Here is a 57,671-nt window from a genome sequence, read left to right as displayed (position 1 = left end):
ACAATACTTTGATAGAACATAGGTTATATTCTGTTATTGAGCAATTTTTCTTATTCGATCAGCCGGTGGGTAGTCACAAACCGACGGTTCTGAAAGCGATTTCTTTAGTGGGTTCAGCAATAGACTAATTAGAGGAAAATCCTTGGCATTGGGGTTCAATTTGTAGTAAATCAACTTACCCACCCTTTTTTCTTTTAATAGGAATGCTTTCTTTAACTTTTTTAAATGCTGGCTTGCGAGGGGTTGGCTAATTCCGAACAGCTTAACAAAATCAGATATTGTATAATAATCCTTCGAAAGCTTTTCTGCCATCTTCAAGCGTGTTTTGTCCCCCATCAAACGGTAAACCTCAGCTAGCTCCTCTGCACCGTAGTTTCGTTGACCCATTTTTATTCCCTCTCTCATGGTGATTTAAATAAGCTCTACCATAATGTTTACCTCATTATTCAAAGGATTAAACTCTATTCATGATAAAATTCACAATAAGAGAGGAATAAAAACGATTTATTTAACAGAAGGAAAGAGCTTTCTTGTCAACCGAGGAACAAACATAACTAAAAATATGGAGCGTCCAGCACTAAACAGGATAAATGCGAGCCACAAACCATGATTCCCAGCAAATGGGACAATGATGAATAAAGAAACAACAAACACTAATAAGGCAAGAATCATAGAATTTCTTACAGGTTCTGCTTCCGTTGCACCTGTAAAAACGCCGTAAAAGACAATGCCGAAGCTAGCTGCAAGCGGGAATAGCAGGATCCACCCCTCATAAACACCCACTGTTTCAATGACGCCGGGTATTTTTGTAAATAAGCCAATAATTTGCTCACTAAGGATGTAATACGTTCCTGCTATTATGATCGATGAAAGAGCTGCCCACTGAAAGGATAGTTTAAGAGTCTTTCTATATAAAACAAAATCCTTTGAACCTATTGCCCTCCCGGTTAATATACTTGAGGTATTAGCAAAGCCGTCAAAAAAGTAAGCCATTATGTAATGAATTTGTATTAGGATCGCATTGGCAGCAAGAGTCTCTGTTCCAAAAGACGCTCCTTTTGCAGTAAATAAATTAAATACCGTTAACAAGCAAAGTGTCCGAATGAATAGATCACGATTTACCTTCATCATTTTCTTAAAGGATGAGGGATCAATGATTTTTTTCAAAGCGGGCAGTCTTAGCTTAAACGGAGAAGCCCTCCATACAACAATTATACCAATTATAACAGCCGTTCCTTCAGCGATTAATGTGGCTGCTGCTACACCAGACACACCCCAAGAAAGCCCTTTTACAAACAAAATATCAAGTGCAATATTTATACAGTTCATTAATACTTGCAAAAAAAGAGAGAACTTGATCATCGACATCCCGATCAGCCAGCCAACGATGACATAATTCAATAAAGAAAAAGGAGCCCCCCAAACCCGGATACTGAAATAATCCGCGGCCAACGCTTGAACCTGAGGATCCGAGCTTAAAAGCGGCAAAGACCATTTTGCAATTGGCCATTGAAGGGCGACTAAACTTACCCCAATAAAAGCAGCAAGGAGGAATGGACGTGTGATCGCCAGCATTCCTCCTGTCTCATCCTTCGCTCCGTTCGCTTGTGCAGCAAATCCTGACGTACTGACGCGAAGAAATCCGAACATCCAATACATCGTGTTAAAAATCATGCTTCCTATCGCCACTGCCGCTATATTGGCGGGATCAGGGAGCTGACCGACGACTGCTGTATCAACTGCGCCTAATAACGGCGTTGTAATCGTTGAAAAGATGAGAGGTATTGCCAAAGCAAGGTACGCTTTATGATTCATTGATGTCACTCCTATGCTTCAAAAACATGCAGCAAATCCTTCGTATAAGGATGTCTTCTGTCTGAAAAGAGATCGTGTTTACTGCATTGATCTACAATTTGTCCTTGTTTCATCACAATAATTCTTTGACTCATAAAGTTCACGGCGGCTAAATCATGCGAAATAAATAAGTAAGAGATTCCTAAGTCTTCCTGCAAGTCCTTTAATAGATTTAAGATTTTTGCTTGGATCGATACATCCAGACTGGCTGTTGGTTCATCTAGTATGATAAGAGCCGGCTCAATGCTAATTGCTCTTGCTATTATGACTCTCTGCTTTTGACCTCCGCTCAGCTCATGAGGATAGTACGAAAGATATTTGGATGGAAGCCCCACCATTTCAAACAGACGTTCCGCCATTTTGGTTCGCTGATTCCGGATATCCATTAAGAAAGAAGGCTGGATTTTCCTTTGAAAATCCAACGGCTCCATCAAAGAATCGATAATTTTCAGCTTTGGATTTAAAGAGGCAGAAGGGTTTTGAAAAACCGCCTGGATTTCGCTTCTAACTGGATGCAGACTCTTTTTATTAGCATTATACAGCGACTTTTCCTTTAACAGGATTTCCCCCTCATCTATTTTTTCTAATGCTAGCAGGCATCTGGCTAATGTGCTTTTTCCGCTCCCGCTTTCTCCTACTATGCCTAAGCACTCACCTTTGTTAACGGTTAAAGACACCTGGTCCACTGCTTTATGTCCGCATACATATTCCTTTGAAAGATTTTTCACTGTCAGGATTTCCTGTCCAACGACTCTCAAAAAACTCTCTCCAATCTCAAGCTTATTTTCTGCTATAAATGGCTGGATAATCTTGCAGACGTCTTGCGCAGCGAAGGAATGGCTTCAAATAACGCTTTTGTATATTCATGCTTCGGTTGATGAAATACATTCGACTTCATGCCCGATTCAACAATCACTCCATTTCTCATAATCGCGACTTTATTCGCATATTTCCGCACATGCCGAAGATCATGCGTAATAAAAAATACTGCGCAGCCCGCCTTCTCCTTTAAATCGGCCATCAGCTGAAGAATATTGGCTGCTGTCATACTGTCTAAAGCAGTGGTTGGTTCATCGGCGATTAACAATTTTGGTTCTAGGATCATCGCCATTGCAATCGCCGCTCGCTGTAGCTGCCCGCCGCTCAATTGAAAGGAATAGCTGTTATATACTCTTTCTTCAGGCAGTTCCACCAACTTTAAAGAATGTAAAGCTCTTTCTTTTCTTTCTTTTTTTGAATGATTGGTATGCGTCCTAAGCATTTCATCCAGCTGCGCCCCAATCTTCATAAAAGGAGTAAATGCTCCTTGATAATCTTGGAATATATACGAAATAACAGTCCCACGATACTTTCGCAATTCTCTTTCCTTTAAATTCACAAGGTTTTTCCCATCCAAAAGAATGCTTCCAGACGCTGCCTTTAGCTCACGAGGTAAAAGTCCACCAATTGCTGCAGCTGTCACACTTTTTCCGCTTCCGCTTTCTCCAACAAGCGCAAACCAGTCACCTTCATCAACGGACATCTCAATATTTTGGACAATCATTGTTTTCCTGTGTTGAATAGTAAGATCCGAAATGGCTAATACGGTCACTTGGATCATCCTTTCTGATTTTTTACATCAAAATGATCTCTTAAATAATCTCCCAGCAAATTAAAAATGAGCACAACCATCATTATAGAAAGGCCGGGTATAAGCATTAATTGCGGGGCATTATAAAAGAACCCTTTCGCTTCGTTCAGCATCGCTCCCCATTCTGGAGCAGGAGGCTGTGCTCCCAGCCCAATATAGGATAAAGAAGCGATCATTAAAATTATTTTTCCTATGTCCAATGTAGCTAGAACCATCACATTTCCGGTAACATGCGGAATCATATGCCTTCTTAAAATATTGAGAGAGCTCATTCCATTGATTTTCGCCATGGAAATATAATCTTTTTGCTTTTCTGTCAGCACAACACTTCTAGCGAGCCTCGCATATCCAACCCACTTGACCATGACAATAGCAAGGACAAGATTAAACATCCCCGGACCTAAAAAACCGCTCAAAATAATGGCAACGATGTAATCTGGAAACGTCATAAACGCATCAACAATTCTCATAAAAATCCGATCTATTTTCCCTCCAAGATAACCTGATAAAAGACCGAATGGAACCCCAACCAGCAAGGAAATGAATAAAATAAGAAAACTCGCCCCAACCGTTGTTTGCGCTCCAGTTAAAATCCTGGAAAATACGTCTCTGCCAAGATGGTCTGTTCCTAATAAATGCTCCATGCTAATGGGCTTGAGGCGTTCTTCCATCTTCACCTGCGTTGGATCAAATGGAGCGATATAAGGGGCTAAGATTAATATAAAAGCTAAGATTGCAAGCGTAACAATTACGGCAATTCTTGCACGGGATCGATGAATCATTGCCGATCTGCCCCCTTTAACCGTATTTCAGGGTTTAAGTAGCGATAGGAAAGATCGACCAATAAGTTGATAATTACGACAAAAAGCCCCATAAAAAGAACGTATCCTTGGATAATAGGATAATCTCTTCTAATGATTGCCTCTACGACCAGTTTACCGACACCAGGATATGAAAATAGGACCTCAATGATGACCGTCCCCCCCAGCAAACTGCCAAGACTGACCCCAAAAATAGTAATGACCGGGGTCAGACAGTGACGAAATGTGTGATAAATAAAAATTCTTTTTGGACTAAGGCCCCTTGCTCTGGCGGAGCGGATAAAATCCTGTCCCAGGCTTTCTAGCAGGCTTGATCGAAGCAACCTTACATACACCGCTGCCATCGCAATTCCTAATGTCAGCGATGGCATAATCAAATGAAAAAAACCATCGCTGCCCATCGACGGAAGAACCCCCAGTTCGACAGAAAAAAACTGAATAAAAAGCAGCCCAAGCCAAAAGCTAGGAACTGATGCACCAATTAAAGCAAAGATCCGGCTCGCATGATCAATCCATTGATTTTTATACAAAGCAGCAAGCGTCCCAAGCGGAACTGCAATCAACATCATCACCACCATTGAGGAGAAGGTTAAGGTGAGCGTCGCCGGAATTTTGCTTGCAAGCTCCTCTATTACCGGCTGCTTTGTCATAAATGAATCTCCTAGATCGAATTGAAAGAAGCGAATAAGCCAGTTCCAATATTGAATATATACCGGGTCATTAAAGCCTAATTCTTCTCGCAAGCTCTCAATCTGTTCATTTGAAATCGCGACATCATCAATATTCAGCATATACCTTACCGGGTCACCAGGGGCTGCCTTCATAAAGACAAAACTGATGATAGACAATAAAAACAGGAACAAACAAAGCTCCAGCAGTCGTTTCCCTATCTGTTTCACTTTTTCTCCACATCTAGATCTTTCGTTAATGTGTAGTATTCACTTTTACTTGTTTTCCAGTTTAAGACATAATCCTTATAGGCTACAAAATTGTTAGGGTGAACAATAAACGAGTGAAGGGTCTCCCGATCAATAATGGTGATCGCTTCTTTTGACAATTCATTCCTTTTTTCTTCTTCTGATGTTTGGTTTAATTCTTTAATTATATTGATCACTTCTTCATTTTGAATCTGGCCTGGATTAATCGCTCCTCCCGGCATATACGCTGAGTTGAGGAAATAGCTTGCATCGCCTCGTGGAGAGGTAATTAAGCTATATGTAGCCAAATCCCAATCTTTCTTTTCTGCCAAATACTCGTCAATATTTTCTACCTGTTGAATTTCCATTGTAATCCCCAGCTCTTTCGCATTTGATTGCAGCAACTGCGCCATTAACGGCAATTCTGGACGGTAGGAATACGTAGTCAGTTTAAGAGAGAGAGGCTCACCGTCTTTTACTGCTTTGCCATTTTCCATCTCATAGCCAGCCTCTTCTAAATGCTTTCTTGCTTTTTCTAGATTAAATTCCTTTTCTTCATATTCCGGTGCAAAAGGGGAATCTACTAAGAAAGGACCTTCCGCTGCAGTCGCCTGCCCTGCCATAATACTGTCAACCACTACTTGACGATCTATAAGCATATCGAATGCTTTTCTTACATTCGCATCATCAAAAGGTTCTTTTCCAGAGTTGTACATAATTAAATGCGATCGTAAACTCGGGACAACATCTGTCTCAATCGAAGCATCCTCTTTTAAACTTTCCAGACTTTCAATTGCAGGACGATATACAATATCTGCATCTCCTGATTGAAGCGCCTGTGTGCGTGCATTTGCATCTTCATTAAAGGTTAAGGTTGCCCGGTCAAGCTTAACCTCCCCGTCCCAGTAACCGCTATACTTTTCGAGCTCCAGCTTACTATTTGCTTCAAAGGATACGACTTTAAATGGTCCTGTCCCAATCGGCTGTTTTTCAACATCTGTTTCACTGGAATCGATAATAGCAGTATTCGGGTGAACGAGCTCAGAAGGAAAATGAGGCAAAGTATCTTCTGTATAAATCGTCAGTGTTTGTCCCTCTGAATTCATGGATTCGATTTTCAAAGCTGCTTTCATTGCTTCGCTTACTTCGATATTTCTCTCCAAAGAAGCCTTTACCGCGTCAGCATCCACTTTATTGCCGTTTTGGAAGGTAACCCCCTCTTTTATTTCAAAAACCCAGGTCTTACCTTCATCACTTGTTTCCCAGCTTTCAGCAAGCCATGGCACAAGCTGTTGATCTTCACTGATTTTCACTAATGTCTCCGTTATCCCTGCTCTTACAGGTGTGTAATTTAAATGAGGATCCAGCGTTTCACTTGGAAAATTGGAAAGAAACGTAAGCTCTTTCGTTTCACTACCTTCTTCCGAAGATCCTGAATTCTCTGCTGAACAAGCTGCCAGGAAAATAACTAATAAACTAAATAATAAGACGATCTTGCTCTTCTTTAGAAACATATTGCTCCTCCTTAAATTGAAATCATTACGATTTAAATGATAAAAAAATAGATATACTTATTTTCTAGCTGTCACTTTTCTTTAAACAGAGTTATGTATCTACGTAATTCCTCCTCTTAAATAATCGTAACCATTACGATTTGTAAAATGAAGTTTAGCACTTTGTGGAAAAGTAGTCAATAAGAAAAATAGTAAGTCTATAAATTGAAGGTTGTAAAATGTCTAAATTAGTCGAGAATCACCGTTTCTTTAACTAGATCGTGGTTCCTCGACTGACTTGCTTGTGGAGGATATTGATATTCAAGGTGATGCCTCCTAACAAAATTGCTGAGGTGAATCCCAACGGAATAATTATTTTTTATTCATATAAACCGACTCCTTCAATTGGAAGCTCGCGAGCTATTAGGTACTAAATCTTTTATATCCATTTTAGCAGAAGCTTTTCTAAGAATTATAATTGGAAGATCGTTATTAAGATTAATTTAAAGCAACGATTATTTTACCCATTTTTATTTTGTATAACGATACTTATGTTCTATAAAATTCTCGTATTATCAATTGGAATATGTACTAGCCGCTATCGTTTTATACTATGATTATGCTTTCTTTTGCTCCAATACCACTCCTTTTATCAGCAACAAAACACTAGATAATCCATGCGGCAGATTCCACGTCCCCTCTAAATCAGATACGATCTGATCCACAATCTCTTGATCTGGTTTGCTTCCTGATCTTTCATAAATAAATCCATTTTTATAAGGACCATTTCTGAGTAAACATCCTTCCATTCAATTTAAATTTCTAATTCTTTTTTACTGATATTTGAATTAATTAAATACTCTTCATATAATTCATCAAAATTGCTATCAATCACTGATAAATAAAAGCAGGCGGTCGGTATAACCCTGTAGCACCAAAATAGTTTTAGCACGAATCGCTGCAGACGCTGTGAGTTAGGTTGGCTTGCTTTGGCTTTGCTGTCCTCCTAAGAAAGAAGTGTTCGAAAACCTATAAAGTCTCGGATTGCAACCGTGAGACTGTGGCACGCTTGCTTGCTGATGAAGGGTTCGAACCAGTCAGACAAATTGCTATTGATGAGAACTGGTCTGCCTTACGTTTCAGAAAAGTAGAGAAGATTAAAACCTTACTAAGAGGTTTTGCTGTAACAGAGGAAGGGATGAAGCGAATTAAAGAGAAATAAATTGTTTCATGTGGAACATTGTCGGTAAATAAGCTTTAAACAAACCAAAATGATGTTTGAGCTTTTTTTGGCTTGAGATCGGGTTTGTTTTTATGCGAGGGTTCGTTTGTAAACATACATTTAGAATTTGCGGGCCTTTGTGAATAGTTTATGGGCGTAAACTCCATCCAGCCTACAAAACAATGCTGTCCACCAAATTGATGGACAGCATTCTTAAAGAATTTTATACTACCTTACGATCCCAATAGCGATGCTCAGCAATAGCAGCAATAAAACTTTCCGCAAACTCGTTCATATCATCTCCGTGCACAACACCCGGGCTGTCTTTAATTTCGTTTGCTTCCAGCCATTTCTTCCCTTCGTGGGTTGCACCAATCGGCTTATAATGAGAGAAGGCTTCGTTAATAAAATAAGCTGTGTCCTTGATGAATTTTTTATTTCCGTCGCTTCCTCCCACTACATAGATCGCATCGAATAAAACAGAATCAGCCGTTAGGAATGTATGATCAATTTCTAGCTCTGTTCCGTCAGAGCCTTTTTTCTTCCCAAGCTTATCACTGATCATCTCTGCCTGGACACCTTCCTCTTTCAATGCATTTAATACGCTCGTTACTTCAGGAGCATTAAAATTGCTGCCAATAATAACTCCCACTTTTCTTGTCGAAGGCTTTTTCTTCGTGTTTTCCTGACTTAACGCTGGAGAAGATTTCGACACATCTGATTCCCCGTTCTCAGGAGGATTGGCTCCAATTGCTTCCGCAAAACCTTTAGCAAGATCAAGGTTTACGTTGGCAAACATATTAACGACCTGCTGCTGAACGGATTTGCTCTTTACTTTTCCAAGTTCAAAGCTGAATGCTTGAATGATATGCTCTTTTTCAGGTTCGCTCATACTGTTCCAAAACATGGTTGCCTGAGAAAAATGATCTTTAAAGCTTTCACTTCGCGTACGCACCTTACGCCCTTCCACCTTTTCCTGATAGTGTACATAGCCGCCTTCTTCTTCGCTTGCAGGAGCCGGCGTGTTGGCAGCAAGCGAATTTTTGTGATAGCTTACTTGACCTTTGTTAATCGTATGGCGTCCATAACCATCACGCTGATTATTATGAAACGGGCAAACAGGGCGGTTAATTGGCAGCTCATGGAAATTCGGGCCCCCAAGACGAATTAGCTGCGTATCTGTATAAGAGAATAGGCGGCCCTGGAGCAGCGGATCATTGGTAAAATCAATTCCCGGTACAACATGACCAGGATGAAATGCAACCTGCTCTGTTTCAGCAAATACATTATCAACATTGCGGTTCAATGTCATTTTTCCAATAATTTTTACTGGCACATCCTCTTCCGGCCAAAGCTTCGTTGGATCAAGGACATCAAAATCAAAGCTGAATTCATCCTCCTCTTTTATTAGCTGCACGCCAAGTTCATATTCTGGGAAGTCACCATTATCTATCGCTTCTGACAAATCCCTTCGGTGGAAGTCCGGGTCTTTACCGGAAATCTTTTGAGCCTCATCCCATACAAGTGAATGTGTGCCAAGCACCGGCTTCCAGTGGAATTTTACAAAATGAGCTTTTCCTTCCCCATTCACAAAGCGGAATGTGTGAACGCCAAAGCCCTCCATCATGCGGAAACTTCTCGGAATCGCGCGGTCTGACATGGCCCACATTACCATGTGAGCCGATTCCTGATTATTTGCTATGAAATCCCAAAACGTATCGTGAGCAGTCGCGGCCTGCGGAATTTCATTATGAGGCTCCGGTTTTATTGCATGTACTAAATCGGGAAACTTTATGGCATCCTGTATAAAAAAGACTGGGATATTGTTTCCGACTAAATCATAATTGCCTTCCTCAGTATAAAATTTCGTCGCAAACCCGCGTGCATCCCTTACTGTCTCAGCTGACCCTCTTGAGCCTGCAACAGTAGAAAAACGGACAAAGACAGGTGTTTTCTTTGAAGGGTCCTGAAGAAATCCGGCTTTCGTGTATTCTTTCATCGGCTCATATAGCTCAAAGACACCATGAGCAGCAAATCCGCGTGCATGAACGATTCTTTCAGGGATTCGTTCGTGATCAAAGTGAGTCATTTTTTCGCGGAAATGAAAATCCTCCATTAAGGTTGGTCCTCGTTCTCCCGCTTTCAGGGAAAATTCATCCTCCGACACCTTTAACCCCTGATTGGTCGTCATCTTTTTACCAGAATCGTCCACTCTATACTGTTCCAGCTGTTCATTTTTGCTGTTTTCATTCATTTCGGCTTTCCTCCCTTTCCTTAAAAAAATATGTACAACGATCACTATCTTCGTACCCCATCTTTTAAATTACAAACTGAATTTACCGAATTTTTATATATTTTTAATAGATTTGGCAATGTTTTATTTGGTTTGAAAGTGGAAAGCAAAGAAAAAAGAGTGGAAAGGATGGTTACAATGGAGGTTTATAAAAAGTATTTTGCAACCAACTATGAAGAATCGCGTGCAGCATTCCGCAGTCATCTAGAAAAAATAAAAGAATTGTGGCCGGATGCACAGTTAACCACAGAAAAAATCGGACAAGAAAAAGACAATACAATTGATATGATTTACTCTGAAGCAAGGACAACTAATGATCAGGTGCTCTTTTTTACATCCGGTGAGCATGGTATTGAGGGCTATACAGGGGCTGCAGTCATTCATTTGTTTACCGATGAATATTTATCAAAATTAAACCCTGAGACGACAGGTATTTGCTTGATTCATGCACTTAATCCGTGGGGGATGCGCCATTTCCGGCGTGTTACTGAGAATAATGTTGATCTAAACCGGAACTATTTTTTAGACCGCTCTTCTGTACCTGTGGACGTAAATAAGCATTATGAAAATGAAGCAGCATTATTTTTGCCGGCAGGAAAAATTACCAGCTTAAAAGCAGAAAAGAAGAAGCTTCATGCACAGCTCGTCAAGGCGCTTGCTGCAGAGGGCTACAGCGGGATCACCGAAGCAAAAGGAATGGGACAATTTCAATTTGAAAAGGGCGTTTACTATGGAGGCGCCTTTGAAGAAGATTCTGCAATATTTTTAAAAAAGGTTCAGAAAAAGCTTCTTCAAACATTCCAGCGAATTATTCATATGGACTGGCATACAGCGCTTGGCCCAAGTAACGAAATCACGATGGTAATGTCAGAAATCGACTCGCGTGAAGCTGAAGAAATGAAAGATAAATATGGGCTGAAAAATATACAGAAATTCAGCCCGCATGATGTAAAGGGAGATTCGACCAACTATTTTCACGAAATAAAAAACCAAGACTTTCCTGAAAGGTATTTGTTTTCTGCCTTATTTGAATTTGGCACATTCGGAACAGATAAAAAAGCAGAGCTTAGAGAGTTTATGACTATTATTTTGGAAAACCATCTCTATTGGGATGGAGCTGAAAATGAAGATGATATCGAAAACATTTTAAATGAATTTCGAGCTATGTTTTATCCTGTTGATAAAAAGTGGCTCCAGGATGTGGTAAAGCAAGCTCGGCTCGGTATTGAAGGCGTACTTCGGGGAGAAGAATTACTTTAAACAGAGGCCTGTTTCGGCTTCTGTTTTATGGAGTTGAGAGAGATTAGAAGATTTTATCAGCTCAGAATCGCTTATTTATCCAATGCAGGCGCGATGGACAAGCTTTATTACTAATAGCTCCCGATGTTTGTTTAGACAGCTATTCCTTATGGCAAGTCGTACCATCGGCATAAATCTAGGAAAAAATACGTATTTTCCAAGCTTACATGTTTAAAAACCTCCTAATCTGGTCATTATAAGTACAAAGAGAATGAACGAAGGAGGCATTATAATATGTCAAAGGAAAATAAAATGATGCTGAATGATTTTGTTAACGAGGATCAGTTTGAATTGAATACATACCTTACTTATTTACTCAAACAAACTGACTACATTCCAAATCATGCCGATGAAAAAAACAGTAAAGTAACCATTCCACTATAAAAACAAAACGCCATTCGATTTTTTCGAATGGCGTTTTGTTTTGGGTAAAATCGTCATTACTAGGATCATATTCATTCTTAACCTACGGCAGCACAGTAGCTCCCATCAAATATCGATCACACTCTCTTGCGACTTCTCTTCCTTCGTTAATCGCCCATACGATGAGGCTTTGCCCACGGCGCATATCGCCTGCTGAGAAGATCCCGTCTACGTTTGTAGCATATTTTCCGTACTCCGCTTTTACGGTCGAGTTCGTATTTGTTTCGATAGCAAGCTGCTGAAGAAGCCCTTGCTCAGGTCCGCTGAATCCAATAGCCAGCAGCACAAGGTTTGCATGCCAGACTTTCTCGGTACCCGGGATTTCCTCGCGAATGCGGTTCCCTTCTTCATCAATACGCAGCTTTACATTGATGGTATGCACTTCTTTTACGTGGCCATTTTCGTCTCCAACAAATTTCTTTGTCATAACAGCAAAGGCGCGAGGATCATCGCCAAATTTGCTTGCGGCTTCCTTCTGACCGTATTCAATACGGTGAATGATTGGATATTGCGGCCATGGGTTGCCTAGAGCATCGCGAATGGATCCTTTTTTATCATAAATATCGAATTGCGTTAAGCTCTTGCAATTATGTCTGATTGATGTTGCGAGACAGTCAGTGCCTGTGTCTCCGCCGCCAATGACAATAACATCTTTTCCTTCAGCTGATAAATAGTTGCCATCTTCCAAATTGGAATCCAGCAGGCTTTTCGTATTCGCGTGCAGGAAGTCCATTGCATAGTGGATTCCCTTCAGCTCTCTTCCTTCTACAGCAACATCCCGGTGAACGGTTGCGCCGCCGCAAAGAATGACCGCATCAAATTCCTCTTTCAGCTTATCAACAGGATAATTCTTTCCAACCTCTGTATTCGTTACAAATGTTATCCCTTCTTGTTCAAGCAGATTCACACGTCGTTTTACAACAGAATAAGGCAGCTTCATTTCAGGAATACCATACGTTAGAAGGCCTCCTATACGGTCATGGCGTTCAAAAACAGTGACCCAATGGCCCGCCTTGTTAAGCTGGGCAGCCGCAGCTAGCCCTGCTGGTCCAGAGCCGATGACAGCAACTTTTTTGCCTGTGCGCTTTTCAGGCGGTTCAGGCACGACCCAGCCTTCTGCAAAGCCCTTTTCTATAATGGAGCGTTCCACCGTACGGATCGCAACAGGAGGCTCATTTATTCCAAGAACACATGCACCTTCACATGGAGCAGGGCAGGCAAAGCCCGTAAACTCAGGAAAGTTATTCATTTGGTGCTCACGTTTTAATGCTTCCTTCCACTGTCCCTGGTAGACAAGATCATTCCACTCCGGAATTAGATGATAGACAGGACACCCAGTAGTCACACCGTTGATTTCTGTGCCGGTGTGACATGTTGGAACGCCGCAATCCATACATCGTGCACCCTGTTGTTTAATTTCTTCCGCAGACATTGGGAGTGTATAATCTGCCCAGTCATTCGTTCTCTCGTCAGGATTGCGCTCATGCTGCGATTGGCGCTCGTATTCCATAAATCCAGTCGGTTTCCCCATGGTATCCCCTCCCTTATCCCTTTACAATTTTTGAAGTTCTTTTTCTTTCTTGCTTTCTTCAAATGCCATCATCTCAGCATCAAATTTATCTAACCCGCTGTCCTTTAACGCCTTAATTCTGTCTTGAATTTTCAAATACGATTTCGGAATAACACGTACAAATTGGGTCACATATGTGTCCCAATACGCTAATATTCTCTTTCCATTTGAGCTATTTGTATATTCAACATGTTTTTCGATCATTTTGTAGAGGTCATCGATTTCTGTTTGATCTGCTAAAGGCTGAACATGAACAAGCTCTTGATTGCATTTCACTTTAAACGTATCATCCTCATCGAACACATACGCGATGCCGCCTGACATTCCTGCCGCAAAATTACGGCCTGTTGAGCCTAAAATAACTACTTTACCGCCAGTCATATACTCACAGCCATGATCGCCTACACCTTCAACCACAACGCTCGCGCCACTGTTTCGAACACAGAAACGCTCTCCCGCAATACCATAGATATACGCTTCTCCGGCAGATGCTCCATAAAAGGCTACGTTTCCAATAATAATGTTCTTTTCCGGCGGGAAGGTGACAACTGGGTCAGGATGGACGATTATTTTCCCTCCTGATAGCCCTTTTCCGACAAAATCATTGGAATCGCCGACAAGCCTTAGTGTTATACCTGGTGGAATAAAGGCGCCAAAGCTTTGACCTGCAGAGCCTTTTAACGTTAAACGGATGGTGTCTTCCGGCAACCCTTTTTCACCATAGCGTCTTGTAATTTCACTCCCAAGCATCGTACCAGTCACGCGGTTGATATTACGAATCGCTGTCGTAAATTCAACAGGCTCCTGATGCTCGATGGCTCTTCTTAAGTTCGGAATTAGCTCTTGGTAATCCAGTGTTTTCTCTAAGCCGTGATCTTGTTCAACCATTGCATAGCGGCCTACCTTAGGCGGTAAATCCGGCTGATAAAGGAGTGCAGATAGATCAATTCCATTTACTTTCCAATGATCAATTGTTTTATTTACTTCTAATACGTCTGTTCTTCCGATCATTTCAGTGATGGTTCTAAAGCCCAATTCTGCCATTAGCTCTCTCGTTTCTGTTGCAATAAAGCGCATAAAGTTCGCCACATGCTCCGCATCTCCCGTGAATTTCTTTCTTAATTCAGGGTTTTGTGTTGCAACGCCAACCGGACATGTATCCAAATGACAGACGCGCATCATGACGCAGCCCAACACGACAAGAGGGGCAGTAGAGAAGCCATATTCCTCAGCACCAAGCAGTGTAGCCATAATAACGTCTCTTCCCGTCATCATTTTCCCGTCCGTCTCAACAACGATACGATCACGCAGACCGTTCAATAAAAGGGTTTGATGCGTTTCTGCCAAGCCGATTTCCCATGGCAGTCCAGTATGCTTAAGGCTCGTTCTAGGGGCGGCTCCGGTTCCGCCATCATATCCACTTATCAAAACGAGATCCGCACGTCCTTTTGCCACACCTGCTGCAATTGTTCCAACACCCACCGCAGAAACAAGTTTCACGCTGATGCGCGCACTTGGGTTAGCATTCTTTAAGTTATGAATAAGCTCCGCAAGATCTTCAATGGAGTAAATATCATGATGAGGCGGCGGAGATATTAATTCCACACCCGGTGTGGATCCTCGTACCTCTGCAATCCATGGATAAACTTTTTTTCCAGGAAGATGTCCGCCTTCTCCAGGCTTCGCTCCTTGTGCAATTTTTATCTGAATTTCATCTGCATTGACTAGGTAATGACTGGTCACGCCAAAACGGCCTGACGCCACCTGTTTAATGGCGCTTCTTCTCGAATCTCCATTTGCATCAGGTGTAAATCGATTAGGATCTTCCCCGCCTTCACCCGTATTGCTTCTCCCACCTATACGGTTCATCGCAATCGCAAGTGCTTCATGGGCTTCCTGACTAATGGAGCCGTAAGACATTGCGCCTGTTTTAAATCGTCTGCAAATGGATTCGATGGATTCTACCTCTTCAATCGGAACAGAAGATCTTTTCTTAAAGCTAAGAAGACCGCGCAGGGACTGCAGATTATTCGTTTCATCCGTTAATAGCCTTGAATATTTTTTGAAGACATCATAATTATTTGTACGGCACGCATGCTGGAGCGTATGGATCGTGCTTGGATTGTATTGATGGTCTTCACCGTTTTGACGATATTGGAATTCATCTCCTGAATCCAGCACAGGTGCTCCTCCTCTGTCATGCTGGTAAGCAGCGCTATGTCTCATTAAAACTTCTTTTTCAATGATATCGATGCCAATGCCGCCTAATTTTGAAGATGTGCGGGTGAAGTACTTGTCAATCACATCCATATGGATACCGACCGCTTCAAAAATCTGTGCTCCTCGGTAGCTTTGAATAGTTGAAATCCCCATTTTCGACAATACTTTTATAACACCATCTGTTACAGCATGAATATATTGATCCACGGCTTCCTCAAATGAGACAATACTGATTTCTCCATTATTCATAAGCCCGCGAATCGAATCATATGCAAGGTATGGGTTAATTCCTTCGGCACCATAACCAAGAAGCGCTGCAAAATGATGAACCTCTCTTGGTTCGCCTGTTTCAATCAAAATACTGACCGTCGTACGGGTTCCTTGGCGGATTAAATGATGATGCAAGCCTGAGACCGCCAATAGGGCCGGGATTGCCGCATGATCTTCATTAACACCTCGATCTGACAAGATCAGCAGTGTCTTCCCTTCGTTTACTTCTCGGTCTGCTTTTTCAAATAAAACTTCAAGTGCCTGCTCCATCTTCCCTTCTTCAGCATCAAACAAGGTTGATAGTCTAGCCGCACTAAATCCCTCGAGATTTTGCTGGCGAAGTTTTTCCAGCTGACCATTTGTTAAAATCGGGGTTTTCAATCGAATATGCTTGGAGCTTTCCGGTCCAGGATTTACAAGATTGCCCTCTGAGCCAATTGTTGTTTCTACCATCGTAATAATTTGCTCACGAATGGCATCAATTGGCGGATTCGTCACTTGAGCGAACAGCTGCTTGAAGTAGTTATAAAGAAGCTGCGGCTTTTTCGATAAAACAGCAAGCGGAGAATCATAGCCCATTGAACCGACTGGATCTTTTCCATCCGTTACCAAAGGCTTAAGAATTTTGTTCAGCTCTTCTCTTGTATAGCCAAACGCCAGCTGCTGCTCAATAAGCTGTTCTCCATCAAGTGCCGGAGAGCCTTCCTCTGCCTCCGGTACATCCTCCAAGTCCACCATGTTCGTAAGCCATTCTTTGTATGGCTGCTCGGCTGCAATTTGCAGTTTGATTTCCTCATCCGGAATGATTGTACCTTTCTCTAAATCTACGAGAAGCATTTTTCCAGGATTTAAGCGCTCTTTATATTCAATATCATCTGCAAAAATATCTAATGCACCCACTTCAGATCCAAGCACAATCATCCCGCTTTTAGTCACGTAGTAGCGTGCTGGGCGCAGACCATTTCGGTCTAAACATGCTGCGATTTGCTTTCCATCTGTGAATACAAGTGCTGCCGGACCATCCCACGGTTCCATTAACGTACTATGAAACTCATAAAAATCTCTTTTTTCTGCTTTAATCGTGTCATCGTTCGCCCATGGCTCTGGCACCATCATCATCGCGGAGTGAGCAAGCGAACGACCGGAAAGATGCAGGAATTCAAAACAGTTATCGAACATTGAGGAGTCACTGCCGTCATCGTCGATTACTGGCAGGATCTTCTGGAAGTCTTCATCCGTAAAAAGCTCAGACTTTGCAAGCTGCTCACGAGCCCGCATCCAGTTCACATTACCGCGAATTGTATTAAACTCACCGTTATGAATGGAATAGCGGTTTGGATGCGATCGTTTCCAGCTCGGGAAAGTGTTTGTACTGAAACGTGAATGAACAAGTGCTAATGCGCTTTTAAACTCAGGGTGATTCAAATCGATATAAAAGGAGTCGAGCTGTTCGGGGATAAGCATGCCTTTGTACACAATTGTGTTTGTTGACAAACTGCTGATGTATACATCCTCATATCCAGGCATACTCGCCATTTCTTTCTCGACACGTTTGCGGATTACATACAATTTCCGTTCAAAAGCTAATTGATCTGTAATCTCTTCGCCTGCAGCAATGAATACTTGACGAATAAACGGTTTTGTTTTGGTCGCCACTTTTCCAACGAAGGAATCATTTACCGGGACGGGTCTCCAACCCAAAAATTGTTGACCTTCTTCTTTAATAATTGCTTCGAAAATCTCTTTACTCTTCATGCGTGTATCGTGATCCTTTGGGAGAAACACCATTCCGATCCCATATTCTCCTTCTCTAGGCAGTGTAATGTTTTCTTTCTCACACTGCTTCTGAAAAAAGCGATGAGGAATCTGCGTCAGAATACCGGCACCATCACCCGTACTCGTATCGGCAGACTGCCCTCCACGATGCTCTAAATTACAAAGGATATTAATCGCATTTTGAACTATGCTGTGCGTTTTTTCACCGTTAATGTTTGCAATCATCCCAATTCCGCATGCCTCATGCTCTTGTGATGGATCATATAAACCTTGCGGAACAGGATATCCGTTTTTTTTCATGACAACGTCCCCTTTCTCTTCATCTTGAAAGATCACCAATTGTACGCATGAAGGGGGTAAACGCCTTCTCAATGAATAGGTTCTTTCAATGTCGAATTAGTATATCACGAAATCAGTATTTACATAAGATTCTGATAACTGATTTAATGTAAAATCTTTCAGAGACTTGATATGAAAGCATTATTAATTAAGTAAACTGGCAATTATATCACCTAGTAATGTTAGTTATAGCAATGATTATATGAATAATCATTTTTATGTGAAAATTATTTGACAAATCACTCTCTTTCTATCTACATGGTCCTTCTCTATCGGAAAAGGTATTTCCAAATAACGGAGTCAACCCGAAACCTACTTGAAAATAGCTGACGAAAATCTCCTTACTATAGGTGCTCAATGGCATATAAACTTCCTTCAGTATTTATGGGCCCTTCCTCAAATACAAATACTGCTTTATCCCACCAAAAAAGACTGCCCATCGATTTATAGGACAGCCTCAAGCTTGCTTTATTCACCAATATGCTTCATCTTTTCTTCAATGGATACGCCCTCTGGTTTGTAATGAATCTTGATCGTCGTAATGACCTCATTTGCCCCTGCATCAATTCCCACCTGCTGCGCCAGCTTAATTAATGCAAATACTTCATGCAGCTGTCCTTCAATTACCGTTTCCATGGGACCAACGTGATACTTGAGCCCTGACTCCTTCACAACCTCAATAACCTGTGGAATTACACCATGTGTATTTACATCCTTACCATTTGGAAGCACTTGAAAGCCTGCTGTTACTGTAGCCATTAGAACTCATCCTTTCCTGGGCGTTTATATACCATTTCCAGAATAAGCCTGCAGTAAACACACAAAAGTCTATAATTTTAATTTCAACGACGATCTCTACTGCTTTAGTCAGCCGTCTGCATATAAGAAAGTGAAACCTTTAAATTAGCATTTCTTTCTCGAATTACATTTAATAAGTCCTGATCAATAGTGTCATTATTACTTCTTATTGCAAATGTGTAAAGGATCATCGTACCAAGATTCGTCGTTTCGACCTGACGAAGAACATGATGATCAGTGTGATGTTTAAGTATATCGTCAAAAAGATTTTCGTGATTTAAGTTTTCCGGGACCGTGATTTTTAAAATTTGGGTATCCTTCCCTTTGCCATAATCAAATTTATATAACAAATAAAAAACAACGCTGGCGAAACAGGTTAACATAACCGCAAGCCCTATCTCGTATAAGCCGCACGTCATTCCAACGCATAGCCCAAAGAATATATATGCAATGTCCTTTGCATCTGTCACAGCACTTCGGAAGCGAATCAGTGAAAAGACGGCAAAAAGACCAAATGCCACACCTGCGTTTCCACTGACCACATTCATCACAACTGATACGACAACACTCATCATAACGATGGTATGAACGAAGGCCTGAGAATAACGCTCTCCCGTAAATGTAATCTGGTAAAGCTGTGTAATAATTAAGCTAAGACCTGCCGCTGAGACCATCGCAAAAATCGTCATCCATAGCGACGATTCTGCTGCTCCCCCAAATGTAAATAAATTGTTTAACGGTTCCAATTTATACTCCTCCAATCGTTACGGTTTCTTTCGTCACATTAACTGGCAGCACTTCCTCTTTTAACAGCTCCAGGCTGGTACAAAACTTTGATGCGCTCCTTTGCTCACACTCAAGATCCTGCAGGATCCGTGTCAGCCATAAGGGAACGCTGTGCTTCACCTTTACTTCTAGTACAGCCAAATCTTGATCGATAAAATTTTCTCCATATGGACCATTCTCGATCCTTAAATCTTCGTTGCGGCAGCGCAGGTTTAAGTCGAACGTTACGCGTAGATCAGGATCGGTAATCGAATGGAAGACATGACGGTCATAGCTGACCACCATTTCAGGATACAATTCATAAAGTCTGCGAAAATGATGAATCTCCTTCATCACCTGCTCATTCCATGTTTCATAGCTGCATGCCAAGTTTTCTGAAGAGTTATTTAAATAACGATAGGCTTCAGCCAAAGGAATCACCATTCTTCTTTTATTGACGACATTATTGTGCTTTTGCTTCACCTCAAAAAAAGCGACCCCATCAATATCTGTATCATCATAGATTCTGAGCCTTAGCTTTTGCCGAAACCTCAGCTTATTTTTCGTTTCAAAATAAATTCTGTGCTCAGGATTTTCAAAATACAGACTCGTCACCGTATACCTGCCCTCTACTCCAAATTTGTCCGGCCGCATATACGGACCCATTTGCTCAACCAGAAGCTCATACTGATTTCGGGAAATTAAATACTTTTGCTCTCTTCTGTTAAAAATCTCTAAAACCATCTCCATCATTCCTCTCCTCGAAATGGACCCCACATTCCCATGAGTGAATTGTCTCTGTCCCCCTTTTCGTTATTAGATTGCAAGTTTTTCTCCTCATGTGAGTGATACTTTATATATTATTTTTCTATTATGAAGAAGCGCTGTGAAAAAAATGAGAATTTTATGAAAAAATAGCTATATTTTACAAATGTAAATCGTGATAAAAATACTGAAGATTTCTAGGAAACAACGAATATCGGTCATTTAGTCTTTTGCCATTATCATTCCTATGGTAAGGTCGAATGAAGAAGGCGGTGGGAGAATGTACGAGGGGATTTATGAGGAAATCATCAATAAAAAGGTAAGACGTCAACTCACACAATTGTCACCTGATGAATTTGATATCGAGACAGAACGATTAGATGTCGAAGAGGCACGTAAGTTATTAGCCTCCTACATCTCAACAGTTACACGCAAAGCATTATCGTTCATTCGTGATCATAACAAAAAAGGTGGAGACGCTCTGCTCGATCAAATTCAAGTGTGTAATGAAGTCATAGATTTACTTAGCCGGTCTCTTGGCAACGATGAGTTCCGATCGCTGCAGATAGAAGAAAAAGGCGACATCCTAACATCTATTTATCATAAATTAAATACAGCAAGGATTTTGCGTAAGGACAAGCCGCTTCGGCCTATCACACCTTTGAGTCAGACCTCTTTGTTTACGGGATCCCAATACGAACCAAATATGCTTGAGGAATTGCGAAAAGAGATCATGACATCAGACTCGATCGACTGGCTGATCTCCTTCATTAAGTGGTCCGGTCTTCGCATTATAATGGAGGAGCTGCGTCACTTTACAGAAGATCGCGGCGGGAAGCTTCGGATTATTACCACTTCCTATATGGAAGCGACAGATTTTAAAGCAATTGAGGAATTAAGTAAATTAAATAACACAGAGATTCGTATTTCTTATGATAAAGAACGCACACGGCTGCATGCAAAAGCATACCTTTTCAAACGAAATACCGGGTTTAGTACGGCTTATATCGGCTCTTCTAATTTATCAAATCCTGCTCTTACATCCGGTCTTGAATGGAACTTAAAAATCACCGAAAAGGAATCCTTTGACGTTCTAAAAAAATTTGAAGCAACCTTTGAAAGCTATTGGAATGATACTGATTTTAAATTGATCTCTAAAGATAACCCCGATGATTGGAGGAATTTAAAGCTATCATTAAGTAAGCCGCTAGCCGCTGAAACAAACGAGGAATACGTGCTAGACGTTCGTCCTTATTCCTACCAGCAAGAGATTCTAGAAGCACTCGAAGCAGAACGTGTACACTACGGGAGAACGCGCAACCTGGTCGTTGCCGCAACAGGCGTAGGAAAAACGGTCATCTCTGCTTTCGACTTTCAGCGCTTCTATAAGCAGTACCCTAAAGCAAAATTCTTATTTATCGCCCATAGGGAAGAAATTTTAAAGCAAAGCCTGAAAACGTACAGAACGATTTTACGAAACCAGAACTTCGGGGAATTGTTAGTTGGTTCGCATATTCCCCGCTCACTGGATCATCTTTTTATGAGTATCCAAAGCTGGAACAGTAAAAATATTGCAGGCTCCACTACGCCGGATTTTTATGATTTTATTGTGGTGGATGAATTTCATCATGCAAGTGCGAACACTTATACAAAGCTCCTAAACCACTACCATCCTAAAGTCTTACTTGGACTTACCGCGACGCCAGAGCGTATGGATGGTCAAAATGTACTGACTTATTTTGATGATCAAATCGCCTCTGAAATGCGGCTGCCTGAAGCAATCGACCGGAAGCTGTTAAGTCCATTTCATTATTTTGCTGTTACTGATTCTGTCGATTTATCTGCGCTGAAATGGTCTAAAAGAGGCTATGACCTAGAAGAGCTTGAAAATGTTTATACCGGAAATCGGCACAGAAGCGAGCTTATTGTCCGAAATGTAAAAAAATACGTTACCAATATACAAGTTGTAAAAGGATTAGGGTTTTGCGTCACTGTTCGACACGCCGAATACATGGCCAAATTTTTTAATGAAAAAGGGATTCCATCGATCGCTCTGCACGGCGGTTCAAATCGAGACGTAAGAGCTGCAGCAAAACAAAAGCTAGTGAATGGTGAAATCAACTTTATTTTCGTGGTGGATCTCTATAACGAGGGAATTGATATTCCAGAAATTGATACGATTTTATTTTTACGGCCTACTGAAAGCTTGACCGTATTCTTACAGCAGCTCGGACGAGGACTTCGTTTATATCCTGACAAAGAATGTTTAACAGCTCTTGATTTTATCGGACAGGCTCACAAGGATTATCCATTCGAAGAAAAGTTTAGAGCCTTAATTGGACAAACAAAGCACTCCATTCGAAAATATGTCGAAGAAGGATTTTTTCATACACCTAAAGGCAGTGAATTTATTCTTGAAAAACAGGCCAAAGAATATATTCTGCGAAATATAAAAACAGTTAAACATACAAAACAGTATCTACAGTCAAAAATGAAGCACTTCGAGGAAGATACAGGAAAATTATTAACATTGGATAACTTTCTAACTTATTATCAATTAACGCTTGATAATTTTTATGGAAGCAGTGGAGATCGTTTATTTGAACGAATGAAGGTTGATGCAGGGGCAGCTGAGGATTACACGGCACCATTAGAAAAACAGCTGATGAAGCGGATTCGAAAACTATTTCACATTGATTCTGCGGCGTTTATTCAATTTTTACTGCGTTATGTAGAAACTTTTGAAGCAAATAACCCTCAAGAAAAGAGAATGGTCTGGATGCTGTATTACTCTCTTTTCATCCATCACCCTTTAAAAGAAGGATTCGATTCCACTGAACAGGCACTAAAATCTATTTTTAGCACTTCAGCCTTGAAGAAAGAGGTTGTTCAATTATTGACGTTTCGTTTAGATCACTTGTCCTTTCTGGAACGTCCCCATGAGCTTCACCAGGACATACCTTTGCGCGTTCATGCTCATTACACGCTTGATCAAGCAATGGCAGCCTTCGGCTACTACAACGAAGAAAAAAGTCCAAAGCTCCAAGCTGGGGTAAAGTACTTTCCTGATATCGAAACGGACGTCTTTTTTGTTACATTAAATAAATCGGATAAAGACTTTTCTCCTTCTACCATGTACGAGGATTATGCGATTAACAGCGAACTGTTTCATTGGCAATCCCAAAATCAAACAAAAGCGGAGAGCAAAACCGGACAACGTTACATCAACCATAAGAAAACAGACAGCAAAATCGCCTTATTTGTTCGTGAATACCGGACAGGGGGCTCACCGTTTATTTTCTTGGGCACCGCAAGCTATGTTCGCCATGAAGGCAGCGAGCCCGTCAGTATCATTTGGAGGCTCCATGAACCAATGCCAGCGAAAATCGTGCCAAAAGCGAATAAAAATATTATTTAAACTCCATTTTAAAAGCCATTCGTTGCGAGAAATTTATTCAACGAATGGCATCATTTTTTCCAAGAATCTATCCTAAAGCTGCTGTTGCCTTTTTAGAAGGAAAGCTCATGGTTACAGTTGTTCCTTTTCCTTTGTTGCTAGTAAATTGAATGCTGCCATTGTAATGTTGTACGATGCTAAAAGAGATCATAAGACCTATTCCAGTCCCTTTATTTTTTAACGAATAAAAAGGGGTTCCGATAAATTTCATTTCTTCTTCTGTCATTCCGCTTCCTTCATCAATTACCTTTATTTCAATGCAGTTTTTTCTTTTCTTAGCAGTAACAACTAAAGAGCTTTCAATTGGAGATGCTTCAATAGCATTTTTTAATAAATTAATCATTAATTGCTTGAACTCTATTAAGTTGCAGGCAATGAATCGATCCTCTTCTACATCTAACTTAATCGTGATGCCTTGTATTAAAGCGTAAGATTGGATTAAATCTGCGACTTTAAGAAGAGCCGTTTTTACGTTCACTGTATCTATGTCCTTGTTATTAATCGGATTGGCGATAGACAGGAAATCTGAGATAACGGTCTCTGCAGCCTTCAATTCATCCATCATAAGGGAAAAATGATCCTTCATTTCTTTTTTTAATGATTGATCAACTTGATAGTATTGAATAAATCCTTTTACAACCGTAATCGGATTTCTAATTTCATGGGCAACCGCGGCTGCTAATTGTCCCGCTGTCTTCAAACGCTCTGCTTGCTGAATTTGCTCATAATACAATTGTTGTCTTTTAATTCGTAAATCAGACAGATAAAAAACAAGAAACAATAGCGCCTGACTGCCAAGAAAGTTAATTATATTGCCAATTAGATCCATGTATAAATGCGGATACAATGCTCCCTTATCAACATAGTAAATATAACTAAACGCAACGGTGAGAAATAATCCATTTAATAGCAGCGAGAAGTAAAATAGCATGGGCTGAAAAAATAAGATAGAAGCTGCTGGCATTAAGCATAGCAATATTAGTGTAGATGAGGTTTCTGGATATAAAATGAAAATTGTATGAAAATACACCGTTCCCACCAGAATGATTAAGCTTCTCATAAACATTGTTTCTTTCTTTGGATAGCTCAATAATAATAAAGACAGTAACAGAACGAGCAGAGAATGAAGATAAAAACCCCACCCCACTTCACTCGAACTCATATACACAACGATCAGCCCTGACAGCATTAACGATATAACCAGCATAATCGAGAGTCGATACAATTTAAAATTTATTAAACTGTTGAATTCCTTCATGTTTTACATCCTCTAAGCTTAGATTAGGGTTTTCATATAGTCATAGGAACAGCAAAAAGAGAATTAACTTAGTACTAACATTATTATGTATCAGCTTTTACTTATATGAAAGGGTTAAGTTTGTTTTTTTGATAAATCATGTAACAATTGGAACTAATATCTTTTATTAATGCATAAAACAGTTACATACCTCCCATTTTAAAAGTATAACCCCCTCCTTTTTTCATGTTAAGAATCCAAATAACTAGTTAGTGCGGTTTATTTGTAAGAATATTTAGATAAATAACTTGATTAACCTTTCCTGTTTTCTTACCATATAAATAGATGATGTTATCTTAAGGAGGGGCATGATGCAAAAGTGGTGTAGAAATTGTTTAGCGATCTTATTTAGTGTTTTGTTAGTTATAGGCAGCTTTCCTTTAAACGGACAAGCTAAAAAATCAAGCAGTGTTTATGACAAATATAGTCAGGTAGATACAGCCGAAGGAGGCATGGTCGTAACCGCTCACCCGCTTGCTTCTGAAATCGGAGCGGATGTGCTGAAAAAGGGAGGAAATGCGATTGATGCAGCTGTTGCCATCCAATTTGCTCTAACCGTTGTTGAACCGATGATGTCAGGAATCGGCGGTGGCGGATTTATGATGGTGTACGATGGAAAAACGAAAGAAACCACCATCATCAACAGCCGTGAACGTGCTCCTGCAGGCGCAGAGCCGGGTATGTTTCTTGATGAAAATGGACAAGCGATCCCGTTTGCCGTGCGTTCCACTGGCGGAACAGCAGTAGGCGTACCCGGCACATTAAAAGGCCTTGAAACTGCTCTTGAAATGTGGGGAACGCGTCCAATGCAGCAATTAATTGGTCCTTCCGTCAAGCTTGCGGAAAAAGGCTTTCCAATTGATTCTGTTTTAGCGTCTGCCATTGCCGACAATGAGGCAAAACTAGCGCGAACGTCGGCTCAGGATGTCTTTTTGCCAAAAGGTGAACCACTCGAAGAAGGGGATAAGCTTGTTCAAAAGGATCTAGCAAAAACCTTTAAATTAATCCGCTCAAAAGGTACAGATGCATTTTATGAAGGAATCATCGCTGATGCACTTGCCGATACCGTGCAGGATTTCGGCGGCTCAATGACAGCAAGGGATTTAGAAAACTATGAGGTAACAATAGACGAGCCCATTTGGGGAGAATATCAGGGCTACCAAATTGCCAGCATGCCTCCTCCAAGCTCAGGCGGCGTCTTCCTGCTGCAAATGCTCGGGATTCTTGATGACTTTAATCTTTCTCAATATGATGTTCGTTCATGGGAAAAGTATCATTTACTTGCCGAAACGATGCATCTTGCCTATGCAGACCGGGCAGTTTATGCAGGTGATCCTGAATTCGTAAACGTTCCATTAAACGGCTTGCTTCATCCGGATTATATCGCTGAGCGCCAGCAGCTGATCAGCCTGGATAAAGTCAATCAATCACCTTCAGCCGGCGACCCGTGGAAATATGAAGAAGCTGAAGCTAATTACAGCAAGAGCGAGCAGCCGGACGATCGCGAAATCGGGGAAACCACCCACTTCACCGTCGCGGATAAATGGGGCAATGTCGTCTCCTACACAACAACCATTGAACAAGTCTTTGGAACAGGCATTATGGTTCCTGGATACGGATTTATGTTAAACAACGAATTAACCGACTTTGATGCCGTACCTGGCGGAGCCAACGAGGTACAGCCAAACAAGCGTCCTCTCAGCAGCATGACGCCAACCATTGTATTTGAAGATGGGAAGCCAGTCTTAACAGTTGGTTCTCCTGGAGGTCCAACCATCATTACATCAGTACTTCAAACTATTCTCCATACGATTGAGTATGATATGGACCTGAAGGCTGCAGTGGAGGAACCGAGAATCTATACGAATAATCTTAACTCGTACCGCTATGAAGAAGACATTTCTGCGGATATCCTCACTCACTTAAATCAAATGGGACATCGCTTTGGAGCAGAACCTACAACGATTGGAAACGTACAAAGCATTCTGATCGATCATGCAAAAGACACCTATATGGGTGTTGCAGACTCAAGCAGAAATGGAGCAGCGATTGGCGTTGATTTGAAAGGGAAAAACAAGGGTAAAAGATAAATCCAGTCACAGTCTTCTAGACTAATCCAGAAGACTGTGTTTTTTATTTTTACTTACGTCCATACCTTTTTGATTTTACTCCCCTTCAGGAACCATGCCTCAATCAAAATTCTATTCACGTATACATTCATAAAACAACTATTCTCCCATTTGAAATATTTCCCTCAAATAACTATCGTACACTTCTCAACACGATAGTTATTTGAGGTTTTTATTTTAAAAATTCATTATTTATCCATTTTATTAAATATATTCTTATTCACAGCAATCACTATCATAATACCTAAAAAATATACAATAAATACTTTTTGACAATTTAATACTTTTTGTTATTATATTAAAATAACAAAGGAGGTAGAACTATGTCAGATTTAAGTAAACAGAAAATTGTGGCAAGCGTACCTCAAAAAGGCTTCTTAGGACATCCTAAAGGATTATTTACTCTATTTTTCACAGAGTTCTGGGAACGCTTCTCCTATTATGGTATGAGAGCCATTCTTGTTTTCTATATGTATTATGAGGTGTCAAAAGGCGGATTGGGCATCCCTGAAAATACTGCTCTTGCCATTATGTCGATCTATGGGTCGTTAGTGTATATGTCCGGAATTATTGGCGGCTGGTTAGCCGACAGAATTTTCGGTACGTCAAAAGCAGTATTTTACGGTGGGATTTTGATTATGCTCGGACACATTGTGTTAGCAATACCAGGAAGCATCGCCCTGTTCTTCGTTTCCATGGTGCTGATTGTTCTCGGTACAGGGTTGCTTAAGCCTAACGTATCCAGCATTGTCGGTGATATGTACAGCGAAGAAGATAATCGCCGTGATGCAGGATTCAGCATCTTCTATATGGGGATTAATCTTGGCGGATTCCTTTCACCATTAGTGGTGGGAACAGTAGGAATGAAAAATTTCCACTTAGGCTTTGGACTTGCGGCAATCGGTATGTTTTTTGGGTTGGTCGCCTTTATGTTTACAAAGAAAAAGAATCTTGGCCTGGCTGGGACGTATGTACCAAACCCGCTGTCCCCGGGTGAAAAGAAAAAAGTTTTTACGATTATTGGTTTGAGTGCAGCTGTAATAGCTGGCTTGATTGCCATTGCGATTCCAACAGGTCTGCTTACGTTTAGCTCCTTTATCGCACTTGTAGGGATTTTAGGAGTTTTGCTGCCGACATTATATTTCGTTGTCATGTATCGCAGCCCGAAAACGACGGCAGTCGAGCGGTCACGTATTATTGCGTATATCCCCCTGTTTATCGCTTCTGTGATGTTCTGGGCGATTCAAGAGCAAGGCTCAACCATTCTTGCCAGCTATGCAGATAAACGTACGGATCTGGACTTTGCAGGAATTCATATATCTCCTGCCTGGTTCCAATCGTTAAACCCGTTATTTATAATCCTTTTAGCACCGCTTTTTGCTTGGTTTTGGGTTAAACTCGGGGAGCGCCAGCCATCGATACCTAAGAAATTCTCATTCGGGTTATTGTTTGCCGGCTTATCATTTATCGTCATTCTTTTACCCGCTTACTTGGGCGGCAGCGATTCATTGGTAAACCCGCTATGGCTCGTGCTTAGCTATTTCATTGTTGTACTCGGGGAACTATGCTTGTCACCGGTCGGTCTTTCCGCCACAACAAAACTAGCACCTGCTGCCTTTTCAGCACAAACGATGAGTCTGTGGTTCTTATCAAACGCTGCTGCACAGGCCCTTAACGCACAAATTGTTAAATTCTACACGCCAGAAACTGAAATGGTGTACTTTGGGATAATTGGAGGAGCAGCTATAGTACTTAGTATTCTTCTCTTCTTGCTGGCACCTATCATTCAACGGTTAATGCAAAATGTAAAATAAAGAACATTAATACCCTCTGACATCATGTCAGAGGGTTTTTTCAGCTATAGTAATGCATCCGCTTCTACAATCTCTACTGTTAAATAATCTTTCGTGGATAAATCAATTTCGTACGGTTTCACGTCTTGATTTCCTTCATCCTTAATCACCCTGATCACGGGACGTCCAACGGAATGATAATTATATTTTGATACAATTCCGCTTCTTCCATCATTTAATACCACCGTCAAACCTTGAGGGTAGATCGCAACCCCCTCTTTAAACAAGTCCACCTGTTTCCTGTCAAATAACGTTCCGCTCCCTGCATAAAGCAGTTCAATTCCTTTATGCGGCAGCATTGAAGGTCGATACGCTCGCGGGCTTGTCACCGCGTCAAATACATCTGCAACGCTTAGTATTTTTGCGTATCGATGAATTTCATTTTCCTTTAATCCCCTTGGATAACCTGAGCCGTCCATTCGTTCATGGTGCTGAAGTGCACAATGAGCAACCGGCAAAGGAATTTCATGAATCTTTCTAAGCATTTCAAATCCCAGCTCACAGTGGGACTGCACCTGCTCATATTCTTCATCTGTCAGCTTACCGGGCTTATTTAATATTTCCAGCGGGACAAACACCGTGCCCAGATCATGCAGCATCGCACCCATACCGATATCTTCAATCGTCTTCAACGGCAAACCATTCTCTATTGCCAGCTGACAAGCATAAATCGATACATTGAGTGAATGTGTGTATACATAATTCTCGTGAATTTTTGTCGTGGCCAATAAATTTAATGCCTGATGATTACCATTTAGTGAATGTAAAATATCCTTAAATATTTTTTGAAAGCTGCGTATCGCCCTTTCAGATTTCATCATCGTTTGTAAATTTTTATTTGAAGCAAGCTCAGCAATCTGGTAAAAACCTTCCGTGATGGTATTTTCCGCTTCGAATCGAAGCTCGGGAGGAATCGCTTCTATTATTTCAATTCCCTCAGAAATTTCATCTTCTATGTAAATAGTTGACACGTGGTATTTTCCTAATCGCTTAATTAGCCGAGCACTCAGCTCAGTCCCTTGAACTAACAAAACCTTTCCTTTTTCATTGTAAATCGATTTACCTAGTTTCATCCCCGGTTGACACCGGCTCAGCGTAATTAATCGCAATGCCTTTCTCCTTTTCTGCCAGTCTTATTTTATTTACTAGTTATGTGATTTTTCTCACATGTTGCACACTGATGTTTGTTAGGTAAATGATACTACAATATATATAAACTTTCTATTATATATAGTAAAAAAAACCCCTTCAACACTATGGGAGTTCATGCTGATTGAATTAATATTTAGATAAAAAAGATAGAAAAGTCCTTTGAACGAGTTTCTTATGTCTACATACTCCTTTTTATAAAAATATGTCCCTACATGAAAAATAGCCCTTCACTGCGCTAATATGAAAGCGTTAGTGAAGGACCGATATGTTTATATTATTTTATTTAGAATCTCTATTTCGAAGATCTAACAACTGCATACGTTCATTGAAAAGTGTTGGATACGACAAGAAGCCGAGCATGACGCTCGTGACAACCGCTGTTGTTAAGAGCAGGAATATGATAAGCAGCTGAAATAGGACAGCTTGAATAGGGTCTGCTCCAGCAATGATTTGTCCACTCATCATCCCCGGGAGCTGAACAAGACCAATTGTTTTTTGACTTTCGATTGTCGGAATAGTGCTGGCCTGTATGGAGGTGATGAGCTGTTTATGAATCGCCTGCTTTGGAGTACCGCCAAGTGACAAAATGAGCTCAGCTTCGTCTTGATGGTTCTCGATTTCAGCTGTAAAACGGTTAAGGAACAAAATAGCCAGGACCATTGAATTCCCAATGACCATTCCACTGATTGGAATAATGTATTGCGCAGTTGCCGGAGTAATATTCAATCCAAGTAAAATCCCTTGCGTCAGAATTTCTATAAAAATGAATGTCCCGACCAATTTCCACGTGATTCCCTTAATCGCGGCACCCTTTTTCCGAGCATTTTGCGTAGCTGCCCCAATCATAAGAATAAGCATCAAGAGGATATAGATCATGTTTTCTGAATCAAAGACGAATTGAAGAATAAATCCTACCGCAAGCAATTGAACGATTGATCGAATGGTTGCAATTACGGTATCTTTTTCAAGACCAAGTTTAAGTGTTTTCGATAAAATAAGCGGAATGATTACAAAGATTAATGTGATGGATAACGTAAGAAAACTCATTCAACCTGCCCCTTTACAAACCGCTGGACGCGTTCTTTTTTTGAATGCTCAAGTATTGAGCTTTCTCCTGCTTCAATCAATTCCCCATCCATCATGACCCATGTATAGTCTCCAACGTTGAATGCCTGCTGCAAATTATGGGTAATCCAAATCATCGTGGTACCATATTTCTGATTAATTCTTACAATAAGATCTTCAATGTCCTGCTGAGAAACACGGTCCAGCGCTGAAGTGATTTCATCTAACAATAAAATTTCAGGACGATTCACAAGGGTACGCGCAATGGACACCTTTTGGCGCTGGCCGCCTGATAAATCTCTGGTATCACGCTCTAAAAATGACTCATCCAAACCAACCACCTTTACAAGCTCTTCCGCTGTTTCCACCGGCAGTTCTTTTCCTTGAAGCTCAAGTGGAAGCGCCAGGTTTTTCATCACAGTGCCGCCGATCATCGTTGCGTTTTGCAGTGCCATTCCAACCATTCTGCGAAGCTCGACAGGATCGTAGCTTTCGATTTTTTTATCCCCTATGTAAATGTCTCCTGAGGTCGGAGAGGTAAGACTGTTGCACAGCTTAAACAACGATGTCTTTCCCGCTCCGGAAGGACCTACAAGCGTTGTAATCCTGCCTTTTGGAAACCATCCGGTTATATTTTTCAGTATTTGATGGCCATCATTGGCATAGCTCACCTTATTGAACCTAACCGCTGCTTGATCATTTACAGACATGCCGTTCACTTCCTTAATTATAATAAATGAATTTTATTTATAATTATTATTATGTAGTAATTATAATCATCAAGATACAATAGTGCAAATATATGATCTCTTTATTCTTTCTCTAATAATTATAAAAATAAACGAAAAACGCCCGACCCTACTGCTAGTTCCTCTGGGGTCAGACGTTTAGTTGTCGCTTTTCAATTAAGCTCTTCGCACGGGGGATTGATTAAATTTTCCAATAAGGCTAAAGATGATCACTAAGATAAACATCATCAATACGGTTAAATACCAGGGAAACGCTGTAATCGCTTCGCCAAAAGCGGTATATATGACCGCTGGCAGAATAAGACCTAATAAGGAATAATACATATATTCCTTGAATGACTTTGCCGATTCCATTAAATAAAGAGAAAGCAAATGAAAATGAACGAATGGCATGATACGTAAAATCATTACCTGCCCTACAGTAAGCGTTTGGTTCTTAAATATTTTTTCCTTCAATTTTCCGACCTTTTCCCGAAACCTCGGAAACTTATTAACTAGCACGTAAGAAACAAAACTCATTAGGGATAGGCCAATAAAGGATAATAATGCCCCCTCAACAAAACCGAATAAAACACCTCCCGCAATACAGACAACAATCACTGGCAAAAAGAAAAGCGGTCGAAATAAATGCAATAGAATAAAGAGAAAAGGAGCCAGCCACCCTGCTGCTTCGATAAACGCCTTAAGGGACTGATCAAACTCATCCATACGATCCATCCTGTCTGAAAAAATATGGTTTTTCTTTAACGATAGGACATGTCAGAGATTATTGCAATAGGTCACTATCTTGCTGGATTAGGTTGTTATAAATAAATTTTTTCTTATGGACTTTATCGAAAATTAATTAATCCCCAAACCTAAAAATCAAAAATCTCTCATTCTCATTTTGATCATACAACTCGTGCACCTTTACTTCCTTTAAGAGTTTAAAGATACTGGCACTTTCGAGAAACTGAATATACTCAGTGGTAGGATAATATAGAATTAAGTCAACCGCTCTCTTATACTGCTCCACTGATTTTAAAATGTTATTTACAACCTTCATAAAAATTTGGACGGAAAAAGGATTAAAGAAATAAAAAATATTATCCGCAGGCTCAACCTCATACTCCTCTGCCAGCCCTCTTTCAAAGCGGATAAAGCCGCGTGTTTTTTTAACTTTTTGCATATAGCCCGCCTTGTTTTCAAGCGCATCCTGGTACAGCGGCCCACTCATTTCAACACCTGTCACCGATACATGAAAACGGTGATGGACATAAAACGGCAGCCTGCCCTTCCCGCAACCAAAATCGACGACTCCATCCGTCCTCTTTAATTCATATTCATTAAAAAGAGCATCTAATGCTTCATAGGGCGTTGCTTCATAACGATTATAATGAATCGATTGATTCAAGAGCTGCAGCGTCCCGGCAGTTTTTATACGAAGCAATCGGTCATAGTCTTGTTCATTCATGGAAATCCCTCTGTTTGTTTTTTGTACATTATCGCATAAGACGGATCAATGATGTAAAATCATGATTCTGTTTAAAAAGACTTTGTTCAGTTGATTTCCGCTCCAATCAACTATGTAAAAATATCAACCATGGACTTTAACAAAGCTGAAAAGAAAAGAGCACGGGCGTTAACCGTGCTCTTTTGACATCATGGCTTTATACCATGATTTTGCAAATATCATTCGTAAACTCTACTGGATCCTGGACTGGCAAGCCTTCAATGAGAAGCGCCTGGTTATACAGCAGGTTTGTATATAAATTCACTTTTTCTTTATCCGTTACAAACGCATTCATTAAGGCACTGAACACCTCATGATTAATGTTGATTTCCAAAATTTTGTCCGCTTTAATATTTTGGTTGTCCGGCATAGCGCTTAAGATTTTTTCCATTTCTATGGACACTTCACCGTCTGTTGCGAAGCATACAGGGTGAGATCTTAATCGTTTTGAGACTCGGACATCCTTCACTTTGCCTGCTAGAACGTTTTTCATGTGGTCAAACAGCTCTTTGTTTTCATTTTCTTCAGAAGCAGTACTGTCTTTATTTTCCTCTGCTTCGAAGCCCAGGTCGCCGCTTGATACGGATTTGAATTCTTTTTCTTTATAATTCATGAGCATTCGGATGGCAAACTCATCAATATCCTCAGTGAAATATAGAATTTCATAGCCTTTTTCTGCTACTACTTCCGTCTGTGGCAGCTTTTCAATTCTTTCATATGATTCACCAGAAGCATAATAAATATATTTTTGATCTTCCGGCATTCTCGTTACATATTCATCTAACGTAACCAGCTTCTTCTCTATGGATGAATAGAACATCAATAAATCCTGCAAAACATCCTTATTGCTTCCGAAATCACTGTAAACCCCATATTTTAACTGTCTGCCAAAGGATTTATAAAACACTTCATATTTCTCACGATCATCTCGCAACAAGCTTTGCAGCTCACTTTTAATTTTCTTGTTAATATTTTTCGCTATCAGCTTTAGCTGCTTGTCATGCTGTAAAATTTCTCGGGAAATATTCAGAGACAGATCTTCAGAATCCACCATTCCCTTTACAAAGCTGAAATAATCCGGAAGCAAATCAGCGCATTTTTCCATAATCAATACGCCATTTGAGTATAGCTCAAGTCCTTTTTCAAATTCCTTAGAATAATAATCAAAAGGAATATTTTCTGGCATGAATAAAATAGCATTATATCGTACAGCACCATCAACGCTAATATGGATATGCTTTAACGGCTTATCAAAACCATAGCGTTTTTCTGTATAGAAATTCTCATAATCCTCTTGCGATAGCTCATTTTTATTTTTTCGCCAAATCGGCACCATACTGTTAATTACTTGCTCTTCCTGAACATCCTCGTATTCATTTTCGCTGCCTTCTTTAAGCTTTCTAGATGTCACATCCATTTTAATTGGGTAACGAATGAAATCAGAGTATTTTTTAATGATCGATTTTAAGCGATACTCTTCCAAGTACTCATCATATTTCTCATCTTCTGTATTCTCTTTGATTTTTAGAATAATCGCAGTACCTACTGTATCCTTTTCTACTTCCTCAATTGTATAGCCATCTGCTCCTTCAGATCCCCATTTATAGGCAGTATCTTCACCTAACGCCTTGGAAATCACCGTAACCTCGTCAGCTACCATAAAAGCTGAATAAAAACCAACCCCGAATTGACCGATGATATCATGCCCATCCTTCGATTCATTTTCATTTTTAAACGCCAAAGAGCCGCTCTTCGCAATCGTTCCAAGATTCGCTTCAAGCTCTTCCTTCGTCATTCCAATCCCAGTATCTGAGATCGCAAGCGTACGATTTTCCTTATCCGCAGACACTTTTAAATAATATTGATCCTTTTCAAAGCTTAGGGATTCATCCGTCAATGCTTTGTAATAGATTTTATCAATCGCATCACTCGCATTTGAAATCAACTCTCTCAAAAAAATCTCTTTCTGAGAATAAATCGAGTTAATCATCATTTCCAACAGTCTTTTTGACTCCGCTTTAAACTGCTTTTTTGTCATGAATAGGTCTCCTTTCAGATTGAAAAGTGTAAGATGGATGATAGCGAGTTGGCACTCAAATATCGCGAGTGCTAAACACTATTTAATTATCATGAGGTGAGGCTTTTTGTCAACCTTATCTACTATGCAGAACCATCTCAAAAAATTATTTTTTGATCAAGCAATTCATGAGCAGCTTTATTTTTGGGATCTGGCAGCAGTATATTTTTTGCGCAGCCCTTTGGAGAATTTTCCGTTATATTGAATAAAATTCATTTAATTATTTGAAGAACGTCTTCATGAAAGATTCTATTTATACTCAATCCATCTATAACCTCATATACTGAAAAGCACTCTCTCTTTTAAAGGAGGCAGTTACATGTTCTTAAAGAAGTTTGTTGATGAATTGCCGATTCCTCCTGTCATAAAACCAAATGGCAAGCGGGAAGGCCTACCGTTCTATAACGTCACGATGGAGCAAATGAAACAAAAGATGCATCGCGATTTGCCTCCGACTACTGTATGGGGTTACAACGGAATGTATCCAGGTCCTGCCTTCGAAGCAAAGCAAAACGAGCCTAATCCTAATTGCCAACGTCCGGCCACGCTTTGTTATCATGATCACGCACTTGGCATCACTCGTTTAAATGTATATGCCGGGCTTGCCGGTTTCTATATTTTACGAATCATAAAGGCCAAGAAATCATTTAAACAAACAACACCAGCCCCTTTTACGAACGGAGAAGCCCCTTCTAAGGATCTCAGCCAAATTATGCAATTTCGCGTCAAATCTTGAATGGGATCTGCCTATTACAGAAACCCTTTATAACAGAACTATCGGGATTTGAGAGCTTTACAACACAACGCCAGACACACATCCCATCCACTTGCACCTCGTCACCTTTCAAATATTGAATCGTACACCATTTACCGGCAATCTAAATGGCACCGTCCTTAAAGCCGGTCCGCCAAAACCACCTGAACCAAGCGAGAGGAGCTGAAAGGATACCGTTCGAGCCAACCCTAAAGAAGTCACCCGCATCATCGCGCGCTTTGGTCCCTTCACAGGAATATACCCATGGCACTGCCATATTTTAGGACACGAAGACCATGAAATGATGAGACCGTATAAGTTTTAAGCAACCCTGGATTCGATCCGTGCAAGCCGATTGCGGGACAGTGTAGGGACGAGGCGTTTGAGCAGTGTTTTGATTGTCGGAAAGGGGGAAAAGGGAAAATAAGTTGTAAATTTATTTTATATAAAAAATACAGGAGGAAGAGGGGTTATTGAGGACCTCTTTTTCCTTTTTATTAGTTACAAAATAACAAAAAAGATAGCTTAGCATTGCGAATCTAAGCGTTTTCATTCAATTTATATAGTTATTTTCTATTATTTTTTTGAGTTAAATCCTACATAAACCGTAACAAAACGAAACCCCATACTAAGCCTTGACAAGATAAATAGTTTTATACAATAATTGATATTTAATTATAATAATTATTTTTAAATAGTATATTTGCCATCATCTATGGCATGCTATTTATATTTAATTACACACCTAGGAGGAAAATCAATTATGGCACTAATTGGAAAAGAAGTAAAACCATTCGCAGCAAAAGCTTTTCACAACGGTGAGTTTATCGATGTTTCTGAACAAAACCTTAAAGGTCAATGGAGTGTAGTTTGCTTCTATCCTGCGGACTTTACATTCGTATGCCCTACTGAATTAGAAGATCTGCAAAACGAATATGCAGCTTTGAAAGAACTTGGCGTTGAAGTATATTCTGTTTCAACTGATACGCATTTTACACACAAAGCATGGCACGATCATTCAGAAGCGATTGGCAAAATTAAATATGTTATGATCGGCGACCCTTCACAAAAGATTTCACGTAACTTCGACGTGCTAAACGAAGAAGAAGGTCTTGCTGAACGCGGTACATTTGTCATCGATCCAGACGGTATCATCCAAACTGTCGAAATTAATGCAGGCGGTATCGGCCGTGATGCAAGTACAATTCTTAACAAGATTAAAGCAGCACAGTATGTTCGCAACAATCCTGGCGAAGTTTGCCCAGCGAAATGGCAAGAAGGTTCTGAAACCCTTAAACCAAGCCTTGACCTTGTAGGGAAGATTTAAGGAGCACGACAAATGATACTAGATGCAGATATAAAAGCACAATTAGCCCAATACCTTCAAATGATGGAGGGCGAGATCCTGCTTAAAGTAAGCACAGGTTCCGATGACGTATCCCGCGACATGCTGGCTCTAGTGGATGAATTAGCCACCATGTCACCTAAAATTAAGGTAGAAAATGCACAATTGCAGAGAACGCCAAGCTTTAGCGTGAATCGTATCGGTGAAGATACCGGCGTAGTTTTTGCTGGTATCCCTCTCGGACACGAATTCACATCGTTAGTTTTGGCACTATTGCAAGTAAGCGGCAGAGCTCCAAAAGTTGATCAAAGTGTACTTGATCAAGTGAAAAGCATTAAGGGCGAATACCACTTTGAATCCTATATCAGCCTAAGCTGCCATAACTGCCCTGATGTTGTACAGGCTCTGAACGTAATGAGTATTTTCAATCCTGGCATTACACATACCATGATTGACGGTGCAGCTTTTAAAGAAGAAGTTGAAAGCAAAGAAATCATGGCTGTGCCAACCGTTTTTCTGAATGGTGAATCTTTCGGCAGCGGCCGTATGACGCTTGAAGAAATTCTGGCGAAGCTTGGAACAGGCCCAGATGCATCAGAGCTTTCTGATAAGGATCCATATGATGTTCTTGTTGTTGGCGGCGGACCAGCTGGCGCAAGTGCAGCTGTCTATGCAGCACGTAAAGGCATTCGTACAGGTCTTGTTGCTGAACGCTTCGGCGGACAGATCATGGACACGATGGGTATTGAAAACTTTATCAGTGTGAAATACACGGAAGGTCCTAAGCTTGCCGCAAGCCTTGAAGAACATGTCAAAGAGTATGACATTGATGTAATGAATCTACAGCGTGCCAAGCGTCTAGAAAAGAAAGACCTTATCGAACTTGAACTCGAAAACGGAGCGGTTCTAAAAAGTAAAACCGTCATCCTATCAACAGGTGCCCGCTGGCGCAACGTTGGCGTGCCTGGTGAAGCAGAGTTTAAAAACAAAGGGGTAGCATACTGCCCTCACTGTGACGGTCCATTATTTGCAGGAAAACATGTTGCCGTTATCGGCGGCGGTAATTCCGGTATTGAAGCAGCAATTGATCTGGCAGGTATTGTGAAACATGTCACAGTTCTTGAATTCATGCCAGAACTGAAAGCTGATACAGTACTTCAGGAACGCCTTTACAGCCTACCGAACGTAACAGTCCTAAAGAACGTCCAAACAAAAGAAATCACCGGTACAGACAAAGTGAATGGTATTTCGTACATTGACCGTGAAACGGAAGAAGTTCATCACATTGAATTGCAGGGTGTATTCGTTCAAATCGGCCTAGTACCTAACACCGACTGGTTAGGTGACACGATTGAACGTACCCGCATGGGTGAAATTATCGTCGACAAACAAGGCGCAACAAACATCCCTGGCGTATTTGCTGCAGGCGACTGCACAGACAGCGCCTATAAACAAATCATTATTTCGATGGGATCAGGTGCAACCGCAGCTTTAGGTGCATTTGATCATTTGATTCGGAATTGATGGGAGAAAGTTAAAAGCCTGAAGGTTAGTTTTATTGGCCTTCAGGCTTTTATTTTTTAGGGGATGAGTAGTTTTAAATTATATGGGTTGATACTTATGCAGCTTCATGCCTATGGTGCTTTATTTATATTTTTAAATCTAAGATGAAGCAGGCTTTTCAATTTGAGTTAAGTCTTTATTACAGGACAGTTGCGAGAATATATACAATTTTAACTGACAAAAAAGGCAGCTCCCTGATGAGGGACAGCTACCTTCTTTTAAGATTATTATGAAAAGGTAAAGCAGGGAATTCATCAATTCTCATACGAAGTAAACTATATGGTTTTTCCCGCATGTCTCTTCCATAATGAAATCTCGCCTGCCGATGTAATTGATTCACAATGACATATAAGTATTGATCGGGGCCAATCGAAAAAGTATCCGGCCATAAAATTCTCGGGTCATGTGCGATGGTTTCCATTGAACCATTTGGCAATATCTTCCTAATGCTATTGTTTTCATAGTCTCCCGCATAAACGGTTCCTTTTACGCCGGTGATCATTCCATCAGACGCACCTTTTTCCCCCCAATACTGGACATATTGGGATAAATTCATGTCCTGTATCCTTCTGTCTCTTAGGGCTTCTGTTGAGATCGAGAACAGCTGACGGCTGGTTAGCGGAGCATAAAATAAAACCTTTCCATCAGGAGAAATCGCTAAACTATCGGAAGCCAATCTAAATGGGGAAGTCGATCCGTCCGGGTTTCGATTCATCAAAATTTCACCTTCTACTTTCGGTAAAAAATAGGGATCAGGTGAAGTTGATATTGCCCCATTTAACCTTCTAAACGCGTTCCCATTTTCTAAATCTACGACGATAATAGCCCCTGGCCCTCTGGAGGAAGAATCCGTTATATATGCATAGCCTGCTCTTCCAACCCGAAAATCCAAACGGACATCATTCAGATAAGTTGTTGGCAAGACCACATCTTCTGTAAAGGTATATACTCTCCTTATTTTATTCGTGCTTAAATCAACAGCAACTAATTTTGCTCCCCCTTGAATAGGTTCAGAAAAATTTGGCGCCCCTGTATCTAGTACCCAAAGTGTTCCTCTTCCATCAGCAACGATACTTTGGACACTGACGAAAGACATCGTAACATTATCAACATTAACCAAATTGGTTTCTAAGCTGGGATAAGGCTGCAATTCACCCTCAACAATTTCCGTCACAGTAAATTGAACGTCGTCTCCCCATTTCGGAAAGCAAACAAAAATACGACCGGTTTCGGAAACGCTGACACCTGTAGGCATAGCCCCATAAAAAGCATGCACCAGTTCAAACTGCCCAAAATATTTTTCCATAGGTAACATAGGTTGCATGATATCCTCCTCATCAAATCCGAACGGATATCACATATATATGATGAAAATTCTTTGTAGTGCCTGGTTCTTGATAAATTTTTCTATCGTGATGGATGCTGTGGGTTTCAACTTCCCATTATTAAAAATGCTGGTTTTGATGAATTAATAAAATTATGTAATTGATTCAGTTAATTCTTTAATTAACATTCCTGGGGCTATACCGAGAATATGAATTGTTGTTCTGAGATCAGGGACCTTTTTTCTATCTCCATAATCTGTTAAAAAGAAATAAAATGGGTATACAATCATAAATAAACAAGCACCCGGAACCAACAGCAGGCTTTTGTTAATTTCATTCTAGCGTTAAGACAATCTTTACAGATAAAGGTCGTAAATCGAACGAAAAAAAAGCAGTAAAATAGCTACCGTTTCTTCATTTAATTGTTTCATTTTTTGGAAGAGGACAATTTCCACAATAAGGATGATCATCTCCGAATTTCACTTGGTAATACCTGCAACAAGTCGTTCGAACTGGAATACACGTCCACTCCTCCAAATGATGTAAATAAATAGATAAGGGATTATCCTCTCCTCCAACCCACGATGCTTTTGCTACTGTTAACTCTTTCAATTGTTGTTGTAACTCATCTGAAGAAGAGACAGAGGATTTTTTACGAAAGACCGACTGCAAACGTACAGCAATGTTTTCCCAAAGAATTTTCTGCGGTATTCTCCATTCACTTGAAATTTTTTCAACTAAGGGTGTCAAATGATCTGCAAAAACACGTGTTTTCCAGTCACCTTGAAGCAATACACTCTGAGAATCATCAATTAATAAGGTAAACGTCTCCGGCTCAAACTCAGCCGTTGTAAACCAGTCTACTCTTTGTCTTTGAAGACCATAATAATCAAGTGAAGAAGCGGCGGTGAGGACCGCATAGCGTTTAAGAAATAAGGAACCTGCTGTGCCTAAAGAGTCAGTTCCGATTCGATAGGCATATTGGTGCAGAACGGACGTTAATACATTCGTATCAAGCAGCTGAGGTAAAGGAATTCCACTGCGTCCATTATTGATCTCCACCCGATAATTTTCTAGGTTCATATCCTTTTTTCTCCCTCTCCCCTTTTGAATCACATCATTTCATCTCCTCTTAGCGATTGCGATTTTGGAATAACAAATACAAGAAAAACGGAGCACCAATTGCTGCCGTAAACACACCTGCAGGAATATCAAGCGGTAAGAAAAGTGTCCGGGCAATTAAATCAGCAAGCAAGACTAAGAAAGCACCGATCAATGCCGTGACGATAGACAACCCCTGAAATGAACGACCAGCTAAGCGTCTTGCAATATGAGGCGCCATCAGTCCTACGAATTCAATTCCCCCTGCATAGGCAGCAGCCGTCCCAGCGAGTATGACACTACACATTAAAAAGATAAAACGCTCTACTTGCAAGCGTACACCCATACTAATGGATACCTCATCTCCGAGCTCTGTGATGTTTAAGCTTCTTCCTAAAATCACTAAGATGGGCAGGGGTATCAACAGCCATACGACCATTGATGTAACATCTCCCCAGCTGGCTCCATAAATACTTCCTGTCAGCCAGATATAGGATTTGGTGGTGATAGCCGTCTCACTCATGACGAGCATAAACGTGACACCCGCTTTCATAACGGCTGAAATCCCAATTCCTATTAACACGAGTCGAATGGGCGTGACACCCTTATTCCATGAAATTAAATAAATGAGCAATGCAGCCATCAAGCCTCCTCCAATGGCTGCGAAAGGAAGAAATTGAAGACTAACCACACCTGTACCAAATACCAAGAACGTCACAGCACCTAACGAAGCACCACTGGATATCCCAATGATGTCTGGGGAAGCAAGTGAATTCCGGACTAAGCTTTGCAAAATGAGACCGGCAACACCTAAAGCAGCACCTACTAAAATCGCAAGCAATGCTCGTGGTAAGCGTAATGTCTCCACTACAAATGCGTGCTTGTCGATTTGTCCTGTTAATTGCTGAAATACTTCATGGATTGGAATCCACGTACTGCCGGCAGAGAGACTGACGAGGAACACCCCACCTAAAACCAAAATCCAGCTGAGCAACACAACTAACCAGCGACGGGAGAACTGGAACGAAATCTTTTCCTGAAACAAACGGAACGTCCAGTATTTCATTTAGCAGCCACCCCTTTTCTTGCCAGATAGATAAAGAATGGTCCCCCAATAAATGCTGTCATTACACCAATAGGCACTTCTTGTGGGAAAATTATAAATCTGGCGACGATGTCTGCAGCTAATAAAAGAGCTGCACCAAGAAGAGCACTATAGGGAATCATCCAGCGATAATCATTTCCAACAAGCCCTTTTGCCATATGAGGAACAATTAAACCGATGAAGCCAACCGATCCTACGACGGCCACAGATCCTCCTGCTAAAATAATGATCAGAACACCCATGAGAACTTTAATAATACCGGTGCGTTGTCCTAAACCCTTTGCGACGTCATCTCCAGATGAAAAAATCCCGATAGCTCGTCCCATAAATAAACTCACGATTAATGCACCAAGAAGAAATGGCAAAACAGATACGAGCATTTCCATATCTCTCCCTGCTACAGAACCCGCAATCCAAAACAAGACTGTTTGAATAGATTGTTCATCGACAACCAATAACCCTTGTGTAAACGAGGTAAATAATGCGGATAAGGCAACCCCTGATAAAATGACTTTAATTGGGGTTAACCCATCTCTCCCAATGCTTCCCAAAAAGAACACAACTGCTCCAGCAATGCCCGCACCTAAGAAAGCGAACCACATATACTGGGTCAGCGAGGAAACCTCCAGCCACGTAATAGCCAGTACAATGAAGAAAATTGCGCCAGAATTTATCCCAAGTAAATCTGGAGCCGCCAATGGATTTCGAGTAAGTGCCTGGACAAACACTCCTGCAATGGCCAAATTCATACCAATAACAAGCGCAATAACCGCCCTTGTTAATCGTGATGTTCCAATAATTAAGTGATTTGTATCTGCTGGATCATATCGGGTGATCGCTTCCCATGTTGTTGAAAATGGAATGGTGGTCTGTCCAAACGCGAGGCTGCCGAAAAAAAGAACAATCACTAAACCAAGAAGTCCGACAAGGCCGGCAGTTTTAGAAAATACGGAATATAACATAACATCCCCTCTTCTTTCATAGGAAAAAAAGGGGAATGTGATGCATTCCCCTTTTTCCATTACTGTTCAATTTCAAAATGCTCATAGATATCATCGAGCATCATGTGTGCTGCCTGCAGACCTCCAGCCATATTCCAGGCCACTTCATCTACCTTGTATACTTGATTGTTTCTCGCAGCATCTAAGTTTTGATACAACGGATGTGCTGACCATTCCTCAAACGTTTTCTGAACAGCTGGTGTATCCTCCATGAATTGGAAAAAAATATCTGCATTCATTTGTGGAATGCTTTCTTTATCGGTTAATTTTACAATTTCTAGATCATCACCCTGCAAATCTTTTGGTGCTTCAAATCCTAACTCTGTCAAAATTGATCCTGCAAAGCCTGTTACATAAATACGTGCATGATCTTCACGATAATTGAGAACCGCTGCGCTCATCGGCCAGTTTTCAACTGAGGACACTTTTTCTTGGAAGTCACCCACTCGTGTTTCCCAGTCCGCAAGCAGGCTGTCTGCTTTTTCTTTTTCATCAAGCGCTTCTCCAATCAAGGCTGTTGTTTCTTTGAAATCATAGATCGTTTCATTCACAATCGTTGGTGCAATTTGAGAAAGTTGTTCGTATATTTCTTCATGGCGAATTTGAGAAGCGATAATCAAATCTGGCTCCAATGCCGAAATTTCTTCTAAGTTTGGTTGTGTTTCTTGTCCAACGAATGCTGCATCGGATAAATCTTCTTTTATGTAATCATACATTGGAGCTTGAACCCAGGACTCCACCACGCCAACAGGTGTTACACCAAATTCTAGAATCGTGTCAGTAGCCCCCTGATAAAGCGTCACCACACGTTGCGGCTTTCCTTCTATAGTAGTTGTACCCAATGCGTGTGTTACTTCACGAGTTGTTGTTTCTTCTGATGCTCCACCTGCATCGCCATTCGAAGAAGCTTCTTCATTCGCCTCTTCACCGCAAGCCGCAAGCACAAACAAAGCAGATAATAGAACGAATAAGAAAACCGTTAATCTGTTTTTCATTTTTGTACGCCCCTTTTAATTGATAATGATTTTCATTCACAATTAAAAGTTTAGTATATTTTAGAAATCAAAGCAATACCTAAATGATAATTATTTTCAGTTGTACTCTGTCAAACTACGGGAAGGTGGATCATAGGATGGAATTTCCGCATAAAAAGACGAGAGTGTGAAGCTCTCGTCTTTTGTATACAGTTGAAAACCGATTTAGTAAAAGTGCAGCGGCTGAGATCCCAGAGCTGATGCTATATCCCCCTCCAAAATAGGAAGGGTACCTATGGAAAAGGTTTTATCGCGGCATTCGACCAGAGCGGCGGCAGGACAATACACTTAGTACTAATTTCGTTAGCTTTAAGTACAAAGTATTTTTTCTGGAAAGGCAGGGGGTTTTTTGAAAGAGTATTACCCAAGCGAGAAATCATAGAATGAATTCTATTAAAGGGTTTCAGAAATTTCTTTCCTTTTCACATCACAGACTTCGCATTTTTTATTAGTGTAAGGATTAACATAACCTAAATTACAAGCAATTGTAGTGAAAAATGTATTTGGCAATTAAAATTTTAGTGCTAACGTTTATTCAATTTTTCGGCCACTTGTTTCTGCGTTGTTTGGCTAAAAACACGAGCCAAAAAGAGATCGTGTCCTAAATCCCCGTGCATCTTCGATATTGTCTTCTTCATCACTGATACACAAGTCCATGTCGTCCGTCCATCTCTCTTCAGCATCTGAATATTCATTCTTCCCGTGGAGCAGATCGAGGTATTCGTCAATAGAACCCAGTATATATTGTACCTGACCCAGGGAACCCCATTCACTAGACGACTCGTTCCCTTGCACTTTTCATTTGAAGCCAGTAAAGTATATATTGATTGAAGTCCAGTCTAACTGGTAGTCAATCAAAAAGAAGCAATTTCATTTTTTAACTTCGGGAACATGTTTCCCTTTAAGGAAAGGGTTCAGATATATTATGAAAGATAATTTTTGGCAAGAGTTGCCTCGGCCGTTTTTTGTTCTGGCACCGATGGAAGCTGTGACGGATGTCGTATTTCGTCATGTCGTGAGTGAAGCAGCGAGACCTGACGTGTTTTTTACAGAGTTTACGAATTCGGAAAGCTACTGCCACCCAAGAGGAAAAGACAGCGTCAAGGGACGGCTGACATTCACGGAAGATGAACAGCCGATCGTCGCCCATATTTGGGGAGACAAGCCTGAATACTTCCGCCAAATGAGTATCGGCATGGCCAAAATGGGCTATCGTGGCGTAGATATCAACATGGGATGTCCTGTGCAGAACGTTGCAGCGAATGGAAAAGGCTCCGGTCTGATCCGCCGTCCGGATGTTGCAGCGGAAATCATCCAGGCAGCCAAAGCGGGAGGCTTACCCGTAAGCGTTAAGACCCGGCTCGGTTATACGGAAGTGGACGAATGGCACCACTGGCTGAGGCACATTCTTGAACAGGATATCGCCAATCTTTCCATCCACCTCCGTACGAAAAAAGAGATGAGTAATGTCGACGCACACTGGGAGCTGATTCCGGAGATCAAGAAGCTTCGTGACGAAGTGGCCCCTCATACACTTCTGACGATTAACGGTGATATTCCTGACCGTCAAAAAGGACTTGAGCTTGCAGAAAAATACGGCATAGACGGAGTGATGATCGGGCGCGGGATTTTCCATAATCCGTTCGCTTTTGAAAAAGAAAAGAAAGAGCATACCAGCGAAGAACTGCTCGATCTCCTTCGTCTGCAGCTTGACCTTCATGATAAGTACTCTGAAGAATTGGAGCCGCGTCCTTTCAAACCGCTTCGACGCTTTTTTAAAATTTACGTACGTGGATTCCGGGGAGCAAGTGAACTGAGGAATCGACTGATGGACACCGAATCCACCGATGATGTGCGTGCTCTGCTTGATGAGTTTATAGAGAAAGATGGCGTGAAGGAAGAGGAAGGGTTTTCGGTTTCTTAATGATTGGGTTTGAGAGAAAAGCTGATTGGGCTTTTCTCTTTTTTTAAAACATTTAACTTTAAAATATTCTCTTATTAATGCCCACTACAAAATCACTCGTTACTCATCCACAACCCCAATCAGCTTCTCAAATATCTCTTTCCACGAAATTATCCAAATCCACCGTCATAACCTCCATCGAGATATTCTCACTCCATTGATACTTTTCATTTACATCAGTAATATTTTTCGGGTAAATTAGAATTCCTCTGAGCTCCAGATCCTTTTCCTGATGCATTAAATAAGTAAATAGCTGATACATATTATGACTGTGAAAAGTAGATTTTCCGAAATACTCCTGAGATACATTCTTATAAAATTTGGCATCGATTATTATTTTTTCTTGCCCATTTTTATGGCTGAGTGACACGTCTGTTTTCATTTGCGGCAGAAAGGCATTGTTTCCATCCAGTCCCCACATGATGATTTCAGATGAGACCCGGTAGTCTTTTTGTTCAATCATGTAAAATTGAAATAAAAACCTTTCGAATATACCATTGCGTGTTCTTTCATCAAGTTCTGTCGTAAATAAGCTCCATTTCCCCTGCTTATGGGAAACCAACTTAAGTTCGAATAACATTCTTGCAAGGTGAATCATCCGCTTGTAGTGCATATTATGACTTTCAAAGTAAATTCTCGAGAATATCTGTTTTGTTAATGAAAGATCCCGTGTTTCATGAAGATAATCCAGCTGCATAAAGCTTCTTTTCCGGGTATCTTTCTTAACAAATTGATTGTAGTGTTACCTTCATTACCTGGTTAAGCAGTATATCAAATGAATATTCGTCTTTTTCACAATTGAGCAACGGTTTTTTACTGATGAGATAAGGAATAGACTCATTGATCATAATCCTTCCACCCAGCCGGTTGGTTACTTCCTGTTTTTCAATATAATTCTTCACAAATCCACGGCTGTGAAGGATCTCTGCTTCACGCAGGACATAATCTTCTAGAGTACTCCCTGATCTCTCTTCGATCCAAAACTTTCTCAAATTTTTTCCCAATCAAGTACAAGTGTTGATGCACTCTTCCATTTTAAACCCTTCATGATTTCCCTCTATTCCTTAGTAAATTTTTGCATGTCAAATCACTTATGATACGGTTCACCCCGATTAATCCGAAAAGCCCGATAAACCTGCTCCAATAACACCAGCTTCATCAACTGATGAGGAAATGTCATTTTTGAAAATGACAGCGCAAAATCACTTCTTTTGACTACTTCTTCACTCAATCCAAGCGATCCTCCGATAACAAACGCAATTTTACTTTTTCCATATGTAGCGAGCTGATCGAGATGGGCAGCAAGCTGCTCAGATGATAGTTGTTTCCCCTTGATTTCAAGGGTGATGACGTAGGTGTCCGGGCTGATTTTGGCGAGGATTCGTTCGCCTTCCTTTTGTTTGACGATGTCCATGTCCGCTTCGCTAAGGTTTTCAGGTGCTTTTTCGTCCGGGACTTCGATAAGGTCGATGTTGGCGTAGGCGCCGAGTCTTTTTGTGTATTCGTCAATGCCTAGTTTTAGGTATTTTTCTTTTAGCTTGCCGACGGTGATAATAGTGATTTTCATGATGGGTCCTCCGTATTTTTTCTATTTGTATTGTAGCATTTGCGGGATATGCACACATGATTTTTGTAAATCCGGTCAATAATGATGGGACAGGTAATAGTATGGTAGTGTGAGGCCAAATCTTTTCAAGTTCACTGTTACATAGTAATGGGGATGAGCGGTTTAAAGGAGGAATTCGTATGTTTACCTTTACATTAGGGGATACCACACCAGAATTTACTCTGCCTTGTGTTTCAGGCGAGCATTATTCATTTGATGCGGATCAGCGGAAGCGGAAGGGCTGGCGTCTTTTGGTTTTTTTCAGAGGAGCCTGGTGCCCGGAATGTGTTCATGAGCTGAGGGAAATTGAGGAGCATAAAGGTTTTTTTGAAGGGAATCATGTTCATATAACGGCGATTTCAACGGATAAATTGGAGAATTTAAAGGATATGGCCTATGAGCATACGCTGACATTTCCGATTTTATCGGATGAAGGGATGAGGGTGCTGAAGTCATATAGTGTATTGATTCATGGAGATGATGCTCCTTATTATGATCACGGCATACACGGCGAACCAGCTTATTTTCTTTTTGATGAAAACGGTGGTCTGCTTTATCAACAGCGCCAAACAGGCCCCTATGGACGCCCTTCTGTGAACGAGCTTAAAAAAATAGTTCAATCTATCTCCGCAAATTTAAAATCAAGAGTGGCTGCAAGCATGCAATAATTATTATCCACAATTTAAAAATCCGCTCTTCATTAAAATAAAGACAGCGGATTTTTTGTTTTGTGAATAAATTGTTGTTGGCGGAAAAAGTTTTCAACATGTGGATAACTTATTTATCCAATTTATATGCTTTCCGTTTTTATTCTTTTCTTCTCTAAATTCCAGAAAAACATGTCTAATCAGGGTCGAAATTTGTCTTTCCCGGGTGATTATTCGACATATTGTATATCTTTTTACCCGAAATTAGGATGAAAGTTATTCATTCATTATAAACAGGTTATCCCCAAAAGTTATACACATATCCACATTACCTATCCACATCTCGTATGGAAACACTAGTTCGACACAATATATGCCGCTTTGTTTTGACAATATTCACAGTCTGTGGACAAATTAGATGAGTTATCCACTGTATTTAGGGACGGGAATGTTTCCTCTTCGTCCACAAACACATCAATGCCCAGCTCCACATGTTCTTGGCAGCAAAAAATCTTCATTTGTGTATTCTCCTTCATTTTTTTCTTCATTTTTATTGTAGCATAGTTTGGAGATCTAAATTTTTCCACAAGAAAATGAAAAAGACAGGTATTTCCCCCTGTCTTTACTCTCTTTTATAGTGTTTCTACATTAATTTCAGTAATATACGTTTTTTCATCTTGAGGCATTATGCCATTTAGTCCCGTTACTTCCTCCGGCAAGGAGAGATTCGGTGCATTTGTCACCCAGGAATAAGGCTCGATCGCTAGGAGATCCTCCTGACCACTTGCCGTGAAGATGACCCAATGTTTAAATCCTTTTATCGCTTTATACGTCACCTTTAATCCTAAGGTCGGGTGTTTGATCACCGCTTGATGGTTCTCCGTTATAGGGTAGACGTCGTCCAATTCCATCCCTTTGAGCTTCATCCCGCTTTTTAATTTCTCTTTATACGGAACTGTTTTTTGCTCGCCTGTTGGCAAATGCCGCTCATTTAACTCCCAATATGAATCCACATCCAATGACAGCCTGGAATCTTCAATTGGGAAGTTAAATGTTGTATGATAACCAACACCGACAGGCATCGTTTCATTGCTTTGATTTATTACCTTTAGCGTTTGAATGACGCCAGTTTCCATAAGTTTCACGGTCATTTCCAGTACAAAGGAATGGGGAAACTGCTTTAAAATATCCGGATGATCACTGGACTGGAACACGGTCACAATTGTATTTTGCACTGAATCAATTTCAGCGACTGCCCATTTTTCATCATGAACCCACCCATGAATATGTACATTTTCCTTTGCCCGATTCATTTCCAATGAATAGGTGCGGCCTTCAAACTGGAATTCAGCATCCTCGATTCGGTTTGGCGGGAATAGGACAGGTGTGCCGTACAACATTCTTCTTCTTTCATATTCCTCTTTCGTTTTTGGAACTCTCAGCAGCTCTACACCCTTCTTTTTCTCAAAAAGTGAAATAAGATTGCTCCCTTGATCCGGCAGGATAATCGCTTTAAACTGCTCATTTTCAATTTCATAAGCCGTTTCTTCTAAAAAGTCGATTTTTCGAATAGTCACATCGCTTCCTCCTGTCTAAGTGCTCTTTCTAATGATTATAATGCACGGAGCTGGTGAGCACGATTCTTCTGCTTGGGGTTGCTTACGCTTGATATTGGGACGATTGGGCATTTGCGGGCCGTCAGAGAAAATTACAGGCCGTGCGCTAACATTTGCAAGCCGTCAGAAAGATTTACAGGCCGTGGTCCACTATTTACAAGCCATTAACTCATTCCTGCACCTTATCCAACAAAATAGTATACGAACGATTTTTTATTGCTCCTGATATAGGAAAATCAAAAGACCTCAGCAGCTTTGATGCTATAGAACTGGATGAAAGCTGCAAGAAGCGTCTGCACTCCCTATTCGTCATGGTTGAACCAATTAAAAGGAAGTAATCTTTTAGTGCTTTTTTATGAGCATTCACGGAACGATTTTGACAATTGGCACATTCCCAATTCCTCCTTTCCCTCACCATTTTAAAGCTGTGACATGACGGACATTCAATTCCTGTTTGTAAGTCATCAGGCTGTAATTGATAATACGAGAGTACATCTCGGGTAGGCGGTATGTGATTTTTTATAAGAAGGTTAAATAATTTACGCATGTCTTTTTTAGTAAAATAACACGTGCTATTTTGTTGTTCCAATTGTTCTATTTTTGTGGGAATGGTAGCAGCATGAAGGATTTTTTTTATGGAGGAATGCGTAGATTTAATGATGGATGAGGGGCGGCTAATGACGACATAAGAGAAAATCGGGACTTTGGGGAGCCTCTTTTTTAACATCCAGTCTCTGAAGTGGCGCTGCTGACGTTCTACTTGTGTGATTGGATCTGGAAATCCTTCTTCTTTATTGTCAAGCGTACGAATGAGCTGATGATAGTTTGAATCAAAGAGGAGCGTTCCCGCGATGTTTTTTATTTCAAATAAAATAATAAAATGTTCCGATACCAGAAATGTGTCAATTTGAAAGAAATGTTCTTCGTTACCTTGGAGTCTTAGATCATGAAGTATCCAATAATCATCATTTTGCGGCAGATAGTAGTCAACAGCCTGTTCTCCCCGATAGCCTGCCAGTGATTTAGCTAAATCGGCTTCAATCTGGTTTTTTGCTGGATGGCCAGGCTTCAACCTTCTAATTAATGCGTCCAATTGTTGATTGAGTATGGGCTCTGTTCGTGCTTTTTTTATCAATTTTCTTATTACCTCCTTTACGTTTAAAAATAGTTTCCACGTTTTAATGACAATATCCTGCTTCTTTTAACAAAAAATTTGATTTACAAGCCTTGCACATAAAGTTACAGGCCGTGGTGAGTGATTTACAAGCCGTCAGAGAAAATTACAGGCCGTGCTCTGCGATTTGCAAGCAGTCGCGCCCAAATATCCCCGACCCACGCCCACGACAACTGCACTCAGCCCCAAAAACAAAAAAACAGCAGGAATCTCATCCAAAGATTCCTGCCTTCAAAGGGTTTTGATATAAGGAGTTTAACTAGGCCTATACGGGCTTGTATAGGGTGCTGCATCTATGTGAACTCACTTCTTACAGCTGGGCGTCATCTGTAAGGGTGAGGGTAAATTCTTGTATTTCACCGTTGCGGTAGACTTTAACCTGCATCTCGTCGCCAACGTTTTTCTCTGTGTAAAGGTGTTGGCGAAGCTCAATGGAGTTGGTGATTTTTTGTCCATCCATTTCAACGATTACGTCCATATCCTGAAGTCCAGCAGCTGATGCGGCTGAGTTTGGAACAACACGCTCGATGACAACGCCTGTTTTCACTTCTTCAGGAAGGTTCAATTGATTCTGCTGATAAACAGCTGGTACATTTGCCAGGTCAAGCAGCGTGACTCCCATTGTTGGGCGCTGTACCTCGCCTGAAGCTTCTAGATCCTCAATAACCGGAATGGCCATGTTGATCGGAATGGCTAAACCAATTCCTTCTACTGATGATTGTGCAATTTTCATTGAGTTAATACCAATCACTTGGCCTGCAATATTGACGAGAGCACCACCGCTGTTACCAGGGTTGATCGCTGCGTCTGTTTGAAGAACCTCTGCTTGCCAGTCAGGTACGCCGTCCTGGTTCACATCGACTGGAATTGTGCGCTCAAGACCTGAGACAACACCCGTTGTGACAGAGCCGGAGAATTGAAGTCCAAGCGGGTTCCCGATTGCAATGACCGGTTCACCGGCTTTCAGCGCAGTTGAATCGCCAAATTCTGAGACAGTTTCTACATCTGAACCGTCAATTTGTAGTACAGCAAGGTCTGTCCAAATGTCTCCGCCAAGAACCTCAGCTGGTACCTTTGTGCCGTCTGCTAGCGTTACTTCCACGCTTTCTGCACCTTCAATGACGTGATTATTCGTCACGATAAAGGCTGTGTCTCCTTCTTTCTTATAAATGACACCTGATCCAGTTCCTGCTTCCTGAGGATCTGTTGACTGACTGAACATGCTGCCGCTTGATTGGATATTTGTAATGCCTACAACCGCATCACCCGCACGCTCAACCGCGCTTGTCACGTCTGATGAAACATCGTAGGAAACAGGCTGCGCTGACGTATTTTCACTCGCGTTATTGGTATTTGACGTGCCGCTGTTGGTTGGCAAAATTCCGAAATCTGCAATCGCCGGAAGTGCCATGACAACGATCAGCGCTCCGATGATTAATCCGGACAAACTGGATAGGAAATATCCTGCTTTGCTGCCGCCTTTCTTTTGAGTGTTTTGTTGAGCTTGATCATCATCGTAGTAACCCATTATTTTCATCCTCTCTGTATTTATTAGTTGGATTGTTTGTTTACATTTCATAGTATAAGAACCCAACATGAAAATTAGATGAAAATCAGTTAAAAAAACAAAAAAATCTAAACGTTAATTGGATGTCTTCTCGTTAAACCGGCTATTATGGACCTTACTCTATGAGTTGTGGGCCTTGGCCCCAAATTTCTGCCCATAACTATACTATTGATGGGCCTAAGTCCGGCATTTATGTACAAAACCCAAAATCCTCCCCCAAAAATAAAGACAGGAATCTCACCGAAAGATTCCCGCCTTCATTTTTTATTTAGAATTTCTTTGTCCTTCCCTCTTACAATGATTTCATATGGAATTTTTTCAAGCGACAGCTCGTCTCGCTTTATTTCGATTATCTGGCCAACATAGTCTTCAATCGCTTCTGCTTTTTTACTTGAATTTGACCACAGGCTTGCTTTCGGTAAAGATGTTTTTATAATAATCTGCAAAGGCTCAGGATGAAATGAATAACCAAATCCATTGTATTCTTCAAATTGCTTCGGCATTTCATATGTAATTGCTCTAAAAACAGGATGCCAGCTTTCATCCCTTGCTTCCTGCTCACTTTTTCTTTTTATGTTAACGGCAAATTTCCTCGAGGTTTTTACATAGATCGCTTCAGCAATGCGTTTTTCAAGGTTATCTTTTACGTTGCCATCCAGCTCTCCCGTCTCTTGAAACAAGACTTCGATCTCAGGATTGGCAGGTGCAGGATCTATGCTTACAAGTATATTCTCTTTATAGCCCGCACCATCTAAAATGTCTAACGTAACCTTAGAAACTTCTCCTAAAAGCTCTTCAAGCTGCTGCATCTCTATGCTGCTTTGTCCATATTCACTGTAACGTTCAAATTTCAATTTTACATCATGAATGTTTTTTTCACGTGAACGCTCATAGATAATTTCTTTAATTTCATGTCCATGATTTTGCATAAATTCTTTATCCTTAACCGTTACTGTAAGCTGCTTTTCTTCACGTGAAAAGCTGATGCCAACCTCAGTAAGCCCTCTATTATTTAGCTCTGTATGAACTTCCTCGACCAGCTCATCTGTTAGCTGATACAGCTTTTCCGTTTCCTTCATGCTCTCTGCCACTTTTTGATAATTATTTTTGTCATTAAAATCAGTAACATCAATTGCCAGCGCCAAAATAAAAACGATAAATGATCCAATTAGAACCGCTATTACCCATTTTTCCATCACGCAACCTCCATACATTAAGGAGCTTTCGCATGAGGTACTATATGTGTTTGGTAAGAGATGTATAACTTTTAAGGTAAAGAGACATTAAAATTCTAAAAAAAAAAGATTCACACCCAGTCATAAAATAAAAAAGCGCAAATATAATAATGGATATAAAGATAAATAGTGTGTGCGCGGCAATGAAAAAAACACGAGATGAAATAAGAAGGGGAGAAGGAAAATGAAAAAATTGCTAACCATACTCATCGCTCGTACTGTACTCTTTATGTCAATTGGCTTCAGTCTGCTTAAGCAAATAACATGGAAAATCATTCAAATCTTTGGAGAGCTGATAAGCAAGGAAGATCGAACAGAAAAAGTTGAAAAACCGAATCCAATTCTACAAACTTTTGATGAAGCTGATGTGAAAGTCACTACAATTACACCGTATTCGATGGTCCTTTTACATACTATGTATGAAAGTCATGAACATTCCTTAGCTTCAATAAAAAATGAGATTGCAGGAATTTTAAAAAATAAAGGCTATCCCTTAAAAAGTGTGTCTGAACTGCTCGAGTATGAGTACGGATAGCTGTTTCATGGCCTAGTATTTAGAAACGGAAAAAAGCCTTCAATCCGTTTGATTGTCAGGCTTTATAACAAATATTATAATCCCCAATACGTAATCGTATCCAATACACCGACCAAAACAAGCACTGAACCGGCAGCTTTTTGAATGATTGCGCCAAATCTTTTACTGTTTTTTAACATGCTGCCGTCTAATTCAAGAAATCTCATCATAAGGAGGATGATCAGTACAGGAATCGAGGTTGCGATTCCAAACAAGGATGGCAAAGCAAATCCAAATGGAGAGGATAGCACGATTGGCATTAACGTGACAAAAAACAGCACAAACATTGTCGGACAAAAAGCGATTGAAAAGGTGACTCCCATCATAAAGGAGCCGAATTTGCCCTGCCCGATTTTAAGCGGAATCCAGCTTGTCAAGCGATTTATAAAGTGAAGCTTAAATACGCCAAGCAAAAACAAGCCGATGAAAATAATCATAGGTCCTACAAAATTTCGAAAGGTGGAAAAAAATGTCGTAATATTTTGTTCGAATTCATTTCCAAGCATCCATACAAATAAGCCAAGCAAAGAAAACACAAGGACTTTTCCAAATACAAAACAAAAGACTTCGGTCCAATCTGTTTTGGACTGCATTGTCTTATTCCCATAAATCGTTACTGCGCTTACATTGGCTGTCAGCTGGCATGGCGCGACAGCCCCTATTAATCCGAGCACCAATGCGATGAACAGTGGATATTCCGCTAAACTTCCGACTAAATTTAAAAGAGGGAGGCTTATCGTATTACTAATATCTGATAATATTCCGTACATTTCCCTCACAGCCTGACTAATGATTTTCATTTTCTATTCAATTAAGGTTGTTGCTTATTTATTAATTCCATAGTATCCAAAATAATTTGAGAAAGTGTGCAGAAAATCGCAATTTTTTACGAATAACAGTAAACGGAATGGTAGTTCTCTAATGTATAAAACCCTGTCCGGACAGGGTTTTATCCTTCTTTTTGAGGAGCCTGAAAAGCCTAGTCAAGAAATGATTTATTTTTGTTGCCTTTTAAAATTTCACCCGTCCAACCTTTTTTCTTTAAGAACAGAAATAAATAGCCTGTCGTTACAGCAATAATACCCATAGAGGCCAAATAGCCGTACTTCCATTTAAGTTCAGGCATATGTTCATCAAAATTCATTCCCCATAAAGCACCCCACGCCATAACGGGTGTAAATAGCACAGTCATAACGGTTAAGGTTTTCATAATTTCATTTCCGCGTAGCGACGAAACGACATTTTCAAGATTAACCATAGCGCCAATTTCCTGCTCATATTCGCGCACCAATATGTGGCAGCGTTCAATTCGTCTACATGTTCTTTTATAATGAATCCCTTCCTGTACATCATCACCAAAAGCTTCTAGCATAGCCATTCTTATTTCAATAAAAGGGATGATCAAATTCTTCCAGACTAATATTTCATGCTTGCAATCAACGATTTTTTCGAGAATTTTTTTATTATTTTTCTTTTTCACTTTCCAAAGTAAATCACTGAGTCTTTCTTCAAATGTATCAATTTCCTGAAAAAAGGATGAAACGATGCTGCCAAGTATAATCATAAACCCTTCAATCGGTGTACTGGCCTGCTCCAGCATCTTTTTTAACTCTTTTTCATCCACTTCATCAAGCAGATTAAAATCCAAATGTCCGGTAATCAAAAAATCCTTTGTAATGAAAAAATGAAATAGATGCTGCTTATTTTGCTCCTGGATATCTTGAAGATAAATGAGCGAACCCCATACTGATTCCTTATTTTCAGCCGTGATGTCCATTTTGAGTTTATTTAGCTTGTTTTCTTTTACATCCATGATCCATTGGCCGCATTGCTTGTATTGTTTCGTCAGTTCTTCTAATGTAGTTTCCTTTGAGAATTCCGTTTCAATCCATTTCCACTCTGTGTGGTGAAATGTTTGCTCCTTCATTGAAAAACCTCCGTTTTTCTCTTTTTTTAGAGTGAATTTAGGCGAGTTTTTAATCTTAATATAAATAGAAGATTTTGAGAATAGTATAATCATTCGGCGAGTAAATGAACAGAATGGTGTGAGAAAAATAAACGTAAAAAAGCCCGCAATGAAATTTCTCTTCATTACAAGCTTGTAAGATTATAAAATATCCATCCAAATTTTCACTGCTGTAGCTAAAATAAGTATAGCTAAAATAACCTGGAGTATCTTTGTGTTCATTTTTTTTCCGGCTATTGCGCCAAGCGGGGATGCGATTAAACTAGCAATCACCATGATGAGTGCTGGAAAGTATTCAACCTGATCCGTAGTGATTTTTCCAATTGTTGCACCAATGGATGAGATAAAGGTAATGGCTAATGAGGAGGC

At 40.5% G+C, this 57,671-nt stretch carries 47 protein-coding genes and 2 pseudogenes (1 of these 49 only partly in view); 12 read left to right on the top strand and 37 right to left on the bottom strand.

What is annotated here, in order from left to right; genetic code table 11:
* Positions 1-33: 33 nt before the first annotated feature.
* From KP78_RS03675 to KP78_RS03640, 8 genes are all read right to left on the bottom strand, one after another.
* The gene (locus KP78_RS03675; protein WP_052474518.1) at positions 34-387 is read right to left on the bottom strand and encodes an ArsR/SmtB family transcription factor; all 354 of its coding nucleotides are present in this window, start codon (positions 385-387) and stop codon (positions 34-36) included.
* Between the two features lie 117 nt (positions 388-504).
* Positions 505-1,815: an MATE family efflux transporter gene (locus KP78_RS03670; RefSeq protein WP_041086420.1), complete on the bottom strand. Its 1,311-nt coding sequence runs from the start codon at positions 1,813-1,815 to the stop codon at positions 505-507.
* Between the two features lie 11 nt (positions 1,816-1,826).
* Positions 1,827-2,612: an ABC transporter ATP-binding protein gene (locus KP78_RS03665; RefSeq protein WP_041086418.1), complete on the bottom strand. Its 786-nt coding sequence runs from the start codon at positions 2,610-2,612 to the stop codon at positions 1,827-1,829.
* 32 nt (positions 2,613-2,644) lie between these two features.
* On the bottom strand, positions 2,645-3,445 hold the full coding sequence (locus tag KP78_RS03660; protein WP_041086416.1) for an ABC transporter ATP-binding protein: 801 nt from the start codon (positions 3,443-3,445) through the stop codon (positions 2,645-2,647).
* 5 nt (positions 3,446-3,450) lie between these two features.
* Positions 3,451-4,266, bottom strand: coding sequence for a nickel transporter permease (nikC, locus tag KP78_RS03655; protein WP_041086414.1), 816 nt, complete (start codon positions 4,264-4,266; stop codon positions 3,451-3,453).
* On the bottom strand, positions 4,263-5,204 hold the full coding sequence (nikB, locus tag KP78_RS03650; protein ID WP_041086412.1) for a nickel ABC transporter permease: 942 nt from the start codon (positions 5,202-5,204) through the stop codon (positions 4,263-4,265). The genes nikC and nikB overlap by 4 nt, the downstream gene beginning before the upstream one ends.
* Positions 5,201-6,736, bottom strand: coding sequence for a nickel ABC transporter substrate-binding protein (gene nikA, locus KP78_RS03645; protein ID WP_041086411.1), 1,536 nt, complete (start codon positions 6,734-6,736; stop codon positions 5,201-5,203). The genes nikB and nikA overlap by 4 nt, the downstream gene beginning before the upstream one ends.
* 596 nt (positions 6,737-7,332) lie before the next feature.
* Entirely contained in the window at positions 7,333-7,524 is a 192-nt protein-coding gene (locus tag KP78_RS03640) for a hypothetical protein (RefSeq protein ID WP_041086409.1), read from the bottom strand.
* A 251-nt stretch (positions 7,525-7,775) separates the two neighbouring features.
* Between KP78_RS03640 and KP78_RS21045 the strand changes: the two genes are divergently transcribed.
* A complete protein-coding gene (locus KP78_RS21045) occupies positions 7,776-7,937 on the top strand; it encodes a hypothetical protein (protein WP_162835568.1) in 162 nt (53 codons plus the stop codon).
* Between the two features lie 223 nt (positions 7,938-8,160).
* On the opposite strand, the gene KP78_RS03630 is transcribed toward KP78_RS21045, so the two are convergent.
* Complete coding sequence (locus KP78_RS03630; RefSeq protein WP_041086407.1) at positions 8,161-10,191, bottom strand: catalase; 2,031 nt, start codon at positions 10,189-10,191, stop codon at positions 8,161-8,163.
* A gap of 168 nt (positions 10,192-10,359) precedes the next feature.
* Between KP78_RS03630 and KP78_RS03625 the strand changes: the two genes are divergently transcribed.
* Together KP78_RS03625 and KP78_RS20250 are read left to right on the top strand one after the other, a co-directional pair.
* Positions 10,360-11,490 (top strand): M14 family metallopeptidase, encoded by a 1,131-nt coding sequence (locus KP78_RS03625; RefSeq protein ID WP_235420829.1) that lies wholly within the window; start codon positions 10,360-10,362, stop codon positions 11,488-11,490.
* 273 nt (positions 11,491-11,763) lie between these two features.
* Complete coding sequence (locus tag KP78_RS20250) at positions 11,764-11,913, top strand: hypothetical protein (RefSeq protein WP_162835567.1); 150 nt, start codon at positions 11,764-11,766, stop codon at positions 11,911-11,913.
* An 82-nt stretch (positions 11,914-11,995) separates the two neighbouring features.
* Here KP78_RS20250 and KP78_RS03620 read toward each other — a convergent pair whose 3' ends face one another.
* From KP78_RS03620 to KP78_RS03600, 5 genes are all read right to left on the bottom strand, one after another.
* On the bottom strand, positions 11,996-13,483 hold the full coding sequence (locus KP78_RS03620; protein WP_041086403.1) for a glutamate synthase subunit beta: 1,488 nt from the start codon (positions 13,481-13,483) through the stop codon (positions 11,996-11,998).
* A 21-nt stretch (positions 13,484-13,504) separates the two neighbouring features.
* Complete coding sequence (gltB, locus tag KP78_RS03615; protein WP_041086401.1) at positions 13,505-18,088, bottom strand: glutamate synthase large subunit; 4,584 nt, start codon at positions 18,086-18,088, stop codon at positions 13,505-13,507.
* A gap of 507 nt (positions 18,089-18,595) precedes the next feature.
* Positions 18,596-18,886: a thiamine-binding protein gene (locus KP78_RS03610; RefSeq protein WP_041086400.1), complete on the bottom strand. Its 291-nt coding sequence runs from the start codon at positions 18,884-18,886 to the stop codon at positions 18,596-18,598.
* A gap of 104 nt (positions 18,887-18,990) precedes the next feature.
* Complete coding sequence (locus KP78_RS03605) at positions 18,991-19,671, bottom strand: DUF4956 domain-containing protein (RefSeq protein ID WP_235420828.1); 681 nt, start codon at positions 19,669-19,671, stop codon at positions 18,991-18,993.
* Position 19,672: 1 nt separating this feature from the next.
* The gene (locus KP78_RS03600; RefSeq protein ID WP_235420827.1) at positions 19,673-20,440 is read right to left on the bottom strand and encodes a polyphosphate polymerase domain-containing protein; all 768 of its coding nucleotides are present in this window, start codon (positions 20,438-20,440) and stop codon (positions 19,673-19,675) included.
* A 295-nt stretch (positions 20,441-20,735) separates the two neighbouring features.
* Between KP78_RS03600 and KP78_RS03595 the strand changes: the two genes are divergently transcribed.
* On the top strand, positions 20,736-23,873 hold the full coding sequence (locus KP78_RS03595) for a DEAD/DEAH box helicase (RefSeq protein WP_041086399.1): 3,138 nt from the start codon (positions 20,736-20,738) through the stop codon (positions 23,871-23,873).
* A 67-nt stretch (positions 23,874-23,940) separates the two neighbouring features.
* On the opposite strand, the gene KP78_RS03590 is transcribed toward KP78_RS03595, so the two are convergent.
* The gene (locus KP78_RS03590; RefSeq protein ID WP_041086397.1) at positions 23,941-25,170 is read right to left on the bottom strand and encodes a sensor histidine kinase; all 1,230 of its coding nucleotides are present in this window, start codon (positions 25,168-25,170) and stop codon (positions 23,941-23,943) included.
* Between the two features lie 350 nt (positions 25,171-25,520).
* Here KP78_RS03590 and ggt point away from each other — a divergent pair, with 350 nt between their 5' ends.
* Positions 25,521-27,299: a gamma-glutamyltransferase gene (ggt, locus tag KP78_RS03585; RefSeq protein WP_041086395.1), complete on the top strand. Its 1,779-nt coding sequence runs from the start codon at positions 25,521-25,523 to the stop codon at positions 27,297-27,299.
* A gap of 362 nt (positions 27,300-27,661) precedes the next feature.
* On the top strand, positions 27,662-29,152 hold the full coding sequence (locus KP78_RS03580; RefSeq protein ID WP_041086394.1) for a peptide MFS transporter: 1,491 nt from the start codon (positions 27,662-27,664) through the stop codon (positions 29,150-29,152).
* Between the two features lie 44 nt (positions 29,153-29,196).
* Here the strand turns inward: KP78_RS03580 and KP78_RS03575 are convergent, their stop codons facing one another.
* The 6 genes from KP78_RS03575 to htpG all read right to left on the bottom strand — a co-directional run bounded on the left by KP78_RS03575 (position 29,197) and on the right by htpG (position 35,687).
* On the bottom strand, positions 29,197-30,300 hold the full coding sequence (locus KP78_RS03575) for an HD-GYP domain-containing protein (protein WP_041086392.1): 1,104 nt from the start codon (positions 30,298-30,300) through the stop codon (positions 29,197-29,199).
* Between the two features lie 322 nt (positions 30,301-30,622).
* The gene (locus tag KP78_RS03570; protein WP_041086390.1) at positions 30,623-31,390 is read right to left on the bottom strand and encodes an ABC transporter permease; all 768 of its coding nucleotides are present in this window, start codon (positions 31,388-31,390) and stop codon (positions 30,623-30,625) included.
* A complete protein-coding gene (locus KP78_RS03565) occupies positions 31,387-32,118 on the bottom strand; it encodes an ABC transporter ATP-binding protein (protein WP_041086388.1) in 732 nt (243 codons plus the stop codon). The genes KP78_RS03570 and KP78_RS03565 overlap by 4 nt, the downstream gene beginning before the upstream one ends.
* A 195-nt stretch (positions 32,119-32,313) precedes the next feature.
* Positions 32,314-32,865, bottom strand: coding sequence for a TVP38/TMEM64 family protein (locus KP78_RS03560; protein ID WP_041086386.1), 552 nt, complete (start codon positions 32,863-32,865; stop codon positions 32,314-32,316).
* Between the two features lie 136 nt (positions 32,866-33,001).
* Positions 33,002-33,610: a class I SAM-dependent methyltransferase gene (locus tag KP78_RS03555; protein ID WP_041086384.1), complete on the bottom strand. Its 609-nt coding sequence runs from the start codon at positions 33,608-33,610 to the stop codon at positions 33,002-33,004.
* A gap of 196 nt (positions 33,611-33,806) precedes the next feature.
* The gene (gene htpG / locus KP78_RS03550; protein ID WP_041086382.1) at positions 33,807-35,687 is read right to left on the bottom strand and encodes a molecular chaperone HtpG; all 1,881 of its coding nucleotides are present in this window, start codon (positions 35,685-35,687) and stop codon (positions 33,807-33,809) included.
* A 358-nt stretch (positions 35,688-36,045) separates the two neighbouring features.
* Between htpG and KP78_RS20370 the strand changes: the two are divergent.
* The 3 genes and pseudogenes from KP78_RS20370 (at position 36,046) to ahpF (ending at position 39,349) form a co-directional block, all read left to right on the top strand.
* A pseudogene (locus tag KP78_RS20370) lies at positions 36,046-36,957 on the top strand (multicopper oxidase domain-containing protein).
* A gap of 286 nt (positions 36,958-37,243) precedes the next feature.
* Positions 37,244-37,807, top strand: coding sequence for an alkyl hydroperoxide reductase subunit C (gene ahpC, locus KP78_RS03540; protein WP_041086379.1), 564 nt, complete (start codon positions 37,244-37,246; stop codon positions 37,805-37,807).
* A 12-nt stretch (positions 37,808-37,819) separates the two neighbouring features.
* On the top strand, positions 37,820-39,349 hold the full coding sequence (gene ahpF, locus KP78_RS03535; RefSeq protein ID WP_041086378.1) for an alkyl hydroperoxide reductase subunit F: 1,530 nt from the start codon (positions 37,820-37,822) through the stop codon (positions 39,347-39,349).
* Between the two features lie 247 nt (positions 39,350-39,596).
* On the opposite strand, the gene KP78_RS03530 is transcribed toward ahpF, so the two are convergent.
* From KP78_RS03530 to KP78_RS03510, 5 genes are all read right to left on the bottom strand, one after another.
* Positions 39,597-40,712, bottom strand: a complete 1,116-nt coding sequence (locus KP78_RS03530; protein ID WP_041086377.1) for an L-dopachrome tautomerase-related protein — start codon at positions 40,710-40,712, stop codon at positions 39,597-39,599.
* A gap of 415 nt (positions 40,713-41,127) precedes the next feature.
* Complete coding sequence (locus KP78_RS03525) at positions 41,128-41,796, bottom strand: IucA/IucC family C-terminal-domain containing protein (protein WP_131272588.1); 669 nt, start codon at positions 41,794-41,796, stop codon at positions 41,128-41,130.
* Between the two features lie 49 nt (positions 41,797-41,845).
* A complete protein-coding gene (locus tag KP78_RS03520) occupies positions 41,846-42,880 on the bottom strand; it encodes a FecCD family ABC transporter permease (RefSeq protein ID WP_052474517.1) in 1,035 nt (344 codons plus the stop codon).
* Positions 42,877-43,881: a FecCD family ABC transporter permease gene (locus KP78_RS03515; RefSeq protein WP_041086373.1), complete on the bottom strand. Its 1,005-nt coding sequence runs from the start codon at positions 43,879-43,881 to the stop codon at positions 42,877-42,879. Before KP78_RS03515 ends, KP78_RS03520 begins: the two co-directional genes overlap by 4 nt.
* 59 nt (positions 43,882-43,940) lie before the next feature.
* Positions 43,941-44,915, bottom strand: a complete 975-nt coding sequence (locus tag KP78_RS03510; RefSeq protein ID WP_041086371.1) for an ABC transporter substrate-binding protein — start codon at positions 44,913-44,915, stop codon at positions 43,941-43,943.
* A gap of 964 nt (positions 44,916-45,879) precedes the next feature.
* On the opposite strand from KP78_RS03510, the gene KP78_RS03505 reads away from it, so the two are divergent.
* Entirely contained in the window at positions 45,880-46,878 is a 999-nt protein-coding gene (locus KP78_RS03505; RefSeq protein ID WP_041086369.1) for a tRNA dihydrouridine synthase, read from the top strand.
* A gap of 127 nt (positions 46,879-47,005) precedes the next feature.
* On the opposite strand, the pseudogene KP78_RS03500 reads toward KP78_RS03505, so the two are convergent.
* The 3 genes and pseudogenes from KP78_RS03500 to rlmH all read right to left on the bottom strand — a co-directional run.
* Positions 47,006-47,617 (bottom strand): annotated as a pseudogene (locus tag KP78_RS03500) (5-methylcytosine restriction system specificity protein McrC); the annotation flags it as partial.
* Positions 47,618-47,639: 22 nt separating this feature from the next.
* Positions 47,640-47,921, bottom strand: a complete 282-nt coding sequence (locus KP78_RS20925) for a 5-methylcytosine restriction system specificity protein McrC (protein WP_041086365.1) — start codon at positions 47,919-47,921, stop codon at positions 47,640-47,642.
* A gap of 83 nt (positions 47,922-48,004) precedes the next feature.
* On the bottom strand, positions 48,005-48,484 hold the full coding sequence (gene rlmH, locus KP78_RS03490) for a 23S rRNA (pseudouridine(1915)-N(3))-methyltransferase RlmH (RefSeq protein WP_041086363.1): 480 nt from the start codon (positions 48,482-48,484) through the stop codon (positions 48,005-48,007).
* Positions 48,485-48,663: 179 nt separating this feature from the next.
* Between rlmH and KP78_RS03485 the strand changes: the two genes are divergently transcribed.
* On the top strand, positions 48,664-49,191 hold the full coding sequence (locus tag KP78_RS03485; RefSeq protein ID WP_041086362.1) for a peroxiredoxin family protein: 528 nt from the start codon (positions 48,664-48,666) through the stop codon (positions 49,189-49,191).
* Between the two features lie 335 nt (positions 49,192-49,526).
* On the opposite strand, the gene KP78_RS03480 is transcribed toward KP78_RS03485, so the two are convergent.
* The 5 genes from KP78_RS03480 to KP78_RS20510 form a co-directional block, all read right to left on the bottom strand.
* Positions 49,527-49,757: a CxxH/CxxC protein gene (locus tag KP78_RS03480; protein ID WP_041086360.1), complete on the bottom strand. Its 231-nt coding sequence runs from the start codon at positions 49,755-49,757 to the stop codon at positions 49,527-49,529.
* A gap of 45 nt (positions 49,758-49,802) precedes the next feature.
* Positions 49,803-50,747 (bottom strand): aldose 1-epimerase, encoded by a 945-nt coding sequence (locus tag KP78_RS03475; RefSeq protein WP_041086358.1) that lies wholly within the window; start codon positions 50,745-50,747, stop codon positions 49,803-49,805.
* Between the two features lie 208 nt (positions 50,748-50,955).
* Positions 50,956-51,921: a nuclease-related domain-containing protein gene (locus KP78_RS03470; protein WP_041086356.1), complete on the bottom strand. Its 966-nt coding sequence runs from the start codon at positions 51,919-51,921 to the stop codon at positions 50,956-50,958.
* A gap of 349 nt (positions 51,922-52,270) precedes the next feature.
* A complete protein-coding gene (locus tag KP78_RS03465) occupies positions 52,271-53,488 on the bottom strand; it encodes a S1C family serine protease (RefSeq protein ID WP_041086354.1) in 1,218 nt (405 codons plus the stop codon).
* A 296-nt stretch (positions 53,489-53,784) separates the two neighbouring features.
* Complete coding sequence (locus KP78_RS20510) at positions 53,785-54,723, bottom strand: hypothetical protein (RefSeq protein ID WP_235420826.1); 939 nt, start codon at positions 54,721-54,723, stop codon at positions 53,785-53,787.
* Positions 54,724-54,946: 223 nt separating this feature from the next.
* Between KP78_RS20510 and KP78_RS03455 the strand changes: the two genes are divergently transcribed.
* Positions 54,947-55,297 (top strand): polysaccharide deacetylase family protein, encoded by a 351-nt coding sequence (locus tag KP78_RS03455; protein WP_041086352.1) that lies wholly within the window; start codon positions 54,947-54,949, stop codon positions 55,295-55,297.
* Positions 55,298-55,371: 74 nt separating this feature from the next.
* Here KP78_RS03455 and KP78_RS03450 read toward each other — a convergent pair whose 3' ends face one another.
* From KP78_RS03450 to KP78_RS03440, 3 genes are all read right to left on the bottom strand, one after another.
* A complete protein-coding gene (locus KP78_RS03450; RefSeq protein ID WP_235420825.1) occupies positions 55,372-56,136 on the bottom strand; it encodes an urease accessory protein UreH domain-containing protein in 765 nt (254 codons plus the stop codon).
* A gap of 179 nt (positions 56,137-56,315) precedes the next feature.
* The gene (locus KP78_RS03445) at positions 56,316-57,263 is read right to left on the bottom strand and encodes a magnesium transporter CorA family protein (RefSeq protein ID WP_041086348.1); all 948 of its coding nucleotides are present in this window, start codon (positions 57,261-57,263) and stop codon (positions 56,316-56,318) included.
* 180 nt (positions 57,264-57,443) lie between these two features.
* Positions 57,444-57,671: the 3' portion of a sulfite exporter TauE/SafE family protein gene (locus KP78_RS03440; protein ID WP_041086346.1), read on the bottom strand. The gene runs 549 nt beyond the window's last position; 228 of the gene's 777 nt are visible here — the last part of the coding sequence; its start codon lies beyond the right edge, outside the window — the gene reads right to left on this strand; the stop codon is at positions 57,444-57,446.

The sequence above is a fragment of the Jeotgalibacillus soli genome, assembly GCF_000829435.1.
Lineage (GTDB): Bacteria > Bacillota > Bacilli > Bacillales > Jeotgalibacillaceae > Jeotgalibacillus > Jeotgalibacillus soli.
Note: the sequence above shows the minus strand (reverse complement) of the source record. Positions and strands in the feature narration are given on the sequence as shown.

What these genes read in the sequence shown, in the direction of transcription:
- nikC (WP_041086414.1), bottom strand. Translation starts at nt 4,266, where the DNA reads ATGATTCATCGATCCCGTGCAAGAATTGCCGTAATTGTTACGCTTGCA.
- KP78_RS03595 (WP_041086399.1), top strand. Translation starts at nt 20,736, where the DNA reads ATGTACGAGGGGATTTATGAGGAAATCATCAATAAAAAGGTAAGACGT.
- KP78_RS03530 (WP_041086377.1), bottom strand. Translation starts at nt 40,712, where the DNA reads ATGCAACCTATGTTACCTATGGAAAAATATTTTGGGCAGTTTGAACTG.
- KP78_RS03570 (WP_041086390.1), bottom strand. Translation starts at nt 31,390, where the DNA reads ATGAGTTTTCTTACGTTATCCATCACATTAATCTTTGTAATCATTCCG.
- htpG (WP_041086382.1), bottom strand. Translation starts at nt 35,687, where the DNA reads ATGACAAAAAAGCAGTTTAAAGCGGAGTCAAAAAGACTGTTGGAAATG.
- KP78_RS03580 (WP_041086394.1), top strand. Translation starts at nt 27,662, where the DNA reads ATGTCAGATTTAAGTAAACAGAAAATTGTGGCAAGCGTACCTCAAAAA.
- KP78_RS03675 (WP_052474518.1), bottom strand. Translation starts at nt 387, where the DNA reads ATGGGTCAACGAAACTACGGTGCAGAGGAGCTAGCTGAGGTTTACCGT.
- KP78_RS03505 (WP_041086369.1), top strand. Translation starts at nt 45,880, where the DNA reads ATGAAAGATAATTTTTGGCAAGAGTTGCCTCGGCCGTTTTTTGTTCTG.
- KP78_RS03670 (WP_041086420.1), bottom strand. Translation starts at nt 1,815, where the DNA reads ATGAATCATAAAGCGTACCTTGCTTTGGCAATACCTCTCATCTTTTCA.
- KP78_RS03455 (WP_041086352.1), top strand. Translation starts at nt 54,947, where the DNA reads ATGAAAAAATTGCTAACCATACTCATCGCTCGTACTGTACTCTTTATG.
- KP78_RS03450 (WP_235420825.1), bottom strand. Translation starts at nt 56,136, where the DNA reads ATGAAAATCATTAGTCAGGCTGTGAGGGAAATGTACGGAATATTATCA.
- KP78_RS20250 (WP_162835567.1), top strand. Translation starts at nt 11,764, where the DNA reads ATGTCAAAGGAAAATAAAATGATGCTGAATGATTTTGTTAACGAGGAT.
- rlmH (WP_041086363.1), bottom strand. Translation starts at nt 48,484, where the DNA reads ATGAAAATCACTATTATCACCGTCGGCAAGCTAAAAGAAAAATACCTA.
- KP78_RS03640 (WP_041086409.1), bottom strand. Translation starts at nt 7,524, where the DNA reads ATGGAAGGATGTTTACTCAGAAATGGTCCTTATAAAAATGGATTTATT.
- KP78_RS03485 (WP_041086362.1), top strand. Translation starts at nt 48,664, where the DNA reads ATGTTTACCTTTACATTAGGGGATACCACACCAGAATTTACTCTGCCT.
- KP78_RS03610 (WP_041086400.1), bottom strand. Translation starts at nt 18,886, where the DNA reads ATGGCTACAGTAACAGCAGGCTTTCAAGTGCTTCCAAATGGTAAGGAT.
- KP78_RS03560 (WP_041086386.1), bottom strand. Translation starts at nt 32,865, where the DNA reads ATGGATGAGTTTGATCAGTCCCTTAAGGCGTTTATCGAAGCAGCAGGG.
- nikA (WP_041086411.1), bottom strand. Translation starts at nt 6,736, where the DNA reads ATGTTTCTAAAGAAGAGCAAGATCGTCTTATTATTTAGTTTATTAGTT.
- gltB (WP_041086401.1), bottom strand. Translation starts at nt 18,088, where the DNA reads ATGAAAAAAAACGGATATCCTGTTCCGCAAGGTTTATATGATCCATCA.
- KP78_RS03465 (WP_041086354.1), bottom strand. Translation starts at nt 53,488, where the DNA reads ATGGGTTACTACGATGATGATCAAGCTCAACAAAACACTCAAAAGAAA.
- KP78_RS03515 (WP_041086373.1), bottom strand. Translation starts at nt 43,881, where the DNA reads ATGTTATATTCCGTATTTTCTAAAACTGCCGGCCTTGTCGGACTTCTT.
- KP78_RS03600 (WP_235420827.1), bottom strand. Translation starts at nt 20,440, where the DNA reads ATGGAGATGGTTTTAGAGATTTTTAACAGAAGAGAGCAAAAGTATTTA.
- KP78_RS03510 (WP_041086371.1), bottom strand. Translation starts at nt 44,915, where the DNA reads ATGAAAAACAGATTAACGGTTTTCTTATTCGTTCTATTATCTGCTTTG.
- ahpF (WP_041086378.1), top strand. Translation starts at nt 37,820, where the DNA reads ATGATACTAGATGCAGATATAAAAGCACAATTAGCCCAATACCTTCAA.
- ahpC (WP_041086379.1), top strand. Translation starts at nt 37,244, where the DNA reads ATGGCACTAATTGGAAAAGAAGTAAAACCATTCGCAGCAAAAGCTTTT.
- KP78_RS03520 (WP_052474517.1), bottom strand. Translation starts at nt 42,880, where the DNA reads ATGAAATACTGGACGTTCCGTTTGTTTCAGGAAAAGATTTCGTTCCAG.
- KP78_RS03630 (WP_041086407.1), bottom strand. Translation starts at nt 10,191, where the DNA reads ATGAATGAAAACAGCAAAAATGAACAGCTGGAACAGTATAGAGTGGAC.
- ggt (WP_041086395.1), top strand. Translation starts at nt 25,521, where the DNA reads ATGCAAAAGTGGTGTAGAAATTGTTTAGCGATCTTATTTAGTGTTTTG.
- KP78_RS20510 (WP_235420826.1), bottom strand. Translation starts at nt 54,723, where the DNA reads ATGGAAAAATGGGTAATAGCGGTTCTAATTGGATCATTTATCGTTTTT.
- KP78_RS03445 (WP_041086348.1), bottom strand. Translation starts at nt 57,263, where the DNA reads ATGAAGGAGCAAACATTTCACCACACAGAGTGGAAATGGATTGAAACG.
- KP78_RS03620 (WP_041086403.1), bottom strand. Translation starts at nt 13,483, where the DNA reads ATGGGGAAACCGACTGGATTTATGGAATACGAGCGCCAATCGCAGCAT.
- KP78_RS03625 (WP_235420829.1), top strand. Translation starts at nt 10,360, where the DNA reads ATGGTTACAATGGAGGTTTATAAAAAGTATTTTGCAACCAACTATGAA.
- KP78_RS03590 (WP_041086397.1), bottom strand. Translation starts at nt 25,170, where the DNA reads ATGAAGGAATTCAACAGTTTAATAAATTTTAAATTGTATCGACTCTCG.
- KP78_RS03555 (WP_041086384.1), bottom strand. Translation starts at nt 33,610, where the DNA reads ATGAATGAACAAGACTATGACCGATTGCTTCGTATAAAAACTGCCGGG.
- KP78_RS03565 (WP_041086388.1), bottom strand. Translation starts at nt 32,118, where the DNA reads ATGTCTGTAAATGATCAAGCAGCGGTTAGGTTCAATAAGGTGAGCTAT.
- KP78_RS03525 (WP_131272588.1), bottom strand. Translation starts at nt 41,796, where the DNA reads ATGAACCTAGAAAATTATCGGGTGGAGATCAATAATGGACGCAGTGGA.